General features: G+C 72.3%; 58 protein-coding genes and 1 pseudogene (1 of these 59 running past the window's edge). 27 read left to right on the top strand and 32 right to left on the bottom strand.

The features are described from left to right. The 5 genes from LFA75_RS23030 to LFA75_RS23010 form a co-directional block, all read right to left on the bottom strand. Nucleotides 1-156: the beginning of a heavy metal translocating P-type ATPase gene (locus LFA75_RS23030; RefSeq protein WP_225235903.1), read on the bottom strand. The gene continues 2,040 nt to the left of window position 1, outside the view; 156 of the gene's 2,196 nt are visible here — the first part of the coding sequence; the start codon lies at nucleotides 154-156; its stop codon lies beyond the left edge, outside the window. Between the two features lie 198 nt (nucleotides 157-354). Further along, a complete protein-coding gene (locus LFA75_RS23025; RefSeq protein WP_225235902.1) occupies nucleotides 355-975 on the bottom strand; it encodes a DUF305 domain-containing protein in 621 nt (206 codons plus the stop codon). A gap of 112 nt (nucleotides 976-1,087) precedes the next feature. Next, complete coding sequence (locus LFA75_RS23020) at nucleotides 1,088-1,528, bottom strand: DUF6153 family protein (protein WP_225235901.1); 441 nt, start codon at nucleotides 1,526-1,528, stop codon at nucleotides 1,088-1,090. 387 nt (nucleotides 1,529-1,915) lie between these two features. After that, nucleotides 1,916-2,875 carry a cation diffusion facilitator family transporter gene (locus LFA75_RS23015; RefSeq protein ID WP_225236116.1) on the bottom strand — a complete coding sequence of 320 codons (960 nt, stop codon included), beginning with the start codon at nucleotides 2,873-2,875 and terminating at the stop codon, nucleotides 1,916-1,918. A gap of 254 nt (nucleotides 2,876-3,129) precedes the next feature. Further along, nucleotides 3,130-3,525, bottom strand: coding sequence for an ArsR/SmtB family transcription factor (locus LFA75_RS23010; RefSeq protein ID WP_225235900.1), 396 nt, complete (start codon nucleotides 3,523-3,525; stop codon nucleotides 3,130-3,132). 260 nt (nucleotides 3,526-3,785) lie between these two features. Between LFA75_RS23010 and LFA75_RS23005 the strand changes: the two genes are divergently transcribed. Further along, complete coding sequence (locus tag LFA75_RS23005; RefSeq protein ID WP_225235899.1) at nucleotides 3,786-4,349, top strand: recombinase family protein; 564 nt, start codon at nucleotides 3,786-3,788, stop codon at nucleotides 4,347-4,349. 691 nt (nucleotides 4,350-5,040) lie between these two features. On the opposite strand, the gene LFA75_RS23000 is transcribed toward LFA75_RS23005, so the two are convergent. The 3 genes from LFA75_RS23000 to LFA75_RS22990 form a co-directional block, all read right to left on the bottom strand. Then, complete coding sequence (locus tag LFA75_RS23000) at nucleotides 5,041-5,376, bottom strand: cupin domain-containing protein (protein ID WP_225235898.1); 336 nt, start codon at nucleotides 5,374-5,376, stop codon at nucleotides 5,041-5,043. Nucleotides 5,377-5,863: 487 nt separating this feature from the next. Then, nucleotides 5,864-6,556 (bottom strand): ABC transporter ATP-binding protein, encoded by a 693-nt coding sequence (locus LFA75_RS22995; protein ID WP_225235897.1) that lies wholly within the window; start codon nucleotides 6,554-6,556, stop codon nucleotides 5,864-5,866. Then, complete coding sequence (locus LFA75_RS22990) at nucleotides 6,553-7,635, bottom strand: ABC transporter permease (protein ID WP_225235896.1); 1,083 nt, start codon at nucleotides 7,633-7,635, stop codon at nucleotides 6,553-6,555. Before LFA75_RS22990 ends, LFA75_RS22995 begins: the two co-directional genes overlap by 4 nt. 146 nt (nucleotides 7,636-7,781) lie before the next feature. Between LFA75_RS22990 and LFA75_RS22985 the strand changes: the two genes are divergently transcribed. Both LFA75_RS22985 and LFA75_RS22980 read left to right on the top strand, forming a co-directional pair. Next, entirely contained in the window at nucleotides 7,782-8,957 is a 1,176-nt protein-coding gene (locus LFA75_RS22985) for a sensor histidine kinase (RefSeq protein WP_225235895.1), read from the top strand. Next, entirely contained in the window at nucleotides 8,954-9,574 is a 621-nt protein-coding gene (locus tag LFA75_RS22980) for a response regulator (protein WP_225235894.1), read from the top strand. The genes LFA75_RS22985 and LFA75_RS22980 overlap by 4 nt, the downstream gene beginning before the upstream one ends. 218 nt (nucleotides 9,575-9,792) lie before the next feature. On the opposite strand, the gene LFA75_RS22975 is transcribed toward LFA75_RS22980, so the two are convergent. Together LFA75_RS22975 and LFA75_RS22970 are read right to left on the bottom strand one after the other, a co-directional pair. Beyond that, nucleotides 9,793-10,767, bottom strand: coding sequence for a universal stress protein (locus LFA75_RS22975; RefSeq protein WP_225235893.1), 975 nt, complete (start codon nucleotides 10,765-10,767; stop codon nucleotides 9,793-9,795). Then, nucleotides 10,764-11,744, bottom strand: a complete 981-nt coding sequence (locus LFA75_RS22970; RefSeq protein WP_225236115.1) for a slipin family protein — start codon at nucleotides 11,742-11,744, stop codon at nucleotides 10,764-10,766. Before LFA75_RS22970 ends, LFA75_RS22975 begins: the two co-directional genes overlap by 4 nt. A 301-nt stretch (nucleotides 11,745-12,045) precedes the next feature. Between LFA75_RS22970 and LFA75_RS22965 the strand changes: the two genes are divergently transcribed. After that, the gene (locus LFA75_RS22965; protein WP_225235892.1) at nucleotides 12,046-12,516 is read left to right on the top strand and encodes a MarR family winged helix-turn-helix transcriptional regulator; all 471 of its coding nucleotides are present in this window, start codon (nucleotides 12,046-12,048) and stop codon (nucleotides 12,514-12,516) included. A 537-nt stretch (nucleotides 12,517-13,053) separates the two neighbouring features. Here the strand turns inward: LFA75_RS22965 and LFA75_RS24230 are convergent. Next, nucleotides 13,054-14,077 (bottom strand): annotated as a pseudogene (locus LFA75_RS24230) (IS5 family transposase). 96 nt (nucleotides 14,078-14,173) lie between these two features. On the opposite strand from LFA75_RS24230, the gene LFA75_RS22950 reads away from it, so the two are divergent. Beyond that, entirely contained in the window at nucleotides 14,174-14,467 is a 294-nt protein-coding gene (locus tag LFA75_RS22950; protein WP_225235891.1) for a hypothetical protein, read from the top strand. Between the two features lie 45 nt (nucleotides 14,468-14,512). On the opposite strand, the gene LFA75_RS22945 is transcribed toward LFA75_RS22950, so the two are convergent. Together LFA75_RS22945 and LFA75_RS24225 are read right to left on the bottom strand one after the other, a co-directional pair. After that, nucleotides 14,513-15,283, bottom strand: a complete 771-nt coding sequence (locus tag LFA75_RS22945; RefSeq protein ID WP_225235890.1) for a sulfite exporter TauE/SafE family protein — start codon at nucleotides 15,281-15,283, stop codon at nucleotides 14,513-14,515. Continuing rightward, entirely contained in the window at nucleotides 15,280-15,681 is a 402-nt protein-coding gene (locus LFA75_RS24225; RefSeq protein ID WP_225236114.1) for a helix-turn-helix domain-containing protein, read from the bottom strand. Before LFA75_RS24225 ends, LFA75_RS22945 begins: the two co-directional genes overlap by 4 nt. 289 nt (nucleotides 15,682-15,970) lie before the next feature. Here LFA75_RS24225 and LFA75_RS22935 point away from each other — a divergent pair, with 289 nt between their 5' ends. Beyond that, complete coding sequence (locus LFA75_RS22935) at nucleotides 15,971-17,251, top strand: IS256 family transposase (RefSeq protein WP_225235889.1); 1,281 nt, start codon at nucleotides 15,971-15,973, stop codon at nucleotides 17,249-17,251. Nucleotides 17,252-17,525: 274 nt separating this feature from the next. Here LFA75_RS22935 and LFA75_RS22930 read toward each other — a convergent pair whose 3' ends face one another. The 4 genes from LFA75_RS22930 to LFA75_RS22915 all read right to left on the bottom strand — a co-directional run bounded on the left by LFA75_RS22930 (nucleotide 17,526) and on the right by LFA75_RS22915 (nucleotide 21,550). After that, entirely contained in the window at nucleotides 17,526-17,972 is a 447-nt protein-coding gene (locus tag LFA75_RS22930) for an STAS domain-containing protein (protein WP_225235888.1), read from the bottom strand. A 313-nt stretch (nucleotides 17,973-18,285) separates the two neighbouring features. Further along, entirely contained in the window at nucleotides 18,286-19,566 is a 1,281-nt protein-coding gene (locus LFA75_RS22925; RefSeq protein ID WP_225235887.1) for an NAD(P)/FAD-dependent oxidoreductase, read from the bottom strand. Nucleotides 19,567-19,743: 177 nt separating this feature from the next. After that, nucleotides 19,744-20,064: a TraR/DksA family transcriptional regulator gene (locus LFA75_RS24220; RefSeq protein WP_225235886.1), complete on the bottom strand. Its 321-nt coding sequence runs from the start codon at nucleotides 20,062-20,064 to the stop codon at nucleotides 19,744-19,746. Nucleotides 20,065-20,779: 715 nt separating this feature from the next. Further along, nucleotides 20,780-21,550, bottom strand: coding sequence for a glucose 1-dehydrogenase (locus LFA75_RS22915; RefSeq protein ID WP_225235885.1), 771 nt, complete (start codon nucleotides 21,548-21,550; stop codon nucleotides 20,780-20,782). Nucleotides 21,551-21,719: 169 nt separating this feature from the next. On the opposite strand from LFA75_RS22915, the gene LFA75_RS22910 reads away from it, so the two are divergent. From LFA75_RS22910 to LFA75_RS22900, 3 genes are all read left to right on the top strand, one after another. Further along, nucleotides 21,720-23,504, top strand: a complete 1,785-nt coding sequence (locus LFA75_RS22910; protein ID WP_225235884.1) for a glycoside hydrolase family 15 protein — start codon at nucleotides 21,720-21,722, stop codon at nucleotides 23,502-23,504. A gap of 184 nt (nucleotides 23,505-23,688) precedes the next feature. Next, nucleotides 23,689-24,249 carry a hypothetical protein gene (locus tag LFA75_RS22905; protein ID WP_225235883.1) on the top strand — a complete coding sequence of 187 codons (561 nt, stop codon included), beginning with the start codon at nucleotides 23,689-23,691 and terminating at the stop codon, nucleotides 24,247-24,249. A 41-nt stretch (nucleotides 24,250-24,290) separates the two neighbouring features. Beyond that, a complete protein-coding gene (locus tag LFA75_RS22900) occupies nucleotides 24,291-24,431 on the top strand; it encodes a hypothetical protein (protein WP_225235882.1) in 141 nt (46 codons plus the stop codon). A 189-nt stretch (nucleotides 24,432-24,620) separates the two neighbouring features. Here LFA75_RS22900 and LFA75_RS22895 read toward each other — a convergent pair whose 3' ends face one another. Both LFA75_RS22895 and LFA75_RS22890 read right to left on the bottom strand, forming a co-directional pair. Then, complete coding sequence (locus LFA75_RS22895; protein WP_225235881.1) at nucleotides 24,621-26,045, bottom strand: hypothetical protein; 1,425 nt, start codon at nucleotides 26,043-26,045, stop codon at nucleotides 24,621-24,623. Next, entirely contained in the window at nucleotides 26,042-26,563 is a 522-nt protein-coding gene (locus LFA75_RS22890) for a SigE family RNA polymerase sigma factor (protein ID WP_225235880.1), read from the bottom strand. The genes LFA75_RS22895 and LFA75_RS22890 overlap by 4 nt, the downstream gene beginning before the upstream one ends. A 179-nt stretch (nucleotides 26,564-26,742) precedes the next feature. Here LFA75_RS22890 and LFA75_RS22885 point away from each other — a divergent pair, with 179 nt between their 5' ends. The 3 genes from LFA75_RS22885 (at nucleotide 26,743) to LFA75_RS22875 (ending at nucleotide 28,988) form a co-directional block, all read left to right on the top strand. After that, a complete protein-coding gene (locus LFA75_RS22885; protein WP_225235879.1) occupies nucleotides 26,743-27,555 on the top strand; it encodes a hypothetical protein in 813 nt (270 codons plus the stop codon). A 172-nt stretch (nucleotides 27,556-27,727) separates the two neighbouring features. Beyond that, on the top strand, nucleotides 27,728-28,516 hold the full coding sequence (locus tag LFA75_RS22880) for an MmyB family transcriptional regulator (protein ID WP_225235878.1): 789 nt from the start codon (nucleotides 27,728-27,730) through the stop codon (nucleotides 28,514-28,516). A 109-nt stretch (nucleotides 28,517-28,625) separates the two neighbouring features. Next, nucleotides 28,626-28,988: a nuclear transport factor 2 family protein gene (locus LFA75_RS22875; protein WP_225235877.1), complete on the top strand. Its 363-nt coding sequence runs from the start codon at nucleotides 28,626-28,628 to the stop codon at nucleotides 28,986-28,988. 91 nt (nucleotides 28,989-29,079) lie between these two features. On the opposite strand, the gene LFA75_RS22870 is transcribed toward LFA75_RS22875, so the two are convergent. Further along, the gene (locus LFA75_RS22870; RefSeq protein ID WP_225235876.1) at nucleotides 29,080-30,120 is read right to left on the bottom strand and encodes a GGDEF domain-containing protein; all 1,041 of its coding nucleotides are present in this window, start codon (nucleotides 30,118-30,120) and stop codon (nucleotides 29,080-29,082) included. A 398-nt stretch (nucleotides 30,121-30,518) separates the two neighbouring features. On the opposite strand from LFA75_RS22870, the gene LFA75_RS23955 reads away from it, so the two are divergent. From LFA75_RS23955 to LFA75_RS22860, 3 genes are all read left to right on the top strand, one after another. Beyond that, the gene (locus tag LFA75_RS23955) at nucleotides 30,519-30,653 is read left to right on the top strand and encodes a hypothetical protein (RefSeq protein ID WP_263639411.1); all 135 of its coding nucleotides are present in this window, start codon (nucleotides 30,519-30,521) and stop codon (nucleotides 30,651-30,653) included. A gap of 76 nt (nucleotides 30,654-30,729) precedes the next feature. Then, a complete protein-coding gene (locus tag LFA75_RS22865; protein WP_225235875.1) occupies nucleotides 30,730-31,302 on the top strand; it encodes an RNA polymerase sigma factor in 573 nt (190 codons plus the stop codon). After that, complete coding sequence (locus tag LFA75_RS22860; protein ID WP_225235874.1) at nucleotides 31,292-32,605, top strand: hypothetical protein; 1,314 nt, start codon at nucleotides 31,292-31,294, stop codon at nucleotides 32,603-32,605. Before LFA75_RS22865 ends, LFA75_RS22860 begins: the two co-directional genes overlap by 11 nt. A 118-nt stretch (nucleotides 32,606-32,723) precedes the next feature. Here LFA75_RS22860 and LFA75_RS22855 read toward each other — a convergent pair whose 3' ends face one another. From LFA75_RS22855 to arsM, 3 genes are read right to left on the bottom strand one after another with little or no spacing between them, the layout of a single operon-like run. Beyond that, entirely contained in the window at nucleotides 32,724-33,140 is a 417-nt protein-coding gene (locus LFA75_RS22855; protein WP_225235873.1) for an arsenate-mycothiol transferase ArsC, read from the bottom strand. Beyond that, nucleotides 33,137-34,276 (bottom strand): ACR3 family arsenite efflux transporter, encoded by a 1,140-nt coding sequence (gene arsB / locus LFA75_RS22850; RefSeq protein WP_318250059.1) that lies wholly within the window; start codon nucleotides 34,274-34,276, stop codon nucleotides 33,137-33,139. Before arsB ends, LFA75_RS22855 begins: the two co-directional genes overlap by 4 nt. Nucleotides 34,277-34,307: 31 nt before the next feature. After that, nucleotides 34,308-35,063, bottom strand: coding sequence for an arsenite methyltransferase (gene arsM / locus LFA75_RS22845; RefSeq protein WP_225235872.1), 756 nt, complete (start codon nucleotides 35,061-35,063; stop codon nucleotides 34,308-34,310). Between the two features lie 103 nt (nucleotides 35,064-35,166). On the opposite strand from arsM, the gene LFA75_RS22840 reads away from it, so the two are divergent. After that, a complete protein-coding gene (locus LFA75_RS22840; RefSeq protein ID WP_225235871.1) occupies nucleotides 35,167-35,553 on the top strand; it encodes an ArsR/SmtB family transcription factor in 387 nt (128 codons plus the stop codon). Nucleotides 35,554-35,667: 114 nt separating this feature from the next. Further along, a complete protein-coding gene (locus LFA75_RS22835) occupies nucleotides 35,668-36,804 on the top strand; it encodes an aminotransferase class V-fold PLP-dependent enzyme (protein WP_225235870.1) in 1,137 nt (378 codons plus the stop codon). On the opposite strand, the gene LFA75_RS22830 is transcribed toward LFA75_RS22835, so the two are convergent. From LFA75_RS22830 to LFA75_RS22810, 5 genes are all read right to left on the bottom strand, one after another. Continuing rightward, complete coding sequence (locus LFA75_RS22830; protein WP_225235869.1) at nucleotides 36,798-37,973, bottom strand: FAD-dependent monooxygenase; 1,176 nt, start codon at nucleotides 37,971-37,973, stop codon at nucleotides 36,798-36,800. The genes LFA75_RS22835 and LFA75_RS22830 overlap by 7 nt on opposite strands. A 217-nt stretch (nucleotides 37,974-38,190) precedes the next feature. Continuing rightward, nucleotides 38,191-39,090, bottom strand: a complete 900-nt coding sequence (locus LFA75_RS22825) for a TetR/AcrR family transcriptional regulator (RefSeq protein ID WP_225235868.1) — start codon at nucleotides 39,088-39,090, stop codon at nucleotides 38,191-38,193. Between the two features lie 85 nt (nucleotides 39,091-39,175). Beyond that, a complete protein-coding gene (locus LFA75_RS22820) occupies nucleotides 39,176-39,619 on the bottom strand; it encodes a YsnF/AvaK domain-containing protein (protein ID WP_225235867.1) in 444 nt (147 codons plus the stop codon). Between the two features lie 78 nt (nucleotides 39,620-39,697). Next, nucleotides 39,698-40,432, bottom strand: coding sequence for a mechanosensitive ion channel family protein (locus LFA75_RS22815; RefSeq protein ID WP_225235866.1), 735 nt, complete (start codon nucleotides 40,430-40,432; stop codon nucleotides 39,698-39,700). Between the two features lie 171 nt (nucleotides 40,433-40,603). Beyond that, nucleotides 40,604-41,452 (bottom strand): DUF2382 domain-containing protein, encoded by an 849-nt coding sequence (locus tag LFA75_RS22810; protein ID WP_225235865.1) that lies wholly within the window; start codon nucleotides 41,450-41,452, stop codon nucleotides 40,604-40,606. A 232-nt stretch (nucleotides 41,453-41,684) separates the two neighbouring features. Between LFA75_RS22810 and LFA75_RS22805 the strand changes: the two genes are divergently transcribed. The 4 genes from LFA75_RS22805 to LFA75_RS22790 all read left to right on the top strand — a co-directional run bounded on the left by LFA75_RS22805 (nucleotide 41,685) and on the right by LFA75_RS22790 (nucleotide 44,030). After that, on the top strand, nucleotides 41,685-41,990 hold the full coding sequence (locus LFA75_RS22805) for a putative quinol monooxygenase (RefSeq protein WP_225235864.1): 306 nt from the start codon (nucleotides 41,685-41,687) through the stop codon (nucleotides 41,988-41,990). Between the two features lie 13 nt (nucleotides 41,991-42,003). Next, on the top strand, nucleotides 42,004-42,612 hold the full coding sequence (locus tag LFA75_RS22800) for a hypothetical protein (RefSeq protein ID WP_225235863.1): 609 nt from the start codon (nucleotides 42,004-42,006) through the stop codon (nucleotides 42,610-42,612). Between the two features lie 75 nt (nucleotides 42,613-42,687). Further along, the gene (locus tag LFA75_RS22795) at nucleotides 42,688-43,317 is read left to right on the top strand and encodes an MBL fold metallo-hydrolase (RefSeq protein ID WP_225235862.1); all 630 of its coding nucleotides are present in this window, start codon (nucleotides 42,688-42,690) and stop codon (nucleotides 43,315-43,317) included. A gap of 74 nt (nucleotides 43,318-43,391) precedes the next feature. Further along, entirely contained in the window at nucleotides 43,392-44,030 is a 639-nt protein-coding gene (locus tag LFA75_RS22790; RefSeq protein WP_225235861.1) for a TetR/AcrR family transcriptional regulator, read from the top strand. A gap of 11 nt (nucleotides 44,031-44,041) precedes the next feature. On the opposite strand, the gene LFA75_RS22785 is transcribed toward LFA75_RS22790, so the two are convergent. Both LFA75_RS22785 and LFA75_RS22780 read right to left on the bottom strand, forming a co-directional pair. Beyond that, entirely contained in the window at nucleotides 44,042-44,455 is a 414-nt protein-coding gene (locus LFA75_RS22785; protein WP_225235860.1) for an ATP-binding protein, read from the bottom strand. Nucleotides 44,456-44,630: 175 nt separating this feature from the next. Beyond that, on the bottom strand, nucleotides 44,631-46,349 hold the full coding sequence (locus LFA75_RS22780; RefSeq protein ID WP_225235859.1) for a SpoIIE family protein phosphatase: 1,719 nt from the start codon (nucleotides 46,347-46,349) through the stop codon (nucleotides 44,631-44,633). Nucleotides 46,350-46,544: 195 nt separating this feature from the next. Between LFA75_RS22780 and LFA75_RS22775 the strand changes: the two genes are divergently transcribed. Further along, nucleotides 46,545-47,261: a B3/B4 domain-containing protein gene (locus LFA75_RS22775; RefSeq protein WP_225235858.1), complete on the top strand. Its 717-nt coding sequence runs from the start codon at nucleotides 46,545-46,547 to the stop codon at nucleotides 47,259-47,261. A 22-nt stretch (nucleotides 47,262-47,283) separates the two neighbouring features. Here LFA75_RS22775 and LFA75_RS22770 read toward each other — a convergent pair whose 3' ends face one another. Beyond that, the gene (locus tag LFA75_RS22770) at nucleotides 47,284-47,634 is read right to left on the bottom strand and encodes a hypothetical protein (protein ID WP_225235857.1); all 351 of its coding nucleotides are present in this window, start codon (nucleotides 47,632-47,634) and stop codon (nucleotides 47,284-47,286) included. 134 nt (nucleotides 47,635-47,768) lie between these two features. Here LFA75_RS22770 and LFA75_RS22765 point away from each other — a divergent pair, with 134 nt between their 5' ends. The 4 genes from LFA75_RS22765 (at nucleotide 47,769) to LFA75_RS22750 (ending at nucleotide 51,293) form a co-directional block, all read left to right on the top strand. Next, on the top strand, nucleotides 47,769-49,031 hold the full coding sequence (locus LFA75_RS22765; RefSeq protein WP_225235856.1) for an inorganic phosphate transporter: 1,263 nt from the start codon (nucleotides 47,769-47,771) through the stop codon (nucleotides 49,029-49,031). A 100-nt stretch (nucleotides 49,032-49,131) separates the two neighbouring features. Further along, a complete protein-coding gene (locus LFA75_RS22760) occupies nucleotides 49,132-49,650 on the top strand; it encodes an EXLDI protein (protein ID WP_225235855.1) in 519 nt (172 codons plus the stop codon). A gap of 51 nt (nucleotides 49,651-49,701) precedes the next feature. Continuing rightward, the gene (locus LFA75_RS22755) at nucleotides 49,702-50,463 is read left to right on the top strand and encodes an ABC transporter ATP-binding protein (protein ID WP_225235854.1); all 762 of its coding nucleotides are present in this window, start codon (nucleotides 49,702-49,704) and stop codon (nucleotides 50,461-50,463) included. Next, nucleotides 50,463-51,293 (top strand): ABC transporter permease, encoded by an 831-nt coding sequence (locus LFA75_RS22750; RefSeq protein WP_225235853.1) that lies wholly within the window; start codon nucleotides 50,463-50,465, stop codon nucleotides 51,291-51,293. The genes LFA75_RS22755 and LFA75_RS22750 overlap by 1 nt, the downstream gene beginning before the upstream one ends. Here LFA75_RS22750 and LFA75_RS22745 read toward each other — a convergent pair. Continuing rightward, entirely contained in the window at nucleotides 51,272-53,899 is a 2,628-nt protein-coding gene (locus LFA75_RS22745; RefSeq protein ID WP_225235852.1) for a sensor histidine kinase, read from the bottom strand. The two genes, LFA75_RS22750 and LFA75_RS22745, sit on opposite strands and share 22 nt — an antisense overlap. A gap of 245 nt (nucleotides 53,900-54,144) precedes the next feature. Between LFA75_RS22745 and LFA75_RS22740 the strand changes: the two genes are divergently transcribed. Then, a partial coding sequence (locus LFA75_RS22740; RefSeq protein ID WP_225235851.1) for an ice-binding family protein occupies nucleotides 54,145-55,136 on the top strand: 992 nt, incomplete at its 3' end.

The following is a 55,136-nucleotide window of genomic DNA, read 5'->3' as shown; positions in this document are numbered from 1 at the left end:
CACGTGCCCGCCGTGGCCCCCGTGGCCCCCGTGGCCGCCGTGGCCGCCGTGCCCGCCGTGTCCGTTCGCGTGCTGCGTGGGTGGATGGTCGTCGAGCTGGTGCTGGGAGGTGCTGGCGGCCTGGGTGATCGTCGAGTGGTGCTCGTTGCGCGACATGATGTCCTCCATACCCCCGGGGGGTACCCGGATAGGGGCTTCTTGATACCACCGGGGGGTACCCGCGGCCAAGGGTGTCGTCGAAGAAACCGGGCCGGTCGGGCCCGGGGAGGCGCAGCGGTGCGCGCCCGGTGATCACCGAATGGCGCCAGGGAGGAGGCGCAGGTGTGATGCCTGCGCCTCCCCGCCGGCTGCGTGTTACTGGGTGGCCAGGCTCTCCAGGAGCTGTTCCATCTCGGTGATCTCGGTGCCCTGGGAGGACTTGATGTCCTGGGCCAAGGCGATCGCCGCGGGGTCCTCGCCGTTGTCGATCTCGGTCTGGGCCATGCCCACAGCGCCGGTGTGGTGCTCGAGCATCATCTGCAGCCACATGCGGTCGAACTCCACACCGCTGGCGGCCTCCAGGGAGGACATGTCCTCCGCGCTCATCATCCCGCCCATGGCCGAGTGGTCCATGCCGGGCATGGCGCTGGCGGCGCTGTCGGCGCCCCAGGTCTCCAGCCAGCCGTTCAGGGTGTCGATCTCCGGCCCCTGGGCGGCCTGGATGCGGGCGGCCAGGTCGGCGACGTCGGGGTCGGTGGAGCGGTCGGCGACCAGGTCGGCCATCTCCACCGCCTGCTCGTGGTGCGGGATCATCCCTTGGGCGAACTCGACGTCGGCGTCGTTGAACGTCGCGTCGGCCGGGACCGACGTCGAGGACTCCGACGTGGCGGTGTCTGAGCCACCGGAGCAGGCCGACAGGGCCACCGAGCCGGCGATCAGGGCACCGACGAGTGCAGTACTACGAGGCGAGCGGAGGAACGTGGGGTCGCTGAACACAGGAACTCCTGAAGGGTGCGACGCCCGGGCGTGGCCAGGGCGCGAAGGATGAGGGCAGGGCGAGCACTCGACGCGGGGCCCCGACAGGGGCACCGGTGTCAGGTGGTTCGGCCTAGACCCTCAGCACGCACAAGCGACTGAGTTCAGGGGTAGGTGCGCAGGCTGCAGCGCGGTCGACGACGACTCGCACGTGCCCAGCCGCTCGGGTGTAGACCGTCCCGAGTCGACGTCGGGACAGCCACACGGCCAAGGCGGCCAAGACGGCACCAACACCGCCGGCTAGCACCGCCAGGCACACCATCAGCGCGTGCGCTGCGGAGCTGTGCCCACCGGTCTGATCGGTGGAGTGGGCAGCGTCCATGTCCGACATCGCCGCACCCGCGACGACCAGCCCCACGACGGAGCCTGCAGCCGCGGTGGGCGAGTGAACGGTGGCCGTCGAGGTGTGGGTCGAGGTGCCGGTCATGGCCGAGTCAGCAGCAGCGCAACTGAGGCCATGCATCGAGAACACCGCAGCCAGCAGCAGCAGCGTCCACAGCAGGCGAGCCCGCATGACACCTCCACCACTGAACCGGGATACCCCACCAGGGTAGGCAGATGACCGCCCTACCGCGTCACGACCACCAATCAAATCCAGGCCAGAACGCTCGACCTCAGTGTGGCCGGCTTCGGCGAACCCAGCAGTTTGCACCGTTGCTGGGCCCGACTGCGCCGGCACGGTCCCGGGGGCCCGGCGCACGAGGACCGAGGTGGTCGGCTGTCCGTGAGGAGCTACGGCGGTCTGACGGTGACGCCGGCTGGGCCCGACGAGCACCGCGCGTCGAGCTCTGGTGCGCACACGACTGTCAGGCCTAGCGTGACGTCGCGGACCGTCCCCGACCCCCCGTGCGGGGACGGCCCGCGCCACCCCTCCCCGTTCCCGTCCCGCCGAGCGGCCGTTCTAGGCCCCGTTGTGGTGGGCGAGTGCGTGGTGTGGGTCGCCGTGGGTGCTGGCCGGGCTGACGTGCACGGTGGCATCGACGAGTTTGGGGACGTCGTGCAGGAGTCGGTGGTGAACGTCGACGGCGATGTCGTGGCCGGCGGTGACCGACAGATGGGGGTCGACGGTCACGGCGGCCTCGGCCCGGATGCGGTGTCCGGTCCAGCGAACCCGGAGCCGTTCGACGTCCAGGACGCCCGGGGTGGCGCGGATGGTGGCCTCGGCGGTGTCCAGGACCTCGGGTTCCACGGCATCCATCAGGCGCCGGTAGACGTCGCGGGCTGCGTTCTTGAGCACCAGCAGGATCGCCACGGTGATGCCCAGCCCGACGATAGGGTCGGCCAGCGGGAACCCGGCCAGCACGCCCACGGCACCCAGGACAACGGCCAGGGAAGTGAAGCCGTCGGTGCGGGCGTGCAGGCCGTCGGCGACCAGCGCCGCTGACCCGATCCGTCGCCCGATGCGGATGCGATACAGCGCGACCAGTTCATTGCCGGCGGCGCCGATGAGCCCCGCGGCGATGACCACACCGACGTTGGTGATGGGCTGGGGGTCCAGTAGTCGGCGAATGGACTCATAACCGGCCAGCACGGCAGACAGCGCAATCATCGCGACGATGAACACCCCGGCGAGGTCCTCGGCCCGGTCGTAGCCGTAGGTGTACCGCCGCGATGCCGCCCGCCGGCCGAGCAGGAACGCGATCCACAGCGGCACAGCGGTCATCGCGTCGGAGAAGTTGTGCACGGTGTCGGCCAGCAGCGCCACCGAGCCGGTGAACCACACGACGACGGCCTGAGCGACCGCGGTCAGCAGCAGGACGACGAGGCTGATCTTCAGGGCGCGGATCCCCTCGGCGCTGGATTCCAGGGCGGAGTCGACGGAGTCGGCCGAGTCGTGGCTGTGCGGGCGGAAGATGCCCATCACGAAGCCCTTGAGCCCGGTCGGGTGGTCATGGCCGAGCTCCCCGTGCGGGTGGTCGTGCCCGTGTCCGTCCGAGCCACCGCCGTGCGGGTGACCGTGATCGTCAGCGTTGTGCGGGTGCTCTGGGCTCCTGCCGTGGTCTGGCGCGTGGGAGTGGTCGTGCGGGTCATCGTGGGGCCCGTGGTCGTGCGGGCTGGCCGCCTCGAGGCCGGTGGGCTCTTCGGCGCCGTCATTGCGGTACTCGCTGGGTGTGGTCACGGGGCCACCTCGCCCCGGTGGGTCGGGAGTGCGGTGAGGCCGGTGTTGGGGCGGTGGTGGTCGGGGACCGCGGCGGTGGCGTGGTCGGCGTTGTAGACCGCGTCGGTAACCAGCTGGGCGATGTGGTCGTTCTCCAGCCGGTAGTACACCGACGTGCCCTCCCGGCGGGTCTGCACCAAGCGGGTCATCCGCAGCTTGGCCAAGTGCTGGGACACCGACGCCGGGGTCTTCCCGACGTGGTCGGCCAGCTCGTTGACCGACAGCTCCCGGTCGATCAGCGCCCACAGCAGCTGGATACGGGTGGCGTCGGACAGCATCCGGAACACCTCGACCGCCAGGTCGACCTGCTCGACCGGCAGAACCGCTCGATGACCTCCGTTATCCGCATGCATACGCAAAGAGTAGAGGAAGAGAGTCCGGTCGAGCTACATGCTGAGGCGGGCGATCCCTAGGGGCGGCCCGCCTGCGGACTTTGTTGCGCCTGCGGCCCAGAAACCCCCGTTTGTGACACGACAGCGGACGAGTCGGCTGCCGGTCACGAAACGCCAGGTCGCCCGTCCTGCAGCCAGGACCGAAACCCGTTCCGAAATCAACGGCCCACAAACCCACCCTCGCAGTGTTTTGAATCGACAGCTCGGCTAGCGTCGCCGGCATGACGGTCGTCGGGTACGCGCGGGTGTCCACGCTCGAGCAGGACCCAGCCCTGCAGCACGACGCGCTCACTGCGGCCGGCGCCGTGAAGGTGTTCACGGACTTCGCCTCTGGTGCCACCGCCCAGCGACCTCAGCTAACTGTTTGCCTGGAATACCTAAGATCTGGCGACACCCTCGCGGTATGGCGCATCGATCGGCTCGGTCGGTCGGTGGAGGACCTGACCCGGATCGTCAACGACCTGGCCGAGCGCGACGTTCAGTTCCGGTCGACCACCGAGGCCATCGACACCACCACCGTGGGCGGTGAGCTCGTCTTCCACGTCTTCGCCGCCGTCGCGCAGATGGAGCGCCGGCTCATCCGCGAACGCACAGTGGCCGGCCTCGCCGCGGCGCGAGCTCGCGGCCGAAAGGGTGGCCGGCCCAGCGTCATGACTGACCAGCGCCGAGCAGCGGCGATCGCCATGCGCGCCCAGGGGCTGACCCTCAACGAGATTGCAGCCTCGCTGGGGGTTGGACGCTCGTCGGTCGTCCGCGCCCTCGCTGAGCCGGTCAGCTCCTCCTGACCGGCCGCTGCCGAGAGGTCGTAGAGGTGTCCCGTATGACGACCTTTAGTGGGCTGCACATCCGCATGAAGGCCGCCGCACCGCAAGCCCTGATCGACGCCCGATGAGCCGGCCCGGCACCAGCAGCCCGAAGAGCACGCCGTGCACGCGCTGACCGTCTGGCCCGGTACCGCGGACAGCTTGGCCTGCCCGAGCCCGACGAGCAGGAGGGCAGCGTCCTGGTCGATGAACTCGCAGTCAACCTGTGCGGCACCGACGTGCAGATTGTCTCAAGGATACGGCTCTACCCGCCCCGCCCAGGCAGGAGCTGCTGATCCCCGGCCACGAGAACCCGGGGGCGTGTCCACTCCGCCCCGGACAGCTGCGGTCTGACGCTGGGCGACCTGGTCGTCGGCACCGTCCACCGCCCAGACCCCGTTGCTGTCCCGCGTGCACCGTCGGCCAGTGGGACATGTGTGGCATCCGGGCATGGCACGGTGGCAACGGTCGGTCGTCCAAGGTGCCGTAGCGGTGACGGTGGCCATCTGACGCTGCAGCCGGCGCAGGCGTTCCTCAGCCATCTCGACGTCGAAAAGTGCGACATCGGCGCGGTTGAGCGCCTCGACAGTCGCGCGTTCGGTGCTGGCTTGGGTCGGTTGCATCGAGCTTTTTCATCCAAGTCAATGCTGACGTGCCGATGGCACGAAAGGCATCACCTACGGGAGACAGCCACGGTCAGAAGAATGACTGAATCCTCGACCGCAGTGAGGGAGTGCCGTGCGCTTGGGACGGTGATGAGGTCGCCGGGGCTGCCATTCCAGTCTTCCTCGCCGGCGGTCAATTGGACCCGGCCCTGCAGGACGTGCACGGTGGCCTCGCCGGGGTTTTCGTGCTCGGCGAGCACTTGCCCCGCCGTCATGGCAATGATGGTCTGCCGAAGCACATGTTCATGCCCGCCGTAGACAGTGTGTGCGCTCCGACCGTTGGTGCTTCGGCCGGCCGCCTCAAGGTGCTCACGGGCCAGAGCGGTCAGCGACGCCTTCCTCATCGCAGGATTGCCTCGACGGCGCGCGGGTGGTCACGCAGGTCGTCGGCCACGTGGCCGCCCTCGTACTCCCGTATGGCCACGGTGCGTGGATCGTATCCAGTCGGGCGCGATGTGGGGGCCGGGGGCGCCGAAACGTGCCGTAAGCCGGGGAGGGGTTTCATGTCCTTCACTGTATTGCCCTCGGGTGCTCCGCCACCGAATTCGCGGGGTCTCATCCCCGACCGTGCGGCCGCGCCCACTGGTCTCGATGACAGCAGCTAATTCGCCGGTGACAATGGGGATGCCCGTTCCCGGTTAGTCGGCTCGGGTCTGATCGGTCCGACAGGTGCTGACCCGGCGGGGTTGATCACCCACGTAGGGGTGGTTGAGTCGAAGGCGCTCGGCCCTGGTCGTCGGTCGTTTAATGGGGAGGTCATCAGCGCGGATCGGGGTGTCCGGGCTATCACGGCCATGGCCGTGGGCAGCTTGGAGCCGCGCCGGAACCCGATCAGGCCAGGACTGTGTCGGAGTGGCTGGCGCGCCCGTCGTTGATGGTGGTCACTGTGTCGAGTGCGTCCGCGTGTGCGAGGTCGTGGGTAATCAGCATTGTGGCGGTGCCGCGCTCATGGGTGAGCCGGTGGATCAGACCCATGATGTCGCTGCCGCGCTGGTGGTCCAGTGCGCTGGTGGGTTCATCGACGAGAAGTGCTGACGGGGCGTGCACAAGGGCTCGCGCGATGGCGATGCGCTGGCGCTGCCCGCCGGAGAGCTGCCCGGGTCGTTTGTGGGCGTGGGCGGTGAGCCCGACTGCGTCGAGCAGATCGTCTGCTCGCCGGTGCACCGTCATGCGATGCCGGCGTCCTCGGTCTCCTAGTTCGGCCATGACGAGCAATTGCTCCCGTGCGGTCAGAGAGGGGAGGAGGTTGGGCTGCTGGAAGACGATGCCGATCTGCTCACGTCGCAACGCGGCCGCCTGCGTCGGGGTGAGGGCGGCAGCGTCGACGTCGTCGATCCACACGTGTCCGGTGTCGGGGCGGATCAGGGTCGCTGCAACAGCCAAGAGGGAGGACTTGCCGGACCCGGACGGGCCGGTGATTCCGGTGACTTTGCCGTCGGGGGCGGTCAGGGACACGTCGTCCACGGCGATCAGGCGCGAGTCGCCGTCGGGAAAGGTCAGCGTGACGTCCTGCAGGTTGATCATCGAATGCTCCCCAGGGCGGTGAGGGGGTCGGCGGAGGTCACGGTGCGCAGGGCGAATGCGCCGCCGGCCAGACCCAGAACGGTCATGACGAGGGCTGGCAGGAGTGTGGTGAGCGGGCTGAGGAGAAACGGCAGGGCACCGTCGATGGCCATGCCCACGCCGACTACCACGGCGAGGCCCAGGCCGATGCCGGCTGCTAGGACGACTAGCGACTGTCCTAGCGCATCCCGGATGAGGGAACCGGTGGAGGCGCCGAGGGCCTTGAGGACGGCGATGTCACCGGCGCGTTGCATCGTCCACACGGTGAAGAAGGCCCCGACGACCAGCGCGGAAACTCCAAAGAGCATCGCGATCATCAGGGCGAGCGAGCCGATCTCGGATTGGAACGTCTCGAGCGCAGTCAGGCTCAGCAAGGGTGTGTTCACCGAGGTGTGGGTTGCGGCCGCGACTGAGTCCCACGCCGGTGAGCCAGCTACCGCCAAGACCGTGGGTAGGCCGTCCCCGCCGAGGTTGCGGTCGACTTCGGCCCACGATGTTGGTGTCAAGACGACCGCGGGGGTGTGGCTGTACCAGAGGTCGGCCCCGATGGCCGCCACCCGGTAGGTGCCGTCGCCGACGGCAACGCTGTCTCCCACGCCCACATCGAGGTCGATCGCCGCCTGGGCCGACAGGCCCACCTCATCGTCGCCGGCCGGTGCTAGGTCGGCCACGGGCGAGGCAGAAGATCCGTGTGGAAGACCAAAGAAGGCGACCGGGACCGCAGTGGGGGACGGCGCTGCTGCTGCCCGACCCTGGACGATGCCGATCGGGGTGGCCCGCTGCACTCCCGGGGCGGTGCGCCATGCCTGCTCGATGGTCTGGTCGATCGCGGAGGTTGAGAACGACGGCCGGCCTTCGGCCGGCTGTTGGAGAACGAGCCGGTCGCCGGGCAAGGCCAAGACGGCGGAGACGTTCTGGGCGGCCAGTCCGCCGGTGAGCCCGGCCAGGAACCCGACCAGCACGGTGATCAGTGCGACGACGGAGGCGATGAGGACGAACCGTCCGCGGGCGTGGCGCAGGTCGCGCCAGGCGACGAACACAGGTTTCCTTTCTGCGCCGCAGAACTTCCGCGGCGCAGTCCCAGCCTGGCTGTCGCGACCTCGTTCTTCATCGCCGTTCCGATTGGTCCTGCGGTCATACTTTCCGACGATTCGGTAGCCATGCAGTCGCCGTAGGCTGACCAGACATGCCGCACAGCACGCTGACCCCCGTCTTCGTGGGGCTCCGCAGCGGATTGCACGTGCTGTTCGCTGCTCTGCTTTCCCTCGTCGTCGTCCGCACCCTCCTCGCAGGCGATGCGGTGCTGATGACGCTGGCTCTCGCACTCGCGTTCGCGTGTTGCTACGCCGCCGGTGCGGGCATCGCACGCTTGCCCGGGCGGCACAGGGCACAGGCTGGCGCCGCGTGGGTCGCCGCATTGTCCCTTCTCTGGGTCGCTTTGCTGATCGTGATCCCTGAGGCCGCCTACCTGGCGTTTCCCCTGTTCTTCTTGTACCTACATGTCCTGCCTGGTGCCGTCGGGCCGATCACGGTCGCCGTGGCGACCGCGGTCGCGGTGATCGCGCTGGGGTTGCACGGCCACTTCACCGTGGGTGGGGTGGTGGGTCCCGTTGTCGGTGCCGGGGTCGCGCTGCTGGTCGGTCTGGGATACGGAGCCCTCGAGCGGGAGGCCGCCGAACGCGAGGAGCTGCTCACCGACTTGTTGGCGACCCGCGGGCGATTGGCTGCAACTGAGCACCAGCAAGGTGTCCTGGCCGAGCGGGCGCGGCTGGCCCGAGACATCCACGACACCGTCGCCCAGGGGTTGTCCAGCATCCAGATGCTGCTGCACGCCGCTGAGCGCGCCGATGAAGGCAGGCCGGGCCTGGACCACATACGGCTCGCTCGCGCTACCGCAGCCGATGGTCTGGCCGACACGCGCCGATTCATCCGCGAGCTGGCGCCTCCTGCTTTGGACCGCGGACTGGCGGCGGCTCTCCACCGCCTGGGCAGACTGTGGGAACGGGACGGAATACACGTGTCGGTCACCGCCCCGCCGGAGGACAGACCCCTGTCGATGGAGACGCAGACGGCACTGCTGCGTATCGCGCAAGGTGCGGTCGCCAACGCCGTCCAGCACGCCGGCGCCTCTACCATCGAGCTAAGGCTCACCGTCACGGGAGGAACCGCTCGCCTCGACGTCGTCGATGACGGGATCGGCTTCGACCGAGCAGTCGAGCGTGACCGAGCCGGCACATCGGACTCCTTCGGGTTGCGCGCCATGTCCGAGCGGGCGGATCAACTCGGGGGTCGGCTCCACATCGACAGCACGCCCGGCAGGGGAACGACCATCACGGTGGAGCTGGAGGTGACCGAGCCGTGATCCGTCTCGTCATCGCCGATGACCACCCCGTCGTACGGGCGGGCCTTCGGGCGCTGCTGGCATCCGCGGACGACATCGCCGTGGTCGCCGAAGCCGCCACCCCCCACGATGCGGTGAGCCTCGCCGAACGCCTGGCCCCCGACCTGGTCCTCATGGACCTTCAGTTCGGGGAGGGCGCCACCGGTGCCCAAGCCACCCGGCTCATCCGGGCGCTGGCGGCACCGGTACATGTGCTGGTGCTCACCAACTACGACAGCGACGGAGACATCCTCGCCGCCATCGAAGCCGGCGCCAGCGGGTACCTGCTCAAAGACGCCCCCCCAGAGCAGCTCCTCGCCGCGGTCCGCGCGGCAGCAGCCGGGGAGAGCGCACTGGCTCCCGTCATAGCCGACCGTTTGATGGCGCGGATGCGGGCCCCCCAGGTCAGCCTGTCCGGCCGCGAGATCGAGGTGTTGATATTGGTTGCCGACGGCGCCTCCAACGCAGACGTCGCTGCGCGGCTGCACATCACCGACGCGACCGTGAAAACCCACCTCGGCCACATCTTCACCAAACTCGGGGTGTCCTCCCGGACCGCGGCTGTGTCGCGCGCCCAATCCCTGGGCATCCTCCGCTGAGCAGGCGCTTCGGCCTCCGCTCCTGGGGTCTGGGGACGTGACGGCAGCAGGCCAGTGAAGGCATCGGGGTTGGCTGGCCGCTCCCCGGGCGCTGCCGCCCGCCGAAGCAACCCCGGGAACTCATCGTGAGCCTCAGCCAACCTCGTGGATAGCTCTGCCGCCTTCGGCGCGGCGCCCGGCACCGCACGAATTATCGCGCTTCTTGAGGTGACTGCTACCTATTGGTGGGCCTGTGAGGCTTTCGGGTCGTCGATGAACCGGAAGAGACGACGTTGGGGCGGTTGGACGTCGAGGTGGAGTGGTGGGGCGACGAGTGAGGGGCAGGTGGCTTTTCGCAACACTCGATGGGTTGGGCCAGTCGAGTGGCCGGTGAGGGTGTGCTGGCGTGTGCCGATCACCAGGAGGGCCGCGCCGCGGGTGGCCGACAGCAGCACTGAGGCGGGGTCGCCCTGCTCGATGCGCAGCCGCACCGGTACGTCTGGGTAGCGAGCGACCCATGGCTCGACCGCCAGCTGACACCACCGACTGGCATGTTCCTGGGCGTCCTCCGCCGAGCCGCATACCCCTTCCATGTCGGCCGGGCTGTCGGTGGTCACCACGCAGACCACGTCTAGTGGCAAACACCGCCTCCGGGCCGCTGGGAAAGCTAGCTGCAGTGCGCTCCCCAGGGTGGTCACGTCGGCGCTCACGACGACGTAGGGGCTCGGCCCGGGTGATTCGTTCCCGGTGCTGGGGACGGTCAGCCGGGTCGCCCCCACAACGGCCAGGGGGCAGGTGACCGTGGCGGTGAGCCGCCGGAGGGTCGACCAGTGTGTCCACCGCCGGGAGCGGGGGCGGCCGCCTTCGCCGATCACGAGCAGTTCCGCCCCGCGGCTGTGCCGGTGCAGTGCTCGCACGACGGGCCCGTTGACCACGTCCATGGTCACGTCGAGGTCGGATGCCACAGCCCACGCGGCCAAGGTGGCCTGCTGGAGCAGCTCGTGGGCAACGCCGTGGGCGTGAACCGCGGCGTCGGTGGCGCCGCCGTCTAGGGCAAGCGGGGCCAAGGCCAGGGATCCGGGCAGGACGTGAACGATGCGCAGGTCCGCGCGCCGGGCAGAGGCCTCCGCGGCGGCCCACTGCACCTGTGCCAGGGAGCGATCGCTAAGGCCGACAGCAACGACCACCGTCGGTGCGGGCGCGTGTCGGGTCATGTCTGGTCTGCGTGTGCACCGAAGGCGGCCGCGGCGGCGGGCGGGGGAACCAGCGCGGGGAATGCAGGCGCGAGGACTGGAGCCTGTTTCGGCGGTGCTCCCGTGGCCTCGTCGACCGTCCCGGACTCGGGCCTGGAGTCGACGGGTGCAGTGACCGGGGCGTCAGGTGCTCGGCCGGGCGCCGACGGCTCCGCGACGCCGGAGGGGCCTGGTTGGGCCGAGTCGCCGCCGGCGGTGGACCGCTCCAGGAAGCGCAGCAGTTCTACGGGGAAGGGCAGCACCAGAGTGGAGTTCTTTTCCGAGGCGACCTCCACGACGGTTTGCAACAGCCGCAGCTGCAGGGCCGCAGGATGCTCGGCCATGACCTCCGCGGCCTGGGCCAGCTTCGCCGATGCCTGCAGCTCACCCTCGGCGATGATCACCCGGGAGCGGCGTTCCCGCTCGGCCTCGGCCTGTCTGGACATCGAACGCTTCATGGTCTCGGGCAGGGCCACGTCCTTGATCTCGACCCTGTCGATGTGCACGCCCCAGTCCACGGCGGGACTGTCGATCATCAACTCCAGGCCCTGGTTGAGCCGTTCCCTGTTGGACAGCAGGTCATCAAGGTCGCTCTTGCCGATGACCGAGCGGAGCGAAGCCTGTGCTACCTGGGCGATCGCCGCCGTGTAGTTCTGCACGTCGACGGTGACCCGCATCGGGTCCAGCACTCGGAAATAGACCACGGCGTCCACCCGGACGGTGACGTTGTCTCGGGTAATTCCCTCTTGGGCGGGAACCGGCATCGTGACGATCTGCATGTTGACTTTGTGCAGGCGGTCTACGAGTGGCATCAGCATGGCCACGCCCGGCTGACGGATCTCCTGCTGAGCCTTGCCGAGCCGGAAGACGATGCCACGCTGGTACTGGGTCACGACGCGGACGCTGGAACCGAGCAGGACCAGCAAAGCCAGCAGTACGCCCACCAGCAGATAGCCCATCACGACGAGGACCCCGGCGTCCGTCGGCCGGCTGTGTTGCGCACTGGGTCGGCGTCCTCCGGCCACGCCTCAGCAACCTCGCTACCTACCGGCGTGGCGCCTCCAGGCGGCGGCCAGCACCGGAACCGATCGTCCAGAGCACCGATGCCGTGGCGTTCACGTTCACTGAGCACGACCGACCTCCTCAGGTGGCCACACCTCGGACCGCGGTATGCGGCCGTGACAGAAGTATCGTAACACGATACTGTCGTGGAATGGGCTTCCACGAGGGACTGAGTTGATGGAGGACGGGGGGACCGCAGTGGCCGACGCGGACACCGCAGTGGCCGACGCGGACACCGGTGCGCTGTCCGATGCAGTGTCGAGTCGGGCTGCTCTGCGGAAGCAGGACTTCGAGGCACTGGCCCGCTTCCGGTCGGGGATTCGCCGCTACCTGCGATTCAGTGAGTTGACCGTCCGCCAGCACGGGATCACCCCGCAGCAATACCAGCTGATGCTGGCGGTCAAGGGTTTCCCAGGCCGGGAATGGGCGGTGGTCCGAGAGCTCGCCGACGCGCTTCAGTTGCGGCATCACAGCGTCGTAGAACTGGTCAACCGCGCCCAGGTGGAAGGACTGGTGCAGCGCACACCAGACCCCGACGACGCCCGCGCGGTCCGTGTCACCCTCACCGCGGTAGGTGAGCAGACCCTCGGTCGTCTCAGCGCGCTGCACTGGGATGAGCTGCGCCGGATGGATGAGGTGTTGCAGCTGCCGGGAAGGCAGCGAACATGACCGCCCACACGCCTGCCACCACGGCCACCAGTGGGCCGGTGCCATCGCTGGGCACACCGTCTTCAGAAGGGAACATCGTGGACGAGGATCTCGGCGGGGATGCCGCCTGCTGGCTGGCCCTGGTGTGCCCCGGTTGTGGGGCGATGGCTGATGCCTCACCCGCGTCGGTGTGTCCGCGCTGCGGCATGGATCGTGACCAAGACGCTGACAGCAGCTGGGTGAGGAAGCCCTGGGACACCGGGCACGCCGCTGCCGCGACGAGCCGGCAGTGACGATGACACGTCGCCACCGGAGGGCCGGTGAGTGGACCTACACCCAGACCGTGAACCCAGAAACAGCGACCATCGTGGTCACCGGGCGGGTGGACCACGTCTCCCTGGACCTGCTTTGCGCCACAGTGGAGCAGCTCCACAACAACGGGTGCGGGGTGGTCACCGTGACCCTGAGTGGCGCCGCCGACATCCAGGCAGGCACCGTCGACGCTCTGACGGGCCTCCTGGCCCTCCTGGGTCACCCGTCTGCGGACCTAGTCGTCAACTAGGGCGTGTCTCCAAAGACTCTGGTCCAGATGGTGATGGCTCGTAGGACGGCGCCGCCGCGGTAAACGATGGCGAGCTTGTCGTAGCGGGTGGCCAGGGCGCGCCACTGCTTGACGGTGTTGAAGTTGCGCTCGACGACGTTGCGATCGCGGTAGAGCACCGGGTCGAAGGCCGGTGGTCGCCCACCGGCTGAGCCTCGGCGTTTGCGGTTGCGGATCTGGTCGCTGGGCTCGGGGATGACGGTCTGGATGCCGCGGGCACGCAGCGCATGGCGGTGCGCCCGGGCGGAGTAGGCCTTGTCGGCCAGCACCGCCGTCGGGCGGGTGCGGGGCCGCCCGCGTCCCGGGCGGGCCACCTTCAGCCGGGCCATCAGCTGGGGGAAGACCGGGGAGTCGTTGGCCTGCCCGGCGCCGACGAGGACGACCAGCGGGCGGCCGTCATGGTCGACCAGCGCGTGGATCTTGGAGGACAACCCGCCGCGGGAGCGACCGATCGCGTGATCAGCCGGCTCGTCGTACAAGCCCTGGAACTGGGCGTCTACCGCGCGCAGGCCGCCGGCGAGCAGCTGATTCTTGTCATTCGGCTGAGCCCCCCGCGCTCCCAATAGACCCCGCGGCGACCTCCGCAGCAGGCCCAGCAGCGGAATTGGGGCGCTCCCCGCGGGGCAAGTTGGTGGCGTGCTGATGGGCCCGGTTGATCGTGGAATCCACGCTGACCACCCAGTCGACCGCACCGACGGCATCGGCCTTCGCGACCAACGCCTGATGCACCCGATCCCACGTGCCATCACCGGAGAACCGGCGGTGCCGCTTCCACACCGTCTGCCACGGACCGAACTCCTCGGGCAGATCACGCCAAGCAATCCCGCACCGGTAGCGGTAGATCACGCCCTCCACGACCTGCCGATGATCCCGCATCGGCCGACCCCGACCCGAACGCTGCGGGGGCAACAACGGCTCCACCAACGCCCACTGCTCATCGCTCAGCAGCTGTTTCCTCGACACCACACCAGCCTCGTCCATCCCTCATCAAGACCTTTGAAGACACGCCCTAGCCCGCCGGTGGCGGGGGAGAAGCGTGCGCCGCGTAGCGGGCACGCTCACCGGAAGATGCCTGAAATGACCGTTCCGTTCTCAATCGAAACGCAGCCAGACGCCTCGCTCCTGGTAACTCTGCAGGATGACGAGGATCCAGTGCAGTCCTGGATCCAGGTGACCGATCAGGTGTGCGCGCAGCTGGGCGCCACGGAAGCAAGCCGTCACGCGCTGGTCGAGCGAACGGTCCGCTTTCTCCTGCTCCACCAAGCGCCCGCTGACTTCCCGTCCCTGGTGGACTTGGAGGACGTGCTCGCCGCCTACCCCGAGTCCGCCGCCATCTTGGGAGATGCAGCCGCCGAGGGCCCCATCGGCTGACCAGATGGTGAGCCTCTCTTTAACGCTGACCGACGCACCGACCGCTCACGCGAAGAGGGCCAGGTATACCGCGGCCAAGACACCGAAACTTGCGATGAACCACCGCAAGGGAGTCACCGGCAGCCGGGTCGCCACCTTGGCGCCCAGGAAACCACCCAGTAGTCCCGCCGGCGCGCATACGGCGATGAACACCCACGAGACCGGTCCGAAGAGGCCGAACACCAGCGCGGTCACTGTTGCGGTGACCAGCGACAGGACGGTCTTGACGGCGTTGGCCACCTTGAGGTTCCCCAAGCCCAAGCCGAGCAGGCCCAACAAGATGACGCCCAGCGCACCGCCGAAGTAGCCGCCGTAGACGGTGCCAGCGAAGACCGTCACGTACAACCACCGGGGGTCGCGGTCATCGCCGCCGGTCCGGGCCGAAGCCAGCCGGCGGCCGAGCCAGGGTTGTGCTGCCAGCAGCAGGCTGGCCAGCAGGACCAGCGCGGGCACCAGCACGTCGAAGGCACTCGAGGGCGTGGTCAGCAGCAGGCCGGCGCCCACGGTGCCGCCCCACAGAGCCACCATCGACAGGTGGATCAGCCGTCTGCGCTGCCCGGTGAACGATCCCCGGAACCCCACCACGCCCCCGGCGTAGCCCGGCCACTGCGCCACGCTGTTGGTTACGTTCGCGGCCACCGTGGGCAATCCCAGGCCTACCAAGGTGGGGAACAGGATGAGCGAACCTCCACCTGCGACGGAGTTCAACGCACCGGCGCAGACGGCGACGGCAGCCGCCGCGGCGAGGTTCGCCCCGGAGGCGATGTCGACGATCATCCCTGCACCTTCCTGGCGCCCAGGGTTGTGCCCGCTGGTGCGGTGGCCGCAGGCGATGGGGGGTGCTGGGGGGACCGGGCGACCGCAGTGGTGCGTCGTCGTGGGCCTGAGCCGTCGCGTTCTGGGCGCGGGCCGGGAGTGCGCGGGCTGTCGGGAGGCGGCTGGTGTCCTGTAGCGGGCTCCAGGAACCGGGCCAGGTGCCCATGCAGGGGATAGGCGTGCCCAGGCCGGTCGGCGGCAAGGCAGCGGCGGGAGTCCCGGAAGGCCAGGACGTCGCTGAGGTGCAGGCGGCGGTGGCTGGCGAGCCGCTGGTAGGGCAGGCATCCAGCGTCCAGCATCCGCACCACTGTCGGGCGGCTGACGCCCAGCAGACGCGCTGCGACCTCGGTGGTCACCATGGGCGCGGTGGCGATCGCGGTGACCGCGGAACCCGTCGCGAGCAGCTCGCACACAGCGGCCAGCGCCGTGACCGCCGCCGGGGGTAGGGGCACCCGCCGACCGTGCACCTCGATCATCCATCGGCCGCAAGTTACGTCCCACGGAGTGGTGTAGATCCCGGAGCCGCCCCGGTGATCGTCTCGCTCGTCGTCGTGACCGATGACGGGAAGATGATCAAGTTGTGGCGGCCATCGCGCGATGGTCAGTGAGACCCGCTTCAAGGAACTCACCAGAAGGACACAACGCGCGATGACCTCCGACCAGTCTGCCCTGCTCACCCTGCTCGCGGAACTGCACGACACGACCGAGTCCGACCGGGTTTGGCGGATCGCCGAACACGCCTACCAGCAGCTCATCGACGCCGAGGCAGCCCACACCATCGGCGCCGACCGCTACGAGCGCACCCACGACCGGGTCGCGGTGCGCAACGGGACCCGGCCCAAGACGCTGGCCACCACCGCGGGGGACCTGCAGCTGCAGATCCCCAAGCTGCGGGCGGGATCGTTCTACCCCAGCCTGCTCGAGCGTCGCCGCCGGGTCGACGTGGCCCTCTACGCCGTGATCGCCGAGGCCTACGTGCACGGGGTGTCGACCCGCAAGGTCGACGACCTGATCCAGGCCCTGGGTGCGGCATCGGGCATCAGCAAGTCCCAGGTGTCGCGGATCTGCGCCGACCTCGACATCGAAGTCGCCGCGTTCCGGGACCGGCCGCTGGGCGAGCAGCCCTACCCGTACGTGTTCCTGGACGCCACCTACTGCAAGGCCCGCGTCGGGCACCGGGTGGTGTCCCGGGCGGTGGTCATCGCTACCGGCGTCACCGCATCCGGTCACCGCGAGGTCCTCGGCGTCGACGTCGGGGACTCCGAGGACGAGGCGTTCTGGAAGGCGTTCCTCACCGGCCTCAAGCGCCGCGGGCTGGGTGGGGTGCAGCTGGTCATCTCCGACGCCCATGAAGGCCTGAAGAAGGCAATCGCGGCTGCCATGTCGGGAGCGTCGTGGCAGCGCTGCCGGGTGCACTTCGCCCGCAACCTGCTCGCCCACGTCCCCAAGACCGACGGGGAGGTCATCACCGCCGCCTACCGCACCGTTTTCGCCCAACCCACCGCGCACGGGGTGGCCGCCCAGTGGGACTCCGTCGCCGCCACCCTGGCCGCCAGCCACCCCAAGGTGTCCGCCGTCATGGACGCAGCCCGCGAAGACGTCCTGGCCTTCGCTGGCTTCCCGACCGCGCACTGGCGCAAGATCTGGTCCACCAACCCCTTGGAGCGGCTGAACAAGGAGATCAAGCGCCGCACCGACGTCGTCGGGGTCTTCCCCAACGACGCAGCCCTGCTGCGCCTGACCACCTGCGTGCTCATCGAGGCCCACGACGAATGGGCCGCCGGCGACCGCCGCTACCTCGCTGAGGCCTCCATGACCGCACTCGTCGACCGCCCCACGCCGCCTCCGGCGGCCATCGGCGCACCCGTCGCCGACCCCGCCACATCACCCATCCAGGGAATCGACACCGGAGCCGCCATCCCAGCATGATCAACCGAAGCTGACCCAGCACGGTGCCAACGATTTACACCACTCCACGGGGCGTGACCTCGGCCGCACCCATCGGGCCGGCAGCCGGCCTGGTCTGTCAACGCCGATGCCAGGACGTGCAGCTGAGCCTGCTCGACTGCGGTGGTGACTGCGGGGAAGGCAAGGTGGTGAGCTGCGCCAGAGGCAGCAGTCCTGGCCCTTCCGCTTAATGTTGGAGCATCTTGGGCGGTGTCGGGGTCGTGTCGATCGGTGCCGCGGACTGCTCGGGCGCGCGTCATCGGGCACCGAGCTGGGTGAGCCGCAGCCTTGGGGCGGCGGCGACGGCCGTCATGGGCCGCGCCTGCCCGGGCACTTTCGGCCGAGGCCACATGCCTGGCTCGGCCCTCGACTCCGGGGCTAGCAACCTCAGCAACCCGGTCAGCTGCAGTGGCCGCATCAACGCTCGCTGGCCGCGGTGGCTGACCACCATGCGCACACCCCGGGCCCGGCTCCGACGGTCGGCCATGGCCAGGCAGGTCGCGCCTGCGGCGCCCATGAAGTTGATCCCGCACAGGTTCACGATCAGTGTCTGCAAGCCGCGGCGTCGCAAGGCGATCATGATCGCGGCCCGTAGCAGCGGCGCGGAGTAGGCGTCGACTTCGCCGACGGCCTTGACCACCACCCGCCCGCTGTCGTCCATCGGCAGGACGACCACCTCCAACAGCAGGTCGGGGGAGGGCAAGGGACCAAGCAGTGAGGACGTACGCATGAGATGCCTCCAGCGCAGCGCGCAGTGAAGACCCGCGCCATGAGACGCAGGACGAGGACGAGACAAGTGGGTCGCCGCTGGCCTAGCGCCAACGTTCGAGGAGACCGTTGCGGTTCGCGTGCGGCAGCCCGCATGTCCTGGCGCCGGCGGGGTCGGTCCCGCCGGGTTGTGCTCGGCGTGGTGAACCGCCCGACGACGGGAACCGGTGTGGGACGTGTGGACACCTGTGCGGGGTGCCAGCTGCGGTCGAGCCGGGCCAGGACTGGGTGACGTGTGCGCGCAGGGCTCAGCGCAACGGGTCGAACGCCTCCAGGCCCGCCGCTGGTTGACCTTTGACTAGGGATTCGGCCATGACCAGCCCGGTGACCGGACCCAAGGTGATCCCCCACATGCCGTGCCCTCCGGCGACATGGATGCGGGGGCAGCTAGTGGCACCGATCAACGGAAGGCCGTCGGCCGTGCACGGCCGGGACCCCACCCATTCACTACGCCGGTCGTCCAGGTCGGCACCGGTGAGCAGCGGTTGCACCGCGTCGACGATGGCACGGATCCGGCGGGGGTCCAGTGCTGCGTCGGGTTGGCGGAACTCCATCATCCCGGCCACCCGCAGCCGACCGCCCAGCGGCGTACAGGCCACCCGCTGCTCAGGGAAGTACAGCGGCCCAGCCGGTACCTGCTCGACCGGGACACTGAAGCTGTACCCGCGGCCGGCCTGCAACGGCTGGCGGACGCCGAAGCGCCGGACCAGTCGCGGCAACTCCGCGCCAGTAGCCACCACGCAGGCATCAAAGCGCTGCTCGCCCGACGGGGTCTGCACCACCACCCCGCCCGGCTGCGCTACCAGGTCGGTGACGGGGACGCCCTCGACGAGATGGCCGCCGCGATGGACCACCGACTGCGCCAATGACCGCAAGAACTCCGGGGGATGGATATACCGCTGCCCGTGCAGCTGCACCGCTGCGCCGATCTCCCGGGACAGCATGGGCTGCATCGCGCGGGCCTGGTCTCCGGTCAATGCCGTTGCCTGCACATCGGGTTGACCGGCGCTAGCCAGGTGCTTGACCTCTCGGAGTAGTGCGTCCCTGCCGGCTGTGGTGCGGTAAGCGGCCAGGAACGGCTCGGCCTCGTGGGTCGGGGCCTGAACACCGCCGTCGGCGAGCACATCGAAGGCATCCAGCGCCCAGCGGTTCAGCGACACCAAACCAGCCATCCCGGCTCGCCACTGCGCGGACGTGCTGGCGCGCAGGAAGCCGGCCATGAACCGGGCCAGACCCCAATCGGCACGCAACGGCACGAACACCGGAGACCGGCGATCCAGCACTGCCCGGATGCCGTACCGCAGCATCGCCGGCTCAGGCAGCGGGGCCACCAGGCTCGGCGTCAGCCACCCCGCGTTGCCCCACGAGGCGCCCCCACCAGCACCGGCCTTGTCATAGACAGTGACCTGCACGCCGTTGTCCTGCAAGAACCAAGCCGTGGACAAGCCCACCACGCCCGCACCGATGACCGCCACATGGTCAGGGCGGATCGACTGCCCGGCATCTCCCACAACAGAAACGTCTTTCATGAGACGCCCTTTCTGACACGAAAAAGGAGCACCGTCGGCCACGACACCGGCCAGGCCATAACAAGTGCATGAGGACAGGCCCGATCAACCGACGCACGTGAATTCAGCGACCGGTGCGGCCAGCGCTCTAGAATGGTGCGGGACACTCAGTGGTCCGCACGAGATAAAGTGATGCGGCTAGCTGCAGGCCACGCACGTAGGGGTGTAAGGCCGAATTTCCAGCCGCTCACCAGGAATAGCCCGCCCGCATCGCAGGCACGCCCCGAACGTGCCTGCAGTGAGCCGCTCCAAAGCTTGAGAGATCTGCTCCAGGGTGCTCCCGACAGAGGCGCGCCGAGCCCTCAGCACGGTGTCCAACGGTGCCTGTCCCAAAGCCTCAGCCGTGGAACGGGCCTCCTCCAGGCATCGTGCCCGCTGCTTCTCCAGCACCGTCCGATACGGCTCCCACCCGGTATCGGGCGGGCCTACGGGCGCAGTGACATCATCGATTGCGGACATAGCAAACTCCCGGTGCAAGCAGAAACAGACGCACTGCCGGTCCGGCGATGCGTCAAGGACTGTCGCGACTCCCGTACGGGAGTCAGGAGATACGCGGCGGGGCCCTGTCTACGCTGCGACGAAGAATGTCCAAACCGCGCAGACCGCGAGCCTCAAGGCTCGCTGCGAGCGCCTCCTGGCCGCAGCCGGAGATGACGCTGACCGCGACATCCGACGTCGCGAGCGAAGCAGGGCGGACAATTCGAGCTGGGAAACCGCCGGGAGGTGCGCTCAAATCAGTCTCATTCTGGAGCATATGCACCTCCTGGTTCGTCATCGTTGCTACGGAGAAACGGAACTGTACCTCGCGTCCTCGGCCCAGGTCAAAAAGCCGGGTGCAGCGAGGCGGCTTGACGGTGGACCGTCATGGGTGAGTGCTTCCATCCCCCGGACCCGGGGCATACGGATGCTTTGACATCTTTGGAGAACGTGGGGGACCGCTCCGCGGCCGATGGCTGGGTACCGACTTCCGCTGGCCGCTCACATCGCGGGTGAGCGGCCCCCCGTGCGCGTCCACCCGGCTGCGGCGAGGCAACCGATTCCTGCGCTACCGTGACATCTGTGATAATCCAGCGAGACTGTCGCTCAAGAAGTTGCAAATTGGCCGAAGGCTCGACGTAGAACGTCAGCACCGGCGCTTCTTCGCCACCGCGGACAACAGGTGACGGTCTGACCTCTAGAGGCCGACGCTGCCTTGCATGATTCCGCCGTCGATGAACACGGTGGTGGCGGTCATGTAGGAGGCCTTGCCGGAGGCGAGGAAGACGACCATGTCGGCGATCTCCTCCGGGGCGGCCATCCGGCCGACGGGGATGGCCTGCTGCAGGGCGTGCATCTTGTCCGGGTCGGCCATCGTGCCGGCGTTGATCGGCGTCTGCACCGCGCCCGGGGCGATGTTGACCACCCGGATGCCGTGCTCGCCCAGCTCCACCCCGGCGGTGCGGGTGGGCATCCGGGTGCCGCCCTTGCTCACGCAGTAGGCCACGTTGCCGGGCATCGGCCACTCCTCGTGCACGGAGGAGATGTTGAGGACCAGCCCGGGAGTGCCCTGGGCGATGAACTGCTTGGCCGCGACCTGGGTGCCGAAGAAGGCGCTCTTCAGGTTCACGTCCAGCACCTTCTGGTAGTCCTCCTCGGTGGTGTCCAGGATCGACGTCCTGGTCTCGATCCCGGCGTTGTTGACCAGCACGTCCAGCCGGCCGAAGGTGTCCACCGCGGTCTGCACCATCCTGCGCAGGTCGGCCGGCTTGCTGACGTCGGCCTCCACCCCGACGGCCCTGCCCCCGGCCGCCTCGATGGTGGAGATCATCTTCTCGGTGGCGTCCTCGTGGGCCACGTAGTCGATCACGATGTCGGCGCCCTCCGCGGCCGCGGCGACGACGATCGCCGCCCCGATCCCGCTGTTGCCGCCGGTGACGATCAGGGTCTTGCCGTCGAGGATGGGCACGAGGGACTCCGTTCACGACGGTCGGGGCGACCGCTGGCCGGGCGCGCGGACGACGCCCGGCGCCCAGCTACCCGGTGTGCGGGGCGCCATGCCGGTCCCGGGCGGACTGCCAGGCAACGTCCAGCCGCCGGGTGGTTTCCCCCGCCCGTCGCGAGCCGACCCTGCACCCATGCCCCGCATCGAGGACTACGCCCTGCTCGGCGACCTGCAGACCGCCGCGCTGGTGAGCACTGAGGGGTCGATCGACTGGCTGTGCTTCCCGCGGTTCGACTCGCCCGCCTGCTTCGCCGCGCTGCTGGACACCCCGGACGCGGGCCGCTGGCTGCTCGCCCCGGCCGGCGGCGGGGTGTGCACCAGCCGCCGGTACCGCGGCGACACCCTCGTGCTCGAGACGACCTGGACGACGCCCGACGGCGAGGTCCGCGTCGTCGACTTCATGCCACCACGGGGGACCGCACCCGACGTCGTCCGGATGGTGGAGGGCGTGTCCGGGACCGTGGACATGCGGGGGGAGCTGAGGATCCGGTTCGACTACGGCCGGGTGGTGCCCTGGGTGCGGCACCGCGAGGGCCAGGTCCAGGCGCTGGCCGGTCCGGACGCGCTCTGGTTGCGTACCTCAGCGCCGGTCGTCGGCCACGAGTGGGCGTCGGTCTCGGAGTTCACCGTGCGCGCCGGTGAGCGGGTGCCGTTCGTGCTCACCTGGACCCCCGGGCACGAACCGGCCCCCACCCCGGTCGACGCGGAGGAGGCGCTCAGGGGCACCGTCGACTTCTGGGAGGACTGGGTGGCCGGCGGCGACCGGGTGGGTGGCCGGTACGCCCCGGCGGTCACCCGCTCGCTGATCACCCTCAAGGCGCTGACCTACGCACCGACCGGGGGCATCGTCGCCGCCCCGACGACGTCGCTGCCCGAGCAGCTGGGCGGCCCGCGCAACTGGGACTACCGGTACAGCTGGTTGCGGGACTCGACCTACACGCTGCAGGCGCTGCTGGCCGCCGGTCACACGGCGGAGGCGGGGGCGTGGCGGGACTGGTTGCTCCGGGCGGTGGCCGGCAAGCCGGCGGACCTGCAGATCATGTACGGCATCGACGGCACCCGGCGGTTGCCGGAGCTGGAGCTGCCCTGGTTGAGCGGCTACGAGGGCTCGACCCCGGTGCGCACCGGCAACGCAGCGGCCGACCAGCTGCAGCTCGACGTCTGGGGGGAGGTCCTCGACGGCCTGCACCTGGCCCGGGAGGCTTCTCTGGCCCCCACCGAGGCGGCCTGGGACCTGCAGACCGCACTGATGGAGCACCTGGCGGACCGCTGGCGCGAACCGGACAACGGGTTGTGGGAGATGCGCGGCGCCCGGCGGCACTTCGTGCACTCCAAGGTCATGTGCTGGGTGGCCGCCGACCGCATGGTCCGCGGCGCCCGCGCGTACGACCTGCCCGGCCCGGTCGACCGGTGGGAGGAGCTGCGGGACACCATCCACGCCGAGGTGCTGGAGAAGGGGGTGGTCGACGGCCGGTTCGTGCAGTCCTACGGCTCGACCGACCTCGACGCCGCCCTGCTGCTGATCCCGCGGGTCGGCTTCCTGCCCGGTGACGACCCCCGGGTCGTCGCGACCGTCGACGCCGTCCTGCGAGAGCTCACGTCGGACGGACTGGTGCTGCGCTACCGCAACGCCTCGGCCGACGACGGCCTGCCCGGCGGCGAGGGGGTCTTCCTGGCCTGCTCGTTCTGGCTGGTCGACGCCCTGCACGGGGCCGGCCGGCGGGACGAGGCCGAGGCGTTGTTCGAGCGGCTCCTCGGCTGCCGCAACGACCTGGGGCTGCTGTCGGAGGAGTGGGACCCTGCCACCGGGCGGCAGCTCGGCAACGTCCCGCAGGCGTTCAGCCACTTCGCCCTGGTGGTCAGCGCCGTCCAGCTCGCCGCCGGGGCACCCGGGCGCAGCGACCGGCCGCTGGCCTGACCGTGGAGTCCTCCCGTCTCCTCCGCGCCGTTGCAGACGGGCTCACCCTCCTCGCCGTCTGCGGCTGAGCGACCGACCTGGCCAGGCCGGCGGGCGTCCGAGCACGGTGACCGAGGCTTCGCCGGACCCCTGCGGGGTGCTGCTGTCGCCCCGGTGCACGCCCGCGCACTGGCACCCTGCGACCGTGCAGCCTCCTTCCTTCGACGACCGGTTCTCCGGCGCGTGGAGCTCGTGGGTGCTCGAGCACGGGCTGCCCGCGATCCCCGACCAGCTGGGTGACGGGGAGTCCGTGCCGGTGTCGTGGTGGTCGGGCCCGGACACCGCCGCCGTGCTGCACCTGCGCCGCCGGCCGGCCGAGGACGACGAACCGGCGCGCACGGAGGTCGACGTGGAGCTGTTCGAGCGCAGAGGCGAGCTCTGGGACACCGGGCCGGGCGGCGGAGCCGGCGGCTGGGAGGAGGCGGCGTTGACCAGGGTCTACGTCCCCGCCGACCACGCCGACCTGTCGGGCGCGGTCGGCGGGACGGGCCTGATCGCGCTGTGGGGCGAGGTCGGCACCGCGGCCGCCTCCGTCGAGGTGGAGCAGGACGGTCACGTCGTCCGGCGTCCGGTCGTGGCCCCGCTGGGCTGGGTGGTCGTGTCGACCTCCGCACGGCGACCGTCCACGGTCCGGGTGCGGGACGCCGGGGAACGGGTGCTGCTCGAGCAGCCGGCACCCCCGGCCGGCTGGGGCTCGTCCCGGTAGACGGTCGCCTCCGGTGGATCGACCCGTGCGGACCTCGTCGGGTGGATGACTCGGTGTCCCTGCTGTGGCACATGCGGCCGGTCGAGGGCCAGGAGCACCCGAATCCCGTCGAGGGCGAGCTGTGCGGGGTCAACTCGACGTCGGCCGCAGCGGACTGCTCCCTGGCGGACGAGACACCGTAGATGCGATGGCCTGGACCGAAGGATTCGTGACTGTGGACCCGATTGCGCACTGACGATCATCGTCCAACGGTGCGGAGTGGGCTCAGGCGTCGTGGGACAGCGAAGCGCTGAGCTCGTGGAGGGCGTCGACCTCTTCTGCCGCCGAGCTGCTCGGGTCCTCCCACCCGACGGCAGCAACGGGTGCCCCGGTCACCTCGGCCCGGTGCCGTAGTCGTAGTGGTCGACGTAGTCGGACCGCATGAGCTGGGCCTCGGCCATGGTCTGGCCGGTGGTCACGTCCAGGAGGACAGCGCTGGAGGTGTCGGTGTCGCCGGGCAGCAGCAGTGCGCCGTCGGTGGCTTCGGTGACCTCGCCGTCGGGGGAGCCCAGTGCCGCCTCCATGGTGCCGGTGGCGTTGACCGGGCTGAGCAGCAGGAGCGATGTGACCGGCTGGCCGGTGGCTGTGCCGTCGCTGACGGTGGCGCGCAGCAACTGGGCCTGGTCCAGGAGCGGGTGGTCCCTGTCGTAGGTCTCCCAGCCGGCGAGGTAGATGCCGTAGGACCCGTCGCCGGGACCGCTGAAGGCGATGCCGTAGGCGATGGACGCCCCGCTGGGTGCGGTGATGCCGACGACCACCGCGGTGCTGGTGTAGCCGGCCGGCCCGGGGATGGCCCCGGCCCAGAGCAAGGTGGGCTGCAGCTCTCCCAGCGGCACCTGCAGGGGGCTGGCGATGTCGGCCAGGGCGCCGCTGACGAGGGCCGGGTCGACGGTGCCGGCCAGACCGCGGGGGTCGGCGACCTGGGCTGTCTCGTCGGGGGAGACGGGGTCGGCCGTGCCGAACACGCGCAGGTCACCGTCGACGTCGGGTCGCGATCGGTAGACGACGACGCTGTCCCGGGTGACCCGGACGCTCACCGCGGTGATCTCGCCCGGGCTCGTGGTCATGGCTGCCATCCCGTCCCCGAGCTGCTCGCCCGGGGTGTAGGTGCGGGTGATGGAGCCGCCTGCTGTGAGCACGGCCCGGTCGGAGAAGTCGACGCGGTCCCCGGGTGCAGCGACGACCAGGACGACGGGTGTCGTGACGGTGGTGTCGGTGAAGGCCAGCGGGTCGGTCCCCGTGACGAACTTCGGCTGGCCGGCGAGACCGAACGTGGCGGCGTCGCCGCCCACGGGTGCGGTGAACCAGGAGGCCCAGAGGCCGCCGTCGACCTCGCCGGTGACCAGCGCGTAGCGGGTGCCGGCGACGTCGCCCAGGAACACGACGTGGCGGGCGCCGGCTGGTGGGTCGACCTCGACCCCCGTCGAGTCATCCGGTGCGGCGGCCGGCCAGGACAGGTCGGCCACCGCAGCCACCAGCGCGGTGTCCTGGGCGAGGGATCCCCGGGTGGGGCCGTCGTGGAGCTGGACGGCGTCGGGTCCGGCGACGCTGCTGCGGTCGGTGCCGTCGACCAACGCCACCGTGGTCGGGACGGCGACCGCGATGAGCGCGGCGGCCAGGACGGTCGCGACCACCCCGGTGCGGCGACGGCGACGGCTGCGACCGACGTCCTCGATGCGGTCCATCAGGTCGATCGGCGGGGGACCGGCGAGTTCGGCGTCGGCGTGCAGGGCGCGCTGCAGGTCCGAGGTGTTCATGGCTGTGTCTTCCCGGAGGCGAAGGAGTGGGTGGGTTCGTCGAGTTCGACGCGCAGGCGAGCGAGCCCGCGCGATGCCTGGCTCTTCACCGAGCCCAGGGAGCTGCCCATGGCGGCCGCGGTGTCGGCTTCGCTGAGTCCTTCGTAGAAGCGCAGGACGATCACGGTGCGCATGCGGGGCGGCAGGCCGGCCAGTGCAGCCAGTGCCGCACCGGACCGGGCCGGTGGGTGAGGTCCGGGGTCGGGCGCGCGGTCGGGCAGGTCCTCGAGCAACACCTCGGGGACGGTGCGGCGGCGTCGCCAGGAGATGTGGGTGTTGACCATCGCCCGCCGCACGTAGGCGTAGGCGGCGTCGGGCTCCCGGATCTTGTGCCAGTGCCTCGAGGTCTTCTCCAGCGAGGTCTGCAGGAGGTCCTCGGCCAGGCCACGGTCCCCGGTGAGTAGGAACGCAACCCGCATGAGGTTCGGTGACCGCTCACGGACGAACGCCGTGAAGTCATCGCGATCGTCGGCGCGCATCCCACCCCATCCAGTCGCAGCGCTGATGCGCTCCCACCCATCAAGACGCGCTCCCGACCGCACAGGTTGAGCGACGGTGGAGAAAGTCTCGACAGCCCGGTCCGGCGACCACCGCGACCGCCCCGCCGCCCTGACTGAGATCCTCGACCCGTGGCGGATCGCGATCGGGGTGGACGACCGTGAGCGCGGGTGGGCCGGCCCTGTTCGACGACGACCTGGCCTGCGACGTGCGGGACGTCTACCGCCGGATGCTCGAGGACCGGGTCCCCGACGACGAGGCCACCGCGCGCTGCACCACCGAGTGGGCGGGACTCCCGCCGGAGGAGGAACCGGTCTTCTGGCTGGCGTTGGCCGCCACCCAGTCCAGCTGCGGCCGGCTAGCGGTCGAGGTGCGGTCGCGGGCCCTGGAGGTCATCGACTCCGGGGTCGACGTGGACCGCTGGCGCGGGTCCGGCCCAGCGGCAGTGGCCGCTCGTGCAGCCGCGCTGGCTTCCCTGCGGGAGCAGCTGACCGGGCCGCAGCCGGGGCGGAAAGCGATCCGCCGGCCCTGGCGCGACGTGACCGACCTCGAGGCCGGGGCAGCACTCGCCTGGACGGCCGGCAACGGGCTGGTCGCCGTGCTCCGGGTCGTGCAGCTGCTCGAGGACCCGTTCGCGCGCACCGTGTCACCGGTGCTGGAACGGCTGGCCTGGGTGGGCCGCGAGGTCCCGCCGCCCGACGTCGTGGCCGGTCTGCCGGCGGCGTCGGGCTGGCACGGCTGGGAGCCCGACGATCCCGCCGCCCTCGGTCGTCGACCCGCGGCCTGCATCCCGTTCCGGCTCAGGAAGCGGGACCCCGGCTGGGCCGAGGTGGGGATGGTCAGGTGCGGCCACGTCCCCCCGCGGCCCGGTGACGACGGCCGCTGGGATCTCTGGATCGCCCACATCATGTGGGACGGCCTGGTGGAGCACCTCGAGCAGCGGCTGACGACCTTCCCCGCTGAGCACCCCTGACGAGCGCGGCCGCGCGGTGGAACTCATCAGTGGTGGTGTGCGAGGTCTTCCACGGCACGACCGGACCGAGGACCGCCGGCCACCCACCGGCCCGGGCGCGCTGGAGCGGGCGCCCGGTCGATGACCACTGAGGTCATGCCGTCGCCGCACCGATCTGGCTAGCGTTGGCACCGTGACGGAGCTGGGGGAGCGGGCGGACGTCGGCGCACTGCTGCGGCAGTGGCGGCAGCGACGACGGCTCAGCCAGCTCGAGCTGTCCAACGAGGCGGAGGTGTCGACCCGGCACCTGAGCTTCCTCGAGACGGGACGGTCCCGGCCCAGCCGCCAGATGGTGCTGCACCTGGCCGACCGGCTCGAGGTGCCGCTCCGCGCCCGCAACGAGCTGCTGCTCGCCGCCGGGTACGCCCCCGCCTACGGCGAGCGGCCGTTGCAGGACACACGGATGACGCCGGTGCGGGACGCCGTGCAGCTGGTCCTGGACGGCTACCGCCCGCACCCTGCGCTGGCCGTCGACCGTCGCTGGGAGCTCGTCGCCGGGAACGCGGCCGTCGCCCTGCTCACGGCGGGGGCGGCCCCGGAGCTGCTGGAGCCGCCGGTCAACGTGCTGCGCCTGAGCCTCCACCCCGAGGGCGTCGCACCCCGCATCCGCAACCTCGCGCAGTGGCGCGGCCACGTCCTGCACCGCCTGGCCCGCGAGGCGCGGCTGACCGCCGACCCCCATCTCGTGGCCCTGCACGCCGAGCTGACCGCGCTGCCCGGCGGGGTGGAGCCTGCTCCGCCCGGCGCGGTCGCGGTGCCGCTGAAGATCCGGCACGGGGACGGTCTGCTCACCTTCCTCAGCACCGTCACCGTGTTCGGCACCGCCGTCGACATCACGGCCGCGGAGCTCAGCATCGAGGCGTTCCTGCCCGCCGATGCCGCGACCGCGGCGGCGGTGCGGGCTCTCGACGACGCCCGCTGAGCTCACCAGGCGCCGTTACCCCGCGCGTCATCGCCGTGCAGCGCCGGGAGCGCGACGCTGGTCGGGCGCTCGGCGGGACCGCCCGCCGACCGAACCCGAGGAGAACGCCGTGGACCCCACGCACGTCGCCGACCAGTACCTGCAGGTCTGGAACACCACCGACCCCGAAGCCCGGGCCACCGTCGCCACGGCGGTCTTCGCCGACGACGTGTCCTACGTCGACCCGCTCATGGCGGTCACCGGCCGCGAGGCCCTCGTCGAGGCCATCGGCGCGGTGCACGGCCAGTTCCCGGGCTTCACGTTCCGCCCGGCCGGGCCGGCCGACGGGCACCACGACCAGGTCCGGTTCGGTTGGGAGCTCGGACCGGAGGGCACTGCGGAGGCTCCGGTCGCCGGCTTCGACGTCGCCGTGCTGGACGCGTCCGGGCGCATCGTGGCCGTGCACGGCTTCCTCGACAGGGTGCCGGTCTGACCGGCCGACGAGCGGCGCCGTCGGTGGCGGCGCTGCTCGTCGGGCGTCAGGGCTCCGTCCCCGGCTGGCGGAGCGGGGCGGGACACGTCGACTAGGCGGCCGCGGTGGCCCAGCGGTCCCGTCCGGCGCGCTTGGCGGTGTAGAGGGCGGCGTCGGCGGCGGCGTACAGCTCGCGCAGGCCCACCGCGTGGCGCGGCACCTGGGCGACGCCGACGCTGATGGTGATCGGCAGGACGGTGCCGTCGGCCAGCGGCAGCGGGGCTGCCCGTACGGCGTTCACCAGGTCGTCGGCCCGGGTGGCGGCGACGTCGGCGGAGCAGCCGGGGAGCAGGACGGCGAGCTCGTCGCCGCCCATCCGGCTCACCACGGCGTCGTCCTCGCGGACGGACCGGGCCAGCACCGCGGCCAGGTGCCGCAGGGCGTCGTCGCCGACGGGGTGGCCGTGGCCGTCGTTGATCGCCTTGAACTCGTCGACGTCGACCAGGATCAGCGCGGTGCCCTGGGCGGAGGCGGCAGAGCTCAACGCGGTGGCGAGGGCGTCGTCCAGCACCCGGCGGGTGACCAGGCCGGTGAGGGTGTCGACCGCGGCGAGCCGGGCGAGCTCGGCCTTGTCGGCGGCCTGGGCGTCCTCCAGCCGGACGAGGACGGCGGCCACAACGGCCAGGGTCGTGCCGACGAAGACCACGTCGGTCAGCGCGGCGCCGGTGGGCATCAGGTGCAGCGTCAGCACGAGGTCCCCGACGACGGCGGTGGCGACGGCGACGCCGGCGCCGCCGGCGCGCAGCTGGGTGGCCGCTGCGACCACGGGGAGGGCCAGGAAGACCTGGACCGAGGCGGACACGTCGCCGGTGTGCCAGGCCTGGACGCACACGAGCACCGCGCCCAGTGCGGGGGCCGCGGTCAGCAGCCCCAGCCGGTCGCTGCGGTGGGGATCGATGCGCAGGCAGCACGCCGCCAGCGCTGCGGCCAGCAGGGCGACCGCCCAGCTCGCCCACCGCTGGTCCACGGTGGGGGTGGCGGGGTCGAACCAGGCGAACCCGGCCAGGACGGAGGCGCCGACGCCGAGGACGCCGGCGGCGGTGCGGGCTGCGCGACGGGGATGGCGGGCGCGCAGGCTGGGGTGGACGAGCACCCCCACGGTGTCGGCAGGCAGGGCACCGCACTGACGCCCAGGCAGCCCGGCTCACCCCGTGGGGTGTGTCCGGTCGGACGTCGGGTCGTGGCGTCCTCCGCCGTCCGCAGTCTCGGGCGCCGGGGGTCGGCGGCCACCTCACCCGGTGTCGGCCGGACGACCGCACGGGGAACCCGACTTCTCGGAAGGCAGATGCGGTCGGGGCGTCCAGGGTGGTGGCGCGCCGTCCGTGCACATCGGTGAGGTGAGAGCGACGTGCTCGACGTGTTCGGTGCTGCGATGGCGGCGTCCGCAGAGGGGTCGCCGGCTACGGAGCTCGTGCCGCAGCGGTTGGCTGCGGCCTGCGCCGAGGCGGCCGGTCGGGCGGAGCGGCTGCAGTACACCGCGGGGGAGGGACCGTGCCCGACGGCGTACGCCGAGCAGCGACCCGTCCTCGCGGACGAGGCGGACCTCGCCGCCTGCTGGCCGCCGGCGTCGTCGCCACCTACGGCGCCCTCACCCTCACCGACTCCCGCGCCACCGACGACCACTGACCCCACCCGGGGCGGTCCCTGGTCGCACCGGCTGTAACGCTGGGGGCCCTGCCGGCCATGTAGATGTGTGACCGCCATGAGGGAGCCCGTGCCGCGGCCGTCGAGTGACCGACCCGACCGGGCTGCCTTCGAGGCGCTGTACCGGTCGACGGGCTCGGCGGTGCTGGGCTATGCCCTGCGCCGGGCCGCGTCGCCCGACGACGCGCACGACGCGGTCGCCGAGACCTACACGGTGGCCTGGCGGCGCCGGGCCGACACCCCGGTGGACCCCGACGAGGTGCGGCCCTGGTTGTTCGGCATCGCCCGACGCTGCCTGGCCGACATCGACCGCAGCGCCGCCCGGGCCACCCGGCTGGGGGCCAAGCTCGCCGACGCGTTCGTCGTCGGGACCATCCCCGACCCGGCCGTCGGGGAGGACTACGCGCCGGTGCGGGCGGCGATGGCCGGTCTGCCGGACGCCGACCGGGAACTGGTGTCGCTCGTCGCCTGGGAAGGACTCACCCCCTCCCAGGCAGCGGTCGCGCTGGGCCTGAGCCCGGCGGCCACCCGCGTCCGGCTGCACCGGGCCCGCGCCCGCCTCAAGCAGGCGCTGTCCATCACCGTCGTCCACCCCGCAACCGACCTCGAGGAGGCCGACCATGACCGGTGACAGCGACCGCGAGCTCGACGCCCGCCTGGCGGCTGCGGCCGGCTTCCGCGACGAGGACCTGCCCGCCCTCCCGGACGTCCTGCTGCGCGAGATCCAGGCGGGGACGACCACCGGGGACGACGCCGGGCGGACGGCGTCCGAACCCGCGTCGGTGCTGGCAGCGAGGCAACTGGTCGCCGACGCGCACGAGGCCCGGCTCCACCCGGTGCGGCGGTCGGGCGCCCGGCGGCTGCTCCGTCGCGGTGTCCCGTTGCTGGCCACCGCGGCCGTCGGCGTCGTCGCGCTGGTCGTCGCCACCAGTGGGCGGGGTCCGACCGGGCCCGGCGGCACGGCGGCCCCCACCCCGACCGACCCCGCCGTCACCACACCGGCAGCTCCGACGGGGCCCCCGGCCGACCTCGGTCCGCTGGAGGCCCCGCCCGGGGGGTTGGCGTTGGCCACGACCGGTGAGGTGTCCTTCCCGTACTCGCTCGACCCGGAGCCGGCCGGTCTCACCCGGGTTCTGAGCATGTCCGGGGGACTGACCCTGTTCGGCTACCCAGAGCCCGTCGTGTGGGTCGCCACCTACCAGGCAGCCGACGACCCGGGGTTCATCTACCGGGTCAGCCCCGGCGACCCGCGGATCCTGCCGCCCGGGGCGCAGGAGGGCACCGGTGCGCAGACCACCGAGTCGCAGGTGGCGGTCGGCGGGGTGCAGGGCGATCTGCTCTCCGGTGACTACGACAGCCCGCTGTGCGGCTACGCACCGTCCACGCCCGGGCAGTCCCGGACCCCCGACGAACTCTGCGCGGAGTCCTTCGCCCAGCTCACCTGGCAGCGACCCGACGGCATGTGGGTCCAGGTCTACGGGGAGGACGACTGGGCGACCGCCGAGGCGGTGGTGTCGGTGGGGGAGTCCATCGTGGACCGACCCCAGCCGGTGCCGCTGCAGGTGCGTCTGGCGCCGGCGGGGTGGTCGGTGTCCAGCTACGAGGACAACACGTCCCTGACGCTCATCAGCGACACCGCACCCTCGTTCGAGAACCGCATCGGCGCCAGCATCCTGGAGCGGTGGCGCGGCAGCACGGAGCCCGACCTCCGCGGCTACAGCGAGGGGGAGCCGATCGAGCAGGTCGTCGTCGACGGGCGGCCGGGCGAGCTCGTCTCCGTGCCGGACGGGTCGTCGGCCGACCCCGACGGACCACGGATGTGGATCCTCGAGGCCGAGTTGCCCGGTGGGCTCGTCCTGTTCTTCCAGGCCCCGGGCGTCCTCACCCATGACCAGGTCCTCCAGATCGCCGCGCAGGTGACCTACACCCCGTGACCACTCGGCGGGGCCGGCCAGGGCTGGATCTTCGGCCGCCCCGCACCGCCGGCCGACCTGGGTGCAGCCGACACCGGGGCGCGCCCGCTGGCTGCGGCGACCTGACCCCGCCGAGGCGCTAGCGCTGCCGGAGTCGCCGGTGCAGGTCGGCCACCCGCGCGGAGATGTCGTCGCGCACCAGCCGCATGCGGTCCAGGCCCTCGATGCCGCGGGCGGACGGCTCGTCGGTCACCCAGGTCTCGAACGCGGTGCCGGGTGCGCCGGCGACCAGGTCGGCCGGGATGCGGGCCTCGGTGCCCAGCGTGACCACGACGTCGGCGGCGGCCAGCAACTGCGCCGTGACCGGCTGGGGCCGACCGCCGCTGATGTCGACGCCGACCTCGGCGAGGGACGCCACGGATTCCGCGTTGAGCCTGCTCCCGGGATCGGTGCCGGCGGACTCCACCGCCCAGTCCGGGGCGGTGGCATGCAGCAGGCCCGCGGCCATCTGCGACTTCCCGCCGTTGCGTGCGCAGACGAAGAGGACGGCGGTCATCGGGTCGACGCCGTGGTCGCGGTCCGTGCGGCGGGCGCGGTCGGGTCACCCGGGAAGAACCGCCGTGCCGCCCACAGCGACACGTGGACCAGCGCGACGAGCACCGGGACCTCGATCAGCGGGCCGACGACCCCGGCCAGGGCCTGCCCGGAGGTGACGCCGAAGGTGCCGATCGCCACGGCGATGGCCAGCTCGAAGTTGTTGCCCGCGGCCGTGAACGCTAGCGTGGCGGTCTTCGCGTAGCCCATCCGCAGGCGCATGCCGAGCAGGAACGACCCGCCGAACATCAGCGCGAAGTAGGCCAGCAGCGGCAGGGCGATCCGGGCGACGTCCCAGGGGTTGCTCGTGATCGCGTCGCCCTGCAGGGCGAAGAGCACGACGATCGTGAACAGCAGCCCGTACAGGGCGACCGGGCCGATCCTGGGCAGGAAGCGGGCCTCGTACCAGTCGCGGCCCTTCGCCCGCTCGCCGACGGTGCGGGTGAGGTAGCCGGCGACGAGCGGGATGCCGAGGAACACCAGAACGGAGACGACGATGGTCCAGACGCTGACGTCCGCCGAGGTGGTCGGCAGACCCAGCCACCCGGGGAGCACCTGCAGGTAGAACCACCCCAGGGCGGCGAACGCGACGACCTGGAAGACCGAGTTGATCGCCACCAGGACGGCGGCGGCCTCGCGGTCCCCGCAGGACAGGTCGTTCCAGATGAGCACCATGGCGATGCAGCGGGCCAGCCCGACGATGACCAGGCCGGTGCGGTACTCGGGCTGGTCGGGCAGCAGCGCCCACGCCAGGGCGAACATCAGCGCCGGGCCCACCAGCCAGTTCAGGGCCAGCGACGCGAGCAGGAGCCTGCGGTCGCCGGTGACCCGGTCGAGCTCGGTGTACCGGACCTTCGCCAGCACCGGGTACATCATGAGCAGCAGCCCCACGGCGATGGGCAGGCTGACGTCCCCGACGCGGACGGCGTCCAGGGCGTCGTCCACCCCTGGGACCGCGCGGCCGAGCAGCAGCCCGGCGGCCATCGCGGCGATGATCCACACCGGCAGGAACCGGTCCAGCCGGGACAGCTGCGCCAGGACAGGTCCGTCGGTGGTGGTCCCGGTCGGGGGTGCGGCCTCGTGCAGGGGGGCGCTCATCGGGGGTGCGGGTGCCTCTCGGGTGTCGGGGTCAGGGCTTGGCGGCGCGCACGACGGCGCCGTGCAGGCCGGGGGCGATTTCGTGGGTGAAGTCCACGGATGCGTCGACGAAGCCGGCCGCGGCCAGGCCGTCCAGGTACTCGGTGCGGGACAGAGCGCCGGCGACGCACCCGATGTAGGAGCCGCGCTCGGCACGCTGGGCGGGGGACACGTCGTCCTCGGCGACGACGTCGGAGATCCCGACCCGACCGCCGGGCGCCAGGACCCGGAAGGCCTCGGCGAGGACGGCGGGCTTGTCGGTGGACAGGTTGACCACGCAGTTGGAGATGACCACGTCGACCGAGGCGTCGGGCAGCGGTAGGTTCTCGATGGTGCCCTGGCGGAACTCCACGTTGGTGGCTCCGGCACGGTCGGCGTTGGTGCGGGCCAGTTCCAGCATCTCGGTGGTCATGTCCACGCCGTAGGCGAAGCCGGTGGGGCCGACGCGCTGCGCGGACAGCAGCACGTCGATGCCGCCGCCGGAGCCCAGGTCCAGGACCCGCTCACCGGGGCGGAGGTCGGCCACGGCCAGCGGGTTGCCGCAGCCCAGGGAGGCGAGCACCGCCTCGGTCGGCAGGCCCTCGGTGGTCGCGGTGTCGTAGAGCGCGGCGCCGAACCGGTCGTCGACCTCGACGGCCTCGGTCGCCGGGGCGCAGCAGCCGGCGTCGCCGCCCCCGCTGACCGACCTGGCCGCGGCCGCGTACCGGGACCGGACCTCGTCCCGCAGGGCGTCGTTCGTCGTGTGCACAGCGCGCTCCAGGCATTGACGGATGTCGATGTCGGGAGACTGGCACCCTCGGGAGGGCTCGTCAACATCGACACCCGTCGATGGCTGCGGCATGCTGTCCCGCATGGCCACGACCGTCCTGCAGTCGGCCGATGCCCCGGCCGATGCCCCGGTCGGGGCGACGGGCGCGGCGTGCTGCGCCCCTCCCGTCACCGCACCGCTCGGCGTCGAGGACGCCACCGCGCTGGCCCGGTCGATGAAGGCCCTGGCGGACCCCACGCGGCTGCGACTGCTGTCCCTGGTCGCCGCGCACGAGGGCGGGGAGGCGTGCGTCTGCGACCTCACCGACCCGGTCGGGCTGTCCCAGCCGACCGTGTCCCACCACCTCAAGGTGCTCGTCGACGCCGGGCTGCTGACCCGCGACAAGCGGGGTGTCTGGGCCTACTACGCCCTGGTCCCCGGCGCCCTCGACGCGCTCGCGGGTCGGCTCGCCACCCGGCTGGGCGGCTGAGGCCGGGTCGACGCGCACTCCGGCGTGCCGCCCGGCCGCTCCTGCGCGGCGCCCGCGCTGGTGTCACCCGAGGACGACCTTCCCTGTCCGGGAGACGCACGAGATGCTGGGTCGATGCGACCCGAGGTCCTCGACTCCGTCCGCAGGCTGTACCCGGGCGCATGCTCGACGGCCTACCTGGACTCGGCTGCCGTCGGCCTGGTCTCGACCCGGGTCCGGGCGGCCGTGGTCGACCTCCTCACCGGCCACCAGGACGGCGGCATCGCTGCGGCGCCCGCGTGGCGCGACCACCAGGAGGTCGTCCGGGCGGCGGTGGCCGACCTCGTCGGTGGCCGTCCCGACGGCATCTCCTTCACCCAGAACACGACGACCGGGTTGGCCCTGGTCGCCAACGGTCTGCCGTGGGGGCCGGGGGACAACGTCGTGCTGCCGGCCCAGGAGTTCCCCAGCAACTCCTACCTCTGGCGTGGGCTGCGGGCTCTCGGGGTCGAGGTGCGGGAGGCCCCGGTGCGCGGGGGCGCGGCCGACCTGGACGCCCTGGCCGGACTCGTCGACGACCGCACGCGGGTGGTGACGATCAGCGCGGTGCAGTACTCCTCCGGGCACCGGCACGACCTGGCGAGGCTCAGCCAGATCGCCCGCGGCCGGGACGCGTTGCTCGTGGTGGACGGCACCCAGGCGGTCGGGGCCCTGGCCGTCGACGTCGAGGGGATCGACGTGCTCGCGGTCAGCGCCCACAAGTGGCTGCTGGGGCCCTTCGGGATCGGCTTCGTCCACCTGTCGGAGCGGGCCCGCGACCGGCTGCGGCCCACCACCGTCGGCTGGTTGGCGGTGGCCGACCCCTTCGCCTTCACGGTGGAACCCGAGCTGGCCACCGACGGCCGGCGCTTCGAGTCGGGCACCGAGAACGCCGCCGGGATCGCCGGCCTGGGCGCCACAGTGGGGCTGCTGCACGAGCTCGGCCGCGACGTCGTCCAGGAGACCGTGCTGGCCAACGCCGCCCGGCTCGTGGCGCTGCTGGCGACGGCCGGCCTGGAGGTGCACCGGGCCGCCGACCCCGCCACCCACTCCGGGATCGTGGTCGCCGGCCGCCCCGGCACCGACCCGGCGGTACTGCACCGGGCGCTGCTGGACGGCGGGGTCCGCTGCTCGCTGCGCGGGGCGGGCATCCGCTTCGCCCCCCACTACTTCACCAGCGACGCCGACCTCGAGCTCGCCGCCGACGTCGCCGGACGGGCGCCGGCTCAGTAGCTCTGGGCCGCCAGCCTCGCCTGGGCGCCGGGGATGCCCATCTGCAGCAGCTCGAGGTCCGCGGGCGTCAGCTCGCTCCCGGTCTCCTGCCTGAGCAGGGCCAGCGACATGTCGGCCACGAACGCGGCGCGGTCGCGGCGGCGCAGGTACCAGGCGTCCAGGGCGTCGGGCAGCGAGGTGTGCTCATCCAGCGAGGCGGCGAGGACCACCGCGTCCTCCACGGCCATCGCCGCCCCCTGGGCCAGGTGCGGAGGGCTGGTGTGCGCGGCGTCGCCGGCGATCGCGACGCGGCCGCGGAACCACGGCTCGCGGACCATCAGCGACTCCAGCGGCGCGTAGCTGACGTACTGCTCGTCGGTGATGCCGTCGCGGAGCTGCCCGATCAGCCCGGAGAACGACGTCATCCGCTCCCGGACCAGCCGCGCGAAGTCCGCGCGCTCGTACCGCGGGTTGCCCGGCTCCGGGCTGACCAGCGCGATGTACATCTCGGTCCGGCTGGTCGGGGTCAGCACGGCCTTCACGTCGCCGCTCAACGCCATGACGATGTGCGTGACGTCGGCCGGGCGCGGCATGACGACCCGCCACACCGCGAACCCGGTCGGCACCGGGACGTACCGGTCGCCGAAGAGGTGCTCGCGGATCCTCGACCGGACCCCGTCGAAGCCGACCACCAGGTCGTACCGACGGCGGTCGGCACCGCCGTCCCGCCGGGGCGCCGTCCGCTTCCCGGTCCAGGTGGCCAGCTCCACCTCCACGCCGGCGTCGTCCTCGGTCAGCTCCCAGACCGTGGCGCCGGTGCGGATCCGGGCGCCGGCCCGCTCCGCGGCCTCGCGCAGGATGCCGTTGTAGAGCGGACGGCTGATCGCGTTGTTGGACGGCGTGCCGTACAGCCCTGCGGGCGGCGGGATAGCGGCCACCTGTTCGCTGGCCGGGCTCCAGAGCAGCAGCTCCTCGAAGGGGAAGCCGGCGTCGATGCAGGCCTGGCGCACACCGATCTCGTCCAGGGCGGCCAGCACGTTGCTCGGTTGGTTCAGACCCACGCCGAGGACGGCGTCGGACCCGACCGCCTCCACGACGTCGACCTGGACGCCGCGCTGGGCCAGCGCTGCGGCCAGGGTCAGCCCCCCGACCCCGCCGCCCTGGATCAGCACCGAGTCGACCGCGGGCATCAGCGGGTCCCGTCGGGGACTGCGGTGCCGTGCTCGGGACCGACCACGAGGCCTCCTCGGGGAACCGGACCGGCCGTGGCGCCGGCCGGTGCTGTGGCCGCCAGGCTAGGGAGTCGCGATGTGGTCCGGAACACACGATCGGCCATGACCGGTATCCGTGCCGTCGATGGGCGTCGTCGTCGGGCAGCACCGCCCGCCCCGGGGGACCGCAGAGCGGCTAGAGGTGACCAGCGTGGGTGGTGAGCATCGTGCCGAGGCGGGCGATGAGGCTCTCGAGGGACTCCTCGAACTCGGTCACCGTCTCGTCCAGGGACAGCAGGTCCTGCAGGTCCACGAGCACCGGGAACTCGGTGCCCACGTCGGCCTGGTCGCCGTCGGGTGCGCCGTCGGGGTCGTCGACGGCGTTGATGGCCACTCCGCGCTGGGCGACCTCCAGCAGCAGGTGGCCGAGCAGGAAGCTGGTGTAGGCCCGGTAGGCGACGACCGCCTGCTCCCGCGTGAACCCGTGGGTCAGCAACGCCTCCAGGAAGGAGGCCACCCATTTCAGGCTGCGCAGCGGCGGGCGGACCCAGGGCGCGTCCGGCGGCCGGGTGACCACCAGTGGGAAGAGCGCGGGATGGGCCAGGGCGATCCGCCGCACCCCGTGCGCCAACCGGTTGAGGTAGTCCTGCCACCCGTGCCGCGGCTCGAGGTAGACGTCCTCGTCGGCGTAGAGCTCGTCGACGACGTGCTCGACGACGGCGTCCAGGAGGTCCTCGCGGCTGGGGATGTGCCGGTAGAAGGCCATCGCCTCCACGCCCAGCCGCTGCCCCAGGCGGCGCATGGTCAGCGCGGGGAGGCCGTGGGTGTCGATGAAGTCGATCGCGGCGGTGACGATCCGCTCCCGGGTCAGCGGCTCCCGCGCGTCCAGCGACTGCACGCCCGGTGACCGCTCGGCGGGCCGTCGTCCGCGGTTCTCCGGTAGGTCGGGGTCGTCGGGGTGGTCGGGGGGCGTGATGCCCCCGCTGACCGTGGCCCCCACGTCGCGGGCCCCCACGGCGGCGTCCACGACCGGCACGTCGGTGGCCGGTTCGGCCCCGGCGCCCTCGGTCGTGCCGTCCTCGTGCCCTGCGCCCATGCCCTGGTGCTCCCTGACCTCGTCTGCTGGTCCGGGCACCACTCTCCCAGCAGCGGCTGTGCCGACCGGCCGAGACCGTGCCGGGTCACCCCGTCGAGGTACCGGTGGTCTGCGGGGGGAGGTCGGTGGTGTCGACGGAGACGTCCTCGTGGGCCAGCTCGACCTGGATCTGCTGCTCGGCGCTCACCCAGGAGGTGACCAGGCGGACGCGCTCGGTCGGGACCGGCCGGGTGCCGACCACGGGTTCGTCGGCGGTGAGGACCAGCCAGTCGCCGACGGCGCCGTCGAGCAGCTGCTCGGTCGGCACGGGGACGGCATCGATCGGGTCGACGTCGACGTACTCGAGACGGACGTGCTGCCGGGTGAGGGTGACGGGGACCATCACCTCCTCGGTGGTGGTCTCCACGCGCAGCACCGCCCGGCGCACCGGCACCGCCTCGGTGGTGACGACCAGCCGTTCCTCGGAGCGGGTCAGCTCGACGGGGTCGGCAGGGTCCAGGCGGTGCGGGTCCGGGGATGCGCTGGTCATGTCTGCTCCGGTCCGGGAGTGGGGGGAGGTGCCGGTGGGGTGCGCCGCGGTCGTCGCCGGCGCACCCCACCGGGTGGATCAGTTGGTGTAGCGCTGGGCCTCGTCGCGGACGGCGTCCACGGGCGACCCGGTGTTCTGGGCCTCGCGCTTCGCGGCCGGGGCCTCGGCCTCGACCTTGGCCAGCGCGGTCTCCCAGCGCTGGCGCATCGGGGCGATGCCGCCACCACCGATGGCGACCACGGCGATGCCGACGACTGCGGCCAGGGACGCGTACAGGACGGCGTTGACGACGTTCTGGGCGATCTGCAGCTGGTCCAGCGCGGCGATGACGCCCAGGGCCAGGATGACCGTGGAGGCGACGTTGGCGAGCACCTTGCCGTAGGACAGGCCACCCAGGGCGGACTGCACGAGCAGCTTGACGCCGGCGGCGACCGCGGAGGCGATCACCAGGATCAGGATGGCGACGAAGACCTTGGGCAGGTAGCCGATGATCGCCGACAGGTAGTCGCTGATCGGGTTCTGGCCGAAGACGCCGAAGGCCGTGGAGAGCACGAAGAGCATGACGGCGTAGAACACGATCTTGGCGAGGATGTCGGAGGCGTCGTACTGGGACCTCGCCAGGGCCTTCTTGATGCCGCCGCGCTCGACGGCGTTGTCGAAGCCGACCTTCTCGAGCACCTTGCCGATGACCTTCTGCAGGGCCTTGGCGATGAAGTAGCCGATCACGAGGATCAGCAGGAAGCCGACGAGCTTGGGGACGAACTGGATGACGGTGTCCAGGAGATCCCTGAACGACTGACCGATGGAAGACATGGCTCTCCTGAGCGTGGGGTGGGGTGTGCGGGCCGGTAGCTCGACCGCGCGCTCGGGAGCACGGGGTGATCATCTGTCCGGGGTGGTGCGACCTGGGGCCGGCCGGGAGGCCGGCCCCAGGTGGTCATGCGGGTGCCGCGGCTGCGCGGCGGCACCCGTGGCGCCGGGAGGTCAGCGAGCGTCGCGGCCGGTCTGGCGGACGTCGCCCTCGACCTGCTCGATCTCCTCGTGCGCGACCTGCTCGTTCACCGTCTGCTGGTCGGTCACGGTCTCGGTGCTCAGGCGCACCCGCTCGACCGGCACGGTCTCCTTCTCCACCACCGGGCGCTCGGCGTGCAGCGTCACCTCGTGCTCCTCCTCCGACAGCGCCGGGCCGTCGAGGGCGTCGCCGCGGTTGGCGTCGGTGATCGGCTCGCGCTCGACCCGGACCTCCTCGTGGGAGACCGGCACGGTGCGGGTCACGTTCTCGGTCACCACGTGCTTGCGCAGCCGCGCCCGGCCGGTCTCCACGGCCTCGGTGCCCACGGTCAGGCGCTCCTCCGACCGGGTCATGGCGTCGTCGGTGGTGGGGCCGGAGGTGTCGTGGCCGACGGTGCCGACGGCGTCGCGACGGTCCTCGCGCTGGTCCTCGCGCTGGTCGGTGCGGGGGGCGGTGATGCCGGCGGTGCCGGTCGTGGTGGTCTCGGTGCCGCGGTCGACCGCGGTGCCCTCGCCGATGCCGTAGTAGCGGTAGAGCTCGGTCTCCTCGGCGGGGGACAGGTGGCCCTCGGCCTCGATGGTGGGGGCGTCCTTGACCTTGGCCTTGTCGTAGGGGAAGCGCAGGGACTCCCCGTCCAGCTGGGCGTCGGCCAGCGGGATGAAGGTCTCCTTGGTGCCGAACATGCCGGTCTTCACGGTGGCCCACTCCGGGCGCCCGGACTGGTCGTCCAGGTAGACCTCGGAGACGGAGCCGATCTTGTCGCCGTCGTTGTCGATCGCGGTGCTGCCGATGACGGTGTTGATGTCCTGCTCGGTGATCACGTGTGCTCCTGAACATGGGTACGCCACAGGCACCGGTCACGAGGCCGGTGTGCGCGAGCGGGTGGGGGGTTTCCGCAACCACCGGATGACGGTGGCGGGCTGGTGACTGAACCCGGGGCGGACAAGTGGACGGTGCCCGACGCTTTAGGTCGTAAACAGTTCTCACCAAGATTGTTTACGGTGTATCCGCCGCACCGGGCACGGTGACGACGTGGTGGGGGATGCTGGGCGGGTGACCGTCACCTCGCTGCTGGAGCTGTCGCTGTCCGCCGCCGCCGTGGCCGACGCCGACGGGACCCACCGTCTGATCTCCTCGACGCTGGAGGCCACCCGCGCCTTCCCCGGCTGCCTCGGCGTCGAGGTGCTGGTCGACGTCGACGAGCCGGCGCACGTGGTGGTGGTCGAGCGCTGGGAGTCCCTCGAGCACGACGACGCCTACCGGGCCTGGCGCCGGACGCCCGAGGGCGCCTCGCAGCTCGGGCAGCTGCTGGACGGACCCCCGCGGCTCACCCGGTCCACCCCGGTGGAGGGCGTCTGAGCCCGCTGGGCCGATGACCTCGTTGCTCGGCGGTCCGGCGTACCCGGCCGGCTGCACGGTCCAGTTCGTCGCCGCGCCCCGGGACGTCGTCCTCGAGGACCTGCTGCGGTGGCGGAGCGGCCTCGGGCAGCGGACCCGGGTCGTCGACGGGCCCGAGGGCGAGCTCGACGAGGTGCTGCCGGGCCGGTCGCCGTGGCGTCGGGAGCTGCTGGTGGCCGGTGGTCGGTGGACCGCCTACCTGAACGACGGACTGCGGGGCGGTGATCCGACCGCGTCGGCGGTGGTGGTCGCCCGGCGCCTGGGCGTGCCGCACGTCGTGGCCCAGCACCTGCCGTCCTACGGGCCCGGCCACGCCGCGACCCAGCTGTGGGTGTCCGGCCCGGACGGCGCCCCACCGCTGATGCTGCAGCGCACCCTCTCGGCGACGGCCACGGACGGCCGCTGGGCCTGGCACGCCTCCGGTGCACCGCTGCCGTTCGAGGACCTGGACCGGTACCGGGCCAGACGCATCCAGGACCGGTTCGACCGACCGCTCCTGCTGCGCTACCTCGCCGACCTGGGCATCACCCCGCCGGCCGGGGTGAGCCCGGCCGACGCGGTGCTGGTGGAGCAGATCAGCTGAGCGGCGCGGCGGACCTCGACGGCGTGGTCGCCCCCCGGGGCGATGAGTTCGGGGCGGCGGTCCGGTCTGCGCTGCATGACCGTGACCGTCGAACCCGTGCTGGTGGCCGAGCTCCTCGTCGAGGGGGAGCGGATGCCGGTGTACGTCCACGTCGTGCACCACCCCGTGGGCCGCGTGCTCGTCGACACCGGCATGACCGAGCTGCACCCGGCGGTTGCCGACATGGATCCCCGGGTGTTCCCGCTGTCCGGCCGGGCCGGGTTCGACCTCGCCGGCATCGACCTCGTCGTGAACACGCACCTGCACTTCGACCACTGCGGCGGCAACCGGCTGTTCCGGGGCAGGCCGATCCACGTCCAGCGCCGGGAGCTCGACGACGCCCGGAACCAGGAGGACTACACGATCCGGGAGTGGGTCGACGCCCCCGGCGTGCAGTACCGACCGGTCGACGGTGAGCTCGAGCTGCTGCCGGGGATCCGGCTGGTGCCGGCGCCGGGGCACACCGCCGGGTCCCAGGTGGTCGTGGTCGAGACCGGCGGGCGGCCGAGCGTCATCGCCGGGGACACCGCGGTGTTCGCCGGGGAGCTCGACGAACCGCGCACCGAGGGGCAGCGGCTCATCCGGTCGCTGGACCCCGGGGAGGTCTGGCTGGCGCACGAGGAGGACCCGTGGCGCCCCCGCGCGGACCCGCGCCGCACGCCGTAGGCGTGGGCCCCGGCCACGGGGTGGTGGCAGGCGACGACTTGGCGACGGCGGGGGGCTCGGGTCAGCATCTGCCTGTGCACAGGCCCGGCGACCGACGTTCCGACGTGCAGCTGCGCAACCGCGCTCGGATCGTCGACGCCGCCCAGCGCCTGTTCGCCCAGCGCGGTTTCGCCCGGACCCCGGTGCTGGTCATCGCCCGGGAGGCCGGCGTCGCATCGACGACGGTGTTCAACCACTTCCCGCACAAGGAGGAGCTCTTCTTCCACGGGCGCTGCCCCTGGGCCGAGATCTCGCAGCACCTGGCCGACCACCCGGAGGCGCACACGACCGCGCCCGAGCTGATCGCGGCGGTCAGCGACGTCGTCGCCGGCCACCTGGCCGGTCTGGGGGACGCCTGCCGGCGCCGGTCGCTGGAGGACCTGGTGGGCGAGCCCGGGTTGCTGCTCTGGGAGAGCGGTCTGCAGCGCGAGGCCGAACGGGCCATCAGCGCCCACATCGCCCGGCACGGTTCCCCGGCGGTGGTCCCCGCGGCCGACCGGTGCGCCGCACTGACCATCGCCGAGGCGAGCACGATCGTCGCGGAGCACCGGCGGGCGGTCCTCGCCTCGGGGTCAGCCGCCGCGCCGGTCGCCGCCGCCGACGTCTCGGCACTCCTGCAGGCGAGGCTGACCGACCTGCGCCGGATGGTGCTGGTGCAGGTCGCCGACCGCTGACCCGTGCCCGGTCAGGCGGCCGAGGCCGACACGGTCGCCCAGACCGTCTTGCGGCCGCGGTCGGGGAACCACCCGCCGTCCTCGCCCATCGCGGCGACCATGTGCAGACCCAGGCCGCCCAGCGCGGGGTCCCGGCCCACGGCCTCGGCCGGTGCGCGGGTGCCGGCCCCGTCGGTGACCATCACCAGCCAGCCCGTCGCCGTGGTGGACACGGTCATCTGGACCGGCGGGCTGCCGTGCCGGAGCCCGTTGGAGGCCAGCTCGTCGGCGAGCATCACGAGCTCGCCGGCGGCATCGGGGTCCGCGGTGCCGGCCGCCAGCTGCCGGCGGAGCTCGGCGCGCACCTGCGGCAGCTCGGCGACCGTCGCCAGGGTCCAGACGCCGAGGAGTCCGGTGGTGGACACCGAGGGCTGAGCGCTCTTCATGCCGCCGCGCCGTCGGACGCCGGGACCGGCCGCGGGGGTGCCGAGGACCCGGTCGTTCTCCTGGTCAGCACCCTCGTCCTCCCTCTGGGCCCACCGCGGTGCGGGGCCCGGTGATCACGGTCTCGTGGTCGGTCGCCGACCGACGCATCCGGAGCAGGATGCCAGCCGCCGCGGCTCACGTCCCGGCGACGTCGGGCGGCACGCCCTCGGGGACGTCGTTGGGCCCGGCCTCCGGCGGCCTGGGCTGGTCCTGGCGGAACAGGCGGACGGCGACCAGGGCGACGTCGTCGTCGGGGTACCCGTCGACCAGCCGGTCGACGAGCCCGTCGCACAGCTCGTCCAGGGTCACGTCGCCGAGCTCGGCGACGGCGCGCTGCAGGCGCTCCAGGCCGCCGTCCAGGGTGGAGTCCCGGCGCTCGACCAGCCCGTCGCTGTAGAGGAGCACCGTGCTGTCCCGGTCGAGGGTGATGGTCTGCTCGGTGCGCCGGGTGTGCTCGTCCACGCCCAGCAGCAGCTCCCCGCGCCAGCCGGCGAGCACGGCCTGGGTGCCGTCGGGGTGGATGACCAGGGGCGGCGGGTGGCCGGCGTTGGACCACACCAGGCGGGTCACCCCGCGGTCGTGCTCCTCGGCGGTCTGCTCGAGCCGGGCGACGACGGCGGTGGCCAGCGTGCTGAGCTGCAGCAACCGCATGGAGGTGTCCAGGCCGCGGAGGACCTCCGCCGGCCCGGCGTCGGAGTAGGTGGCGATCCCGCGCAGCAGACCGCGCAGCTGGCCCATCGCGGCCGCGGCGGCGACGTCGTGCCCCACCACGTCGCCGATCACCAGCATCGTCGCCCCGCGGGACTGCAGGAACGCGTCGTACCAGTCCCCGCCCACCCGGGCGGACTCCGCCGCCGGCACGTAGCGCACCACGATGTGGGCGTGGTCGGGCTCCGGGGGATCGGTGAGCAGGCTGCGCTGGAGGCTCTCGGCGATCTGGTTCTGCGCGGCCGCCAGGCGAGCGTTGTCCAGGGCCAGGCCCATCCGGCCGGCCAGGTCCCGGGCGGTCTCCTCGGCCTCGGCGTCGAGGGGGTGGCCTGCGCCGGAGAACAGCGAGAGTGCACCGAGCACCCGGTCGTGCCCGCGGATCGGCAGGACGACGGCGTGGCTGGCTTCGATGACCTGGAGCAGGTCGCGCGCCGCGCCGTCGGGCAGCAGGCCGGAGACCTCGTCGGCCGTGCTGCGCACCGCGGTGCCGGTGGTCAGCACCCGGGCCAGCGGGGAGGTCAGCGGCATCGACTCGACCCGGGTGCGGGTGTAGGCGGCCAGCGCCGAGCGCTGGCCGGGGTCGACGTGCCAGCTGCTCACGTCCCGCGGTCGGCCATCCGGGGCCAGCAGCGTGACGATGGCGCCCTCGGCCAGGGTGGGCACCAGCAGGTGCGCGAGGTCCGCGACCGCGCCGGCGGTGTCGGTGGTGGCCGACAACCGGTCGGTGACCTGCGCGGTCAGGGCCGCCCGGGCGGCCGCCCGCTGGGTGGCGGCCAGGGCCCGCCGCCGGTCGGTGATGTCGGAGAAGTAGACCGCCAGGCCCTCGGGGGTCGGCCAGGCCAGCACGTCGTACCAGGCGTCCAGCGGAGCTGGGTAGTACGCCTCGAAGGTCTGCGGTTCCCCGGTGGCCACCGTCGAGCGGTAGACCTCCTCGAACGGTGAGCCGACCGCGTCCGGGAACGACGCCCAGATGGAGCGGCCGATCAACGCCGTCCGCGGCTGGCCGAGCAGGCGCTCGGCGGCGCTGTTGAGGAAGGTGAACCGCCACCGGTCGTCGAGGGAGAAGAACCCCGACGGCATCGCCTCGAGCACGCCCTCGGTGCGGGCCTGGGCCTCGTGCCCGTCGCCGGTGTCGTCGCGGTCCATGGCTCCCGTCGCCCCTCAGCCCGGTCGCCCGGATCCCGCGCGGCCGAGGCGATGATCGCAGAGCGCGCGCCGTCGTCCCTGCGTGCGGGGGGTCACGAGCCCGCCTGCGTGGTGGGCACCGGGTCGGCGTCGGCCAGGCCCGACCTCGTCCCTCTCCGCGTCGTCGACGCGTCGCGGTGCACTAGCGTGCTCCGGGTGGGGCAGAGCGCAGCTGACTGGCTGGCCGCGGCGTCGGTCGACCCCGCGGTGCACGCTCTGCGCCCGGACTACCGGGCCCTGCTGCTCACCGCGGAGGGCCTGCGAGGCGGCCCGCCCGACGACGGCAGCGACCGGTTGCTGACCGCTGCCGAGGAGCGCGCCCGGCAGGTCGTGGGGGAGGGGACGCCCGAGGCGCTGCCGCACCCGGCCGCCTGGCGGGAGGCCTACCGCGCCTTCGGTGCCAAGCCGCAGCGCACGCGACCCAGCGTCGAGGCCCTGCTGCGCCGGCTGGACGGCGGGCTGCCCCGGGTCGACCGGGTCACCGACGTCTACAACGCCATCTCGATCGGCCACCTGCTGCCGATCGGCGGGGAGGACCTGGACCGCTACGCGGGCCCCGCCGCCCTGGTCCGCGCCGACGGCAGCGAGGAGTTCGACACCACCGCCGGCGGGGAGAGCGTGGTCGAGCACCCGGAGGTCGGCGAGGTGGTCTGGCGGGACGACACCGGGGTCACCTGCCGGCGGTGGAACTGGCGCCAGGGCGTCCGCACCCGAATCACCCCCGCCACGACCCGCGCAGTGTTCGTCCTCGACGGTCTCGACCCGCTGGGCGCCGACGGACTGACCGCCGCGGCCGAAGCGCTGGAGGCCGACCTGCACGCCCTGCACCCCGGAGTAGTGACCGCCCGCCGACTCATCGGGCCGACGGGCTGACAGCTCCGGCCAGCCGGACCCGTCAGCGGGACTCCTGGCCGGCCGGGGCCGTGGCGCCGCCGCTGCCCGCGACCGGGTGGGCGAGGACCCCGCCGGCCAGGACGGCGGTCGCGGCCAGCACGGCGACCACCCGTCCCCGCGCCGGCCGTCGTCCTGCCGTGCCCGCGCGGACCAGGCCCACCAGCCCGGCGGCCACCGCGACCGCCGTCCAGACGACGAGCACCCAGCCCAGCACCCACACCAAGACGGCGAGGTCCTCGGGCGCCGTCGGGGACGCGGTGAGCGCGGTACCGGCCGCGAGCACGGCCACCGCGGCGCAGGCCGCCACGAGCGTCGCGACCGCACCGACGGGGAGGCGGCGGGTGGTGGGCACGGCGCCAGCCTGGGCGTCGCGCAGCGGTGTGGTCAACAGCCATCCCAGGTGGTCACCTGGTCCGGCGCCGTTTCTTCACCGCGGGTTCACCCGGCGCACGCCCTCGAGGTGGTTGCGCGGCGCACCCTTCGCTCGTGGACCTCGCGCTCTGGACGGTGGTCGGGCTGATCGCCCTGGCCCTGCTGTTCGACTACACCAACGGCTTCCACGACGCGGCGAACTCCATCGCCACCGTCGTGGCCACCCGGGTGCTCGCCCCCCGCTGGGCGGTGCTGTGGGCGGCGGGCTGGAACCTGGTCGCGTTCTTCTTCGTGGGGACGGCGGTCGCCAACACCGTGGGGCAGACCGTCGACAGCAGCTACTTCGGCCCGGCCGTGGTGTTCTCCGCGCTGCTGGGGGCGATCGTCTGGAACTTCACCTCCTGGCACCTGGGCCTGCCGACGTCCAGCTCGCACGCCTTGGTGGGCGGTCTGGTCGGCGCCGGGTTGGCCGCCGGCGGGCTGGCCGCCATCAAGGGCGGGTCGGTGGAGAAGACCGCCCTGTTCATCGTCATCAGCCCGGTCGCCGGGCTGCTGCTGGGCGGGCTGGCGATGACGCTGCTGCGGCTGGCGCTGCGCCGGGCCGACGTGCCGGCGACCGAGAAGCGGTTCCGGGTGCTGCAGCTGGCGTCCTCGGCGGCGGTGTCGCTGGCGCACGGCGGCAACGACGCGCAGAAGACGATGGGCGTGATCGCCGCGCTGCTGGTCAGCGGCGGGTACCTGACCGCGGGCGAGGACGGTACGCTGCCCATCCCGCTGTGGGTGGTCCTGGTGGCCTACGCCGCGATCGCCGCCGGCACCCTGTCGGGCGGCTGGCGGATCGTGCGGACGATGGGCTCGAACATCACCCAGCTGCGGCCGGTCAGCGGGTTCGCCGCGGAGACGGCGGCCGCGATCGCCATCTTCGGCTCGACCGCGCTGGGTGCGCCGGTGTCGACCACGCACACCGTGGCCGGGGCCATCACCGGCGTGGGGGCGACCAACCGCGGCGCGACCGTGCACTGGCGGGTCTTCGGCCGGCTCACCATCGCCTGGGTGGTGACCATGCCGGCGGCCGGCGTCGTCGCGGCCGTGTCCTACTGGGTGACCACGGGGCTGCCGCACCCGGTGTCCGCCGTCGTGGTGACCCTGGTCCTGCTGGTTCTGGTCGCCGGCCTGGTCGTCGCGCTGCGGGCCGCGCCCAAGGCGGCCGACGTCCGACCGGATCCCGAGGAGGAGACCGTGGTGCCGATGCGCACCGGGGCGGGCTCGGTGATCGACAGCCGGGGGGTGCCGGCCAGCGCCGAGGTGCTCGCCCGCGGCGGAGACCTGGACGAGGCGGAGGCGGCCGTGCGCCGGGAGCGCATCCGCCCGCTCTGAACTGGGACCCCGCGTGCCGGGGAGGAGCAACGCGCCGAGCGGTCTCTTCCGGTCTACGTATATGTGTGCGTATGCGCTCGGTCGTGCCTAGGATGGCCCCGTGCCGAACAAGACGATCTACGTCTCCGATGCCGACCTGCCCGTCTACCAGCGCGCGCAGGAGCTCGTGGGCGGCAACCTCTCGGCGGCCATCTCCCGGGCACTGCACCGGCTGGTCGAGGTGGAGGAGGGGCGTCTGGAGGGGTTCGCGGAGGTCACCGTGGGCGTGGGTCCCGGTGCGGCGCGCAAGCAGCGCTTCCAGGGCGTGCTGCTCGCCGACTGGAACCGCACCACCCGCGGGGTGGAGGAGCACTACCGGGTCTACCGGACCCGCACCGGCAAGTTCGCCGTGCACCTGGCCCGCGGTGAGGAGTACGTCCACTCCGCCGGGGCCGACGGCCAGCTGACCGGTTGGCGCAAGCACTTCTCGCCCGAGCAGCAGTGGGGGCAGCTCCCCGCGACCGCGGCCCTGGACGTCTTCGAGACGTTCGCCGCGCTGCAGCAGGCCGTGCCGGCCGATCTGGCCGCACTGGTGGAGGTCCACGCCACCGCACCCGAGGTCGAGGACCTCGACATCTGAGGCTCCCGGCGTCGTCGGGGGTCCCCCCGGCAACGCTCGTGAGGAGCAGTCGTGCCCGTCCCACCCCTCCCGCCGGCCATCGAGGTCGTCGGCCTGCACAAGCGCTTTGGCGACCAGACCGTGCTCGACGGCCTGGACCTGGTGGTCCCCGCGGGCACCGTCACCGCACTGCTCGGCCCCAACGGGGCCGGCAAGACCACGACGGTGTCGATCCTGGCCACCCTGCTGGCCGCCGACGGCGGCACCGCCCGGGTGCTCGGCCACGACGTGGCCACCGACCCGCAGGCCGTCCGCGGGCTGATCGGCGTCACCGGCCAGCTGTCGGCGGTCGACCCGCTGCTCACCGTCACCGAGAACCTCCGCCTGATGGCCGACCTGTTCCACCTGCCCCGCGCCGAGGGCCGCCGCCGGGTGGCCGAGCTCGTCGAGCGGTTCGGCCTGGGCGAGGTCGCCCGACGACGGGGCCAGCTGCTGTCCGGCGGCACCACCCGCAAGCTCGACCTGGCCATGACGCTGGTCGCCGGACCCCGGGTGGTGTTCCTCGACGAGCCGACCACCGGCCTGGACCCACGCGCCCGGCACGACCTGTGGGACCAGGTCCGCGTACTGGTCGCCGACGGGGTGAGCGTGCTGCTCACCACGCAGTACCTCGACGAGGCCGACCGGCTCGCCGACGCCGTCGGCGTGCTGCACGGGGGCCGCCTGGTCGCCCACGACACCCCGGCCGGGCTCAAGGCCGCGCACGCCGCGGGCTCCCTGGACGACGTCTTCCTCGCCCTGACCGCCCCGGTCCCGTCCGCGGACGCCGCGTGATGGCCGCCGCCACCGCCGTCGTGCCGCGGCCGGTCACCCGGAACGCTCCCCGCGACCTCACCACGATGACCCGCCGCAGCCTGCTGCGGATGCTCCGGTACCCCTCGCTGACCGCGATCATCGTGGCCACCCCGGTGGTGCTCCTGCTGCTGTTCGTCTACGTCTTCGGCGGCGCCTTCGGGGCCGGGGTGGCCGCCGGCGTCACCCCGGGCGCGGAGGGGCGCGCGGTCTACCTGGCCTACATCGTCCCGGCCATCCTGGTGATGACCGCGACCAGCGTCGCCCAGTCCACGGCGATCAACGTGGCGATGGACATGACCGGCGGCATCGTCACCCGGCTGCGGACGACGCCGGTCGCCCCGGTCGCGGTGCTCGGCGGTCACGTGGTCGCCGCCGTCGTCCAGACGCTGCTCGCCGCCTCCCTCGTCCTCGGGATCGCCGTGGCGCTGGGCTACCGCCCGGACGTCGACGCGCTCGGCCTCCTCGCCATGACCGGGTTCTTCGTGCTCTTCGGCCTGGCGCTGACCTGGCTGTCGGTCGCGATGGGTGCAGCGGCCAGGTCGGTGGAGTCGGCGTCCAACACCCCGATGCTGCTGGTCCTGCTGCCCTTCTTCGGCAGCGGCTTCGTCCCGGTGGACACCATGCCGACGCCGGTGCGGCTGTTCGCCGAGCACCAGCCCTTCACCCCGGTCATCGAGACCGTGCGGGGGCTGCTGGCCGGCACCCCGGTCGGCGCCGGCACCGCGTGGACGGCGGTCGGCTGGTGCGTGGGCCTGGCGGTCGTGGGCTGGCTCTGGGCCCGGGCCGCCTACCGGAGGCCGCGGACCTGACCGTCCCCGGCACGGTCGGCGAGGAGGTCCGGGACCCCCTCCTCGTCGGCCGGCCGCGGGCCCGGCGTCCGGGCCACCTGCAGCGACAGCACCATGGTCAGCCCGCCGCCGGGGGTGTCCTCGACGTCCAGCGTGCCGCCCATCGCCTCGGTCAGGCCGCGGGCCACGGCCAGCCCGAGGCCGACGCCCTGGCCGGCGGGGGCGTCGCCGAGCCGCTGGAAGGGCGCGAACACCCGCTGGCGGTCCTGCGCGGCCACCCCGGGGCCGCGGTCGACCACCCGCACCTCGACCCGGTCCGCGATGGTCCCGGCCGAGATCACCACCGGGCTGCCGGGGGCGTGCCGGGCGGCGTTGTCGGCCAGGTTGGCCACCACCCGCTCCAGCAGCCCCGGGTCGGCCAGCACCGGGGGCAGGTCGTCGGGGGCGTGCACCGCGATGGCCGACGGGTCGGGCACCCAGGTCAGCGCGCGGTGCACCACGCCGAGCAGGTCCGCGGGGGCGGTGACCGGGGTCAGCGCCCCGGCCTGCAGCCGGCTCATGTCCAGCAGGTTGTCCACCAGGGCGGTCAGCCGGTCGGCGGACTCGTCGACGGTCTCCACCAGCTCGACGCGGTCGGCCTCGGTGAGCCGCAGCTCGGTCGAGCGCAGCGCCGACGACGCGGCCTTGATCCCGGCCAGCGGGGTGCGCAGGTCGTGGCTGACCGCGGCCAGCAGCGCCGTCCGCATGCTGTTGCCGGCGGCCAGCCGGTCGGCCTCGGCCGCCTGCACGGCGAGCCGGCCCTGCTTGAGCGCGACGGCGGCCTGCTCGGCGAACGCGACCAGCACCCGCCGGTCGTTGGGGGCCAGCGGCCGCCCGCACAGCCGCATCCGCAGCGTGTCGGTCACCGGCACGTCCTCGGTGGGGCCCTGCTCCTCCCCGCAGGCGGCGACGACGCCGGCGCCGCCGGACGGGTCGTCGGCCGTGCCCACCTCGACCAGGCTCACCGCCTGCAGGCCGAACGCCTCCCGCACCTGCTCCAGCAGGCTGGGCAGCCCGCGGTTGCCGGCCAGCACCGAGCGGGACAGGGACGCCAGCAGCGCGGTCTCCGCCCGCGAGCGGGCGGCCGCGGTGGCCCGGCGGGCTGACCGGTCCACCACGGTGGCCACGGCCACGGCGACCACCAGGTATCCGCCGAGGGCGATCACGTCGTCCAGCTGGCTGACCGTCAGCCGCCCGGTCGGCTGGGTGAAGAACCAGTTCTCGGCCAGCCCGCCGACGACCGCGGCGACCAGCGCCGGGTACAGCCCGCCGACCAGCGCGACCGCCACGACCAGCAGCAGGAAGACCAGCAGCACGCTGGCCAGCGACAAGGCCGACCCCAGCAGCAGGCAGACCGCGGTCACCGTCGGGACGCCGACCAGCGCGAGCACCAGCCCGGCCCAGCGGCGGCGCGCGGGGAGCGCGCCGGTGAGCGGCGGCAGCTGCAGCCCCCGGGCCCCGGCGGCGCCGGGGGTGACCATGTGCCCGTCGATCTCGCCGCCGGCCGCGATCACCTCGCCGCCGATCCCGCCGCGGACCGCCCGCGCCCAGCGGGACCGCCGGGACGTACCCAGCACGAGCTGGGTGGCGTCGACGCCGCGGGCGAACTCCAGCAGCGCCGCGGGCACGTCGTCCCCGACGACCTGGTGGTAGCTGCCGCCGAGGGACTCGACCAGCGCCCGCTGGGTGCGCAGCGCGGCGGGGGAGGCACCGGTCAGCCCGTCCGAGCGCAGCACGTGCACGGCCAGCAGGACGCCGTCCCCGCCGCGGCGGGCAACCCGGGCGGCCCGGCGGACCAGCGTCTCGCCCTCGGGACCGCCGGTCAGGGCGACGACGACGCGCTCGCGGGTCTCCCACACGTGGTCGATGTCGTGCTCGGCGCGGTAGCGGCGCAGGCCCTCGTCCACCCGGTCGGCCAGCCACAGCAGGGCCAGCTCGCGCAGCGCGGTCAGGTTGCCGACCCGGAACCAGTTGCCCATCGCGGCGTCCACCCGCTCGGCCGGGTACACGTTGCCGTGCGCCAGCCGGCGGCGCAGCGCCTCGGGCGACATGTCGACCAGCTCGACCTGGTCGGCCCGGCGGACCACCTCGTCGGGCACCGTTTCGCCCTGGGTGACCCCGGTGATCTGGGCGACGACGTCGGTGAGGCTGGCCAGGTGCTGCACGTTGATGGTGCTGAGCACGCTGATCCCGGCGGCGACCAGCTCCTCGACGTCCTGCCAGCGGTACCGGTTGCGCGACCCGGGGGCGTTGGTGTGCGCCAGCTCGTCGAGCACCAGCAGCTCGGGGGCGCGCAGCAGCGCGGCGTCGACGTCGAACTCCGACAGCGTGACGCCGCGGTGGGTGACCTCGGCGCGGGGCAGCACCTCCAGGCCCTCGAGCTGGCGGCCCGTGCCGTCCCGGCCGTGCGTCTCCACCAGCCCGACGACGACGTCGGTGCCGCGCGCGGCCCGGCGGTGCGCCTCGCCGAGCGCGGCGAAGGTCTTCCCCACACCCGGCGCAGCGCCCAGGTAGATGCGCAGCGTGCCCCGACCCATGCGCTCCATGATCACCCCGCCGCGGCCCGGTGCGGTGCGGGACGGCGTCAAGGACGCGTCAGGATCGCCCCGGACCACCCGGATGGGTCACTCCGCGTCACCTCGGGACGGCGCCGGGCCCCGGACGGGTGGGAGGTAGCCACCGACGGTGCGACCTGATGGCATCGGGGACCGGTCGGTCCCGCAACGGCGCACTGTCGGGTCACGAAGGTCCCTCGAGCCCCGGCATCCACGTCGGCGTCGTCTTCTGCGAACGACGCACCCGGCCCCTGCGGGCCGGAGACGGGAGTGCCGACGTGACGTCGGTCCTCGACCACCCCACCCCGACCACCCGCGGCCGCTGGGTCACCGGCGCCGGCGGCCTGGCCGCCGCCGTGCTGCTGGTGGCCGTCGGCACCCTGGGCACCGCCACCCCGGCCCGTGCAGCCACGGCGATCGGGCTCGGCACCGCCGACTCCTTCGCCGTGCTGGCCGGGAGCGGCATCACCAACACCGGGGTCACCACCATCACCGGGGACATCGGGACGTTCCCGACCCCGGCGATCGACCAGCAGGGCTCGTTCGTGCTGACCGGCGCCGACCGCACGAACGACACCGCCGCGATGCTGCAGGTCAAGGACGACCTGCGGGTGGCCTACGCGAACGCCCGGGGACAGCAACCGCCCATCGCCGTCACCCAGGACCTGGCCACCTTCCAGGGCGGCACACTGACCGGCGGCGTCTACAACACCAGCTCCTCCATGGCCCTGACCGGTCAGCTCACCCTCACCGGCGACGGCGACGACGTGTTCGTCTTCCAGGCCGGGTCCACGTTGATCACCGGCAGCGACAGCAGCGTGGTGCTCACCGGCGGCGTGCAGGCGTGCAACGTGTTCTGGCAGGTGGAGACCTCGGCGACGATCGGCGTGCGCACGGCGTTCCAGGGCACCATCCTGGCCGCCGCCAGCATCTCGGCGACCACCGGTGCGACCTTCGCGGGTCGGCTGCTGGCCCTGGACGGGGCGGTCACGATGGACACCAACACGATCACCCGGCCCGGCTGCGCGACCACGACGCCCACGACCACCGCCGGGCCGACCTCGACCACCCCGGTGACGAGCACCCCGGTGACGACGACCCCGGTGACCACGCCGCCGGTCACCCCGACCACCGGCGCCGCGCCCACGACCACGGCGCCCGGCGGCAGCACCGGCGGCACGGGTGGCACCGGGGGCACCGGCGGGGGAGGGGTCCCTTTTACAACTTTTACTCCTCCGACAGAAATCCGCAGTTGTGGAATCGCCGGGTG

The organism is Klenkia terrae (assembly GCF_900491935.1).
Classification (GTDB): Bacteria; Actinomycetota; Actinomycetes; order Mycobacteriales; family Geodermatophilaceae; genus Klenkia; species Klenkia terrae.
The sequence above is the reverse complement of the archived record's forward strand: the minus strand, read 5'-3'. Positions and strand labels throughout refer to the sequence as shown.

What these genes read in the sequence shown, in the direction of transcription:
- LFA75_RS22860 (WP_225235874.1), top strand. Translation starts at nt 31,292, where the DNA reads ATGACCGGTGACAGCGACCGCGAGCTCGACGCCCGCCTGGCGGCTGCG.
- LFA75_RS23020 (WP_225235901.1), bottom strand. Translation starts at nt 1,528, where the DNA reads ATGCGGGCTCGCCTGCTGTGGACGCTGCTGCTGCTGGCTGCGGTGTTC.
- LFA75_RS24225 (WP_225236114.1), bottom strand. Translation starts at nt 15,681, where the DNA reads ATGGTGACCACCGAGGTCGCAGCGCGTCTGCTGGGCGTCAGCCGCCCG.
- LFA75_RS22895 (WP_225235881.1), bottom strand. Translation starts at nt 26,045, where the DNA reads ATGAACACCTCGGACCTGCAGCGCGCCCTGCACGCCGACGCCGAACTC.
- LFA75_RS22815 (WP_225235866.1), bottom strand. Translation starts at nt 40,432, where the DNA reads ATGTCTTCCATCGGTCAGTCGTTCAGGGATCTCCTGGACACCGTCATC.
- LFA75_RS22830 (WP_225235869.1), bottom strand. Translation starts at nt 37,973, where the DNA reads ATGCCCGCGGTCGACTCGGTGCTGATCCAGGGCGGCGGGGTCGGGGGG.
- LFA75_RS22975 (WP_225235893.1), bottom strand. Translation starts at nt 10,767, where the DNA reads ATGACCCGACACGCGCCCGCACCGACGGTGGTCGTTGCTGTCGGCCTT.
- LFA75_RS22780 (WP_225235859.1), bottom strand. Translation starts at nt 46,349, where the DNA reads ATGGACCGCGACGACACCGGCGACGGGCACGAGGCCCAGGCCCGCACC.
- LFA75_RS22855 (WP_225235873.1), bottom strand. Translation starts at nt 33,140, where the DNA reads ATGACCGCCGTCCTCTTCGTCTGCGCACGCAACGGCGGGAAGTCGCAG.
- LFA75_RS22750 (WP_225235853.1), top strand. Translation starts at nt 50,463, where the DNA reads ATGGCCGCCGCCACCGCCGTCGTGCCGCGGCCGGTCACCCGGAACGCT.
- LFA75_RS23005 (WP_225235899.1), top strand. Translation starts at nt 3,786, where the DNA reads ATGACGGTCGTCGGGTACGCGCGGGTGTCCACGCTCGAGCAGGACCCA.
- LFA75_RS23015 (WP_225236116.1), bottom strand. Translation starts at nt 2,875, where the DNA reads ATGGGCATCTTCCGCCCGCACAGCCACGACTCGGCCGACTCCGTCGAC.
- LFA75_RS22820 (WP_225235867.1), bottom strand. Translation starts at nt 39,619, where the DNA reads ATGACCAGCGCATCCCCGGACCCGCACCGCCTGGACCCTGCCGACCCC.
- LFA75_RS22795 (WP_225235862.1), top strand. Translation starts at nt 42,688, where the DNA reads ATGACCGTGACCGTCGAACCCGTGCTGGTGGCCGAGCTCCTCGTCGAG.
- LFA75_RS22825 (WP_225235868.1), bottom strand. Translation starts at nt 39,090, where the DNA reads ATGGGCGCAGGGCACGAGGACGGCACGACCGAGGGCGCCGGGGCCGAA.
- LFA75_RS24220 (WP_225235886.1), bottom strand. Translation starts at nt 20,064, where the DNA reads ATGTCCGCAATCGATGATGTCACTGCGCCCGTAGGCCCGCCCGATACC.
- LFA75_RS22890 (WP_225235880.1), bottom strand. Translation starts at nt 26,563, where the DNA reads ATGCGCGCCGACGATCGCGATGACTTCACGGCGTTCGTCCGTGAGCGG.
- LFA75_RS22835 (WP_225235870.1), top strand. Translation starts at nt 35,668, where the DNA reads ATGCGACCCGAGGTCCTCGACTCCGTCCGCAGGCTGTACCCGGGCGCA.
- LFA75_RS22985 (WP_225235895.1), top strand. Translation starts at nt 7,782, where the DNA reads ATGCCGCACAGCACGCTGACCCCCGTCTTCGTGGGGCTCCGCAGCGGA.
- LFA75_RS22945 (WP_225235890.1), bottom strand. Translation starts at nt 15,283, where the DNA reads ATGATCGTCGACATCGCCTCCGGGGCGAACCTCGCCGCGGCGGCTGCC.
- LFA75_RS23010 (WP_225235900.1), bottom strand. Translation starts at nt 3,525, where the DNA reads ATGCATGCGGATAACGGAGGTCATCGAGCGGTTCTGCCGGTCGAGCAG.
- LFA75_RS22910 (WP_225235884.1), top strand. Translation starts at nt 21,720, where the DNA reads ATGCCCCGCATCGAGGACTACGCCCTGCTCGGCGACCTGCAGACCGCC.
- LFA75_RS22800 (WP_225235863.1), top strand. Translation starts at nt 42,004, where the DNA reads ATGACCTCGTTGCTCGGCGGTCCGGCGTACCCGGCCGGCTGCACGGTC.
- LFA75_RS22995 (WP_225235897.1), bottom strand. Translation starts at nt 6,556, where the DNA reads ATGATCAACCTGCAGGACGTCACGCTGACCTTTCCCGACGGCGACTCG.
- LFA75_RS22970 (WP_225236115.1), bottom strand. Translation starts at nt 11,744, where the DNA reads ATGGGCTATCTGCTGGTGGGCGTACTGCTGGCTTTGCTGGTCCTGCTC.
- LFA75_RS22925 (WP_225235887.1), bottom strand. Translation starts at nt 19,566, where the DNA reads ATGAAAGACGTTTCTGTTGTGGGAGATGCCGGGCAGTCGATCCGCCCT.
- LFA75_RS22950 (WP_225235891.1), top strand. Translation starts at nt 14,174, where the DNA reads ATGACCGTTCCGTTCTCAATCGAAACGCAGCCAGACGCCTCGCTCCTG.
- LFA75_RS22935 (WP_225235889.1), top strand. Translation starts at nt 15,971, where the DNA reads ATGACCTCCGACCAGTCTGCCCTGCTCACCCTGCTCGCGGAACTGCAC.
- LFA75_RS22785 (WP_225235860.1), bottom strand. Translation starts at nt 44,455, where the DNA reads ATGAAGAGCGCTCAGCCCTCGGTGTCCACCACCGGACTCCTCGGCGTC.
- LFA75_RS23000 (WP_225235898.1), bottom strand. Translation starts at nt 5,376, where the DNA reads ATGAGGAAGGCGTCGCTGACCGCTCTGGCCCGTGAGCACCTTGAGGCG.
- LFA75_RS22840 (WP_225235871.1), top strand. Translation starts at nt 35,167, where the DNA reads ATGGCCACGACCGTCCTGCAGTCGGCCGATGCCCCGGCCGATGCCCCG.
- arsB (WP_318250059.1), bottom strand. Translation starts at nt 34,276, where the DNA reads ATGAGCGCCCCCCTGCACGAGGCCGCACCCCCGACCGGGACCACCACC.
- LFA75_RS22865 (WP_225235875.1), top strand. Translation starts at nt 30,730, where the DNA reads ATGAGGGAGCCCGTGCCGCGGCCGTCGAGTGACCGACCCGACCGGGCT.